The organism is Planomicrobium soli (assembly GCF_003014655.1).
GTDB lineage: Bacteria > Bacillota > Bacilli > Bacillales_A > Planococcaceae > Planococcus > Planococcus soli_B.
The window spans coordinates 1-57,671 of sequence record NZ_PYAT01000015.1 but is presented as its reverse complement, the minus strand read 5'-3'; the positions used below and the strand labels follow the sequence as shown (position 1 = coordinate 57,671).

General features: G+C 43.9%; 60 protein-coding genes (1 of these 60 running past the window's edge). 15 read left to right on the top strand and 45 right to left on the bottom strand.

Going from position 1 to position 57,671, the window contains the following annotated elements; genetic code table 11:
• From B0H99_RS15330 to acpS, 8 genes are all read right to left on the bottom strand, one after another.
• Positions 1 to 330, bottom strand: partial view of a PP2C family protein-serine/threonine phosphatase gene (locus B0H99_RS15330; RefSeq protein ID WP_106534567.1) — the 5' end (the start) only. It extends 672 nt beyond the left edge of the window; 330 of the gene's 1,002 nt are visible here — the first part of the coding sequence; it begins with the start codon at positions 328 to 330; its stop codon lies off the left edge, out of view.
• 12 nt (positions 331 to 342) lie between these two features.
• The gene (locus B0H99_RS15325) at positions 343 to 744 is read right to left on the bottom strand and encodes an anti-sigma regulatory factor (RefSeq protein ID WP_106534566.1); all 402 of its coding nucleotides are present in this window, start codon (positions 742 to 744) and stop codon (positions 343 to 345) included.
• A gap of 2 nt (positions 745 to 746) precedes the next feature.
• Entirely contained in the window at positions 747 to 1,109 is a 363-nt protein-coding gene (locus B0H99_RS15320) for an STAS domain-containing protein (RefSeq protein ID WP_106534565.1), read from the bottom strand.
• Positions 1,109 to 1,936: an RsbT co-antagonist protein RsbRA gene (locus tag B0H99_RS15315; protein ID WP_106534564.1), complete on the bottom strand. Its 828-nt coding sequence runs from the start codon at positions 1,934 to 1,936 to the stop codon at positions 1,109 to 1,111. The genes B0H99_RS15320 and B0H99_RS15315 overlap by 1 nt, the downstream gene beginning before the upstream one ends.
• A 183-nt stretch (positions 1,937 to 2,119) precedes the next feature.
• A complete protein-coding gene (locus tag B0H99_RS15310; protein WP_058381776.1) occupies positions 2,120 to 2,470 on the bottom strand; it encodes a type II toxin-antitoxin system PemK/MazF family toxin in 351 nt (116 codons plus the stop codon).
• A 4-nt stretch (positions 2,471 to 2,474) separates the two neighbouring features.
• Positions 2,475 to 2,759 (bottom strand): transcriptional regulator, encoded by a 285-nt coding sequence (locus tag B0H99_RS15305; protein ID WP_106534563.1) that lies wholly within the window; start codon positions 2,757 to 2,759, stop codon positions 2,475 to 2,477.
• A 97-nt stretch (positions 2,760 to 2,856) separates the two neighbouring features.
• Complete coding sequence (gene alr, locus B0H99_RS15300; RefSeq protein ID WP_106534562.1) at positions 2,857 to 3,960, bottom strand: alanine racemase; 1,104 nt, start codon at positions 3,958 to 3,960, stop codon at positions 2,857 to 2,859.
• 15 nt (positions 3,961 to 3,975) lie between these two features.
• Complete coding sequence (gene acpS, locus B0H99_RS15295) at positions 3,976 to 4,329, bottom strand: holo-ACP synthase (protein ID WP_106534561.1); 354 nt, start codon at positions 4,327 to 4,329, stop codon at positions 3,976 to 3,978.
• Positions 4,330 to 4,397: 68 nt separating this feature from the next.
• Here acpS and B0H99_RS15290 point away from each other — a divergent pair, with 68 nt between their 5' ends.
• Entirely contained in the window at positions 4,398 to 5,006 is a 609-nt protein-coding gene (locus tag B0H99_RS15290; RefSeq protein ID WP_106534560.1) for a rhomboid family intramembrane serine protease, read from the top strand.
• Positions 5,007 to 5,032: 26 nt separating this feature from the next.
• Here B0H99_RS15290 and B0H99_RS15285 read toward each other — a convergent pair whose 3' ends face one another.
• The 7 genes from B0H99_RS15285 to B0H99_RS15255 all read right to left on the bottom strand — a co-directional run bounded on the left by B0H99_RS15285 (position 5,033) and on the right by B0H99_RS15255 (position 13,237).
• The gene (locus B0H99_RS15285) at positions 5,033 to 6,550 is read right to left on the bottom strand and encodes a PH domain-containing protein (RefSeq protein ID WP_106534559.1); all 1,518 of its coding nucleotides are present in this window, start codon (positions 6,548 to 6,550) and stop codon (positions 5,033 to 5,035) included.
• Positions 6,543 to 7,022, bottom strand: a complete 480-nt coding sequence (locus B0H99_RS15280) for a PH domain-containing protein (RefSeq protein WP_106534558.1) — start codon at positions 7,020 to 7,022, stop codon at positions 6,543 to 6,545. Before B0H99_RS15280 ends, B0H99_RS15285 begins: the two co-directional genes overlap by 8 nt.
• A gap of 181 nt (positions 7,023 to 7,203) precedes the next feature.
• Positions 7,204 to 8,730 (bottom strand): degradosome RNA helicase CshA, encoded by a 1,527-nt coding sequence (cshA, locus tag B0H99_RS15275; RefSeq protein WP_106534557.1) that lies wholly within the window; start codon positions 8,728 to 8,730, stop codon positions 7,204 to 7,206.
• A gap of 335 nt (positions 8,731 to 9,065) precedes the next feature.
• Positions 9,066 to 9,764 carry an alpha/beta hydrolase gene (locus B0H99_RS15270; RefSeq protein WP_106534556.1) on the bottom strand — a complete coding sequence of 233 codons (699 nt, stop codon included), beginning with the start codon at positions 9,762 to 9,764 and terminating at the stop codon, positions 9,066 to 9,068.
• 15 nt (positions 9,765 to 9,779) lie between these two features.
• Positions 9,780 to 11,138 (bottom strand): UDP-N-acetylmuramoyl-tripeptide--D-alanyl-D-alanine ligase, encoded by a 1,359-nt coding sequence (locus tag B0H99_RS15265; RefSeq protein ID WP_106534555.1) that lies wholly within the window; start codon positions 11,136 to 11,138, stop codon positions 9,780 to 9,782.
• Between the two features lie 13 nt (positions 11,139 to 11,151).
• On the bottom strand, positions 11,152 to 12,222 hold the full coding sequence (locus B0H99_RS15260) for a D-alanine--D-alanine ligase (RefSeq protein ID WP_106534554.1): 1,071 nt from the start codon (positions 12,220 to 12,222) through the stop codon (positions 11,152 to 11,154).
• A gap of 244 nt (positions 12,223 to 12,466) precedes the next feature.
• Positions 12,467 to 13,237 carry a hypothetical protein gene (locus tag B0H99_RS15255; RefSeq protein WP_106534553.1) on the bottom strand — a complete coding sequence of 257 codons (771 nt, stop codon included), beginning with the start codon at positions 13,235 to 13,237 and terminating at the stop codon, positions 12,467 to 12,469.
• A gap of 158 nt (positions 13,238 to 13,395) precedes the next feature.
• On the opposite strand from B0H99_RS15255, the gene B0H99_RS15250 reads away from it, so the two are divergent.
• Positions 13,396 to 14,583 carry an FtsW/RodA/SpoVE family cell cycle protein gene (locus B0H99_RS15250; RefSeq protein ID WP_106534552.1) on the top strand — a complete coding sequence of 396 codons (1,188 nt, stop codon included), beginning with the start codon at positions 13,396 to 13,398 and terminating at the stop codon, positions 14,581 to 14,583.
• A 35-nt stretch (positions 14,584 to 14,618) separates the two neighbouring features.
• Here B0H99_RS15250 and B0H99_RS18170 read toward each other — a convergent pair whose 3' ends face one another.
• Positions 14,619 to 14,753, bottom strand: a complete 135-nt coding sequence (locus B0H99_RS18170) for an Lmo0850 family protein (protein ID WP_281258877.1) — start codon at positions 14,751 to 14,753, stop codon at positions 14,619 to 14,621.
• A gap of 719 nt (positions 14,754 to 15,472) precedes the next feature.
• On the opposite strand from B0H99_RS18170, the gene B0H99_RS15245 reads away from it, so the two are divergent.
• Positions 15,473 to 16,651, top strand: a complete 1,179-nt coding sequence (locus B0H99_RS15245) for an MFS transporter (protein ID WP_106534551.1) — start codon at positions 15,473 to 15,475, stop codon at positions 16,649 to 16,651.
• Between the two features lie 29 nt (positions 16,652 to 16,680).
• Here the strand turns inward: B0H99_RS15245 and B0H99_RS15240 are convergent, their stop codons facing one another.
• Positions 16,681 to 17,538: an SDR family oxidoreductase gene (locus tag B0H99_RS15240; protein WP_106534550.1), complete on the bottom strand. Its 858-nt coding sequence runs from the start codon at positions 17,536 to 17,538 to the stop codon at positions 16,681 to 16,683.
• Between the two features lie 125 nt (positions 17,539 to 17,663).
• Entirely contained in the window at positions 17,664 to 18,953 is a 1,290-nt protein-coding gene (locus B0H99_RS15235) for an MFS transporter (RefSeq protein WP_106534549.1), read from the bottom strand.
• A gap of 117 nt (positions 18,954 to 19,070) precedes the next feature.
• Here B0H99_RS15235 and B0H99_RS15230 point away from each other — a divergent pair, with 117 nt between their 5' ends.
• Positions 19,071 to 20,288: a helix-turn-helix domain-containing protein gene (locus tag B0H99_RS15230; RefSeq protein ID WP_106534548.1), complete on the top strand. Its 1,218-nt coding sequence runs from the start codon at positions 19,071 to 19,073 to the stop codon at positions 20,286 to 20,288.
• 23 nt (positions 20,289 to 20,311) lie between these two features.
• On the opposite strand, the gene B0H99_RS15225 is transcribed toward B0H99_RS15230, so the two are convergent.
• Together B0H99_RS15225 and B0H99_RS15220 are read right to left on the bottom strand one after the other, a co-directional pair.
• On the bottom strand, positions 20,312 to 21,847 hold the full coding sequence (locus B0H99_RS15225; RefSeq protein WP_106534547.1) for an aminotransferase class V-fold PLP-dependent enzyme: 1,536 nt from the start codon (positions 21,845 to 21,847) through the stop codon (positions 20,312 to 20,314).
• 13 nt (positions 21,848 to 21,860) lie between these two features.
• The gene (locus B0H99_RS15220; RefSeq protein WP_106534546.1) at positions 21,861 to 22,979 is read right to left on the bottom strand and encodes an NAD(P)/FAD-dependent oxidoreductase; all 1,119 of its coding nucleotides are present in this window, start codon (positions 22,977 to 22,979) and stop codon (positions 21,861 to 21,863) included.
• 228 nt (positions 22,980 to 23,207) lie between these two features.
• Here B0H99_RS15220 and B0H99_RS15215 point away from each other — a divergent pair, with 228 nt between their 5' ends.
• The 5 genes from B0H99_RS15215 (at position 23,208) to cls (ending at position 28,825) form a co-directional block, all read left to right on the top strand.
• Complete coding sequence (locus B0H99_RS15215; protein ID WP_106534545.1) at positions 23,208 to 24,056, top strand: MBL fold metallo-hydrolase; 849 nt, start codon at positions 23,208 to 23,210, stop codon at positions 24,054 to 24,056.
• A 187-nt stretch (positions 24,057 to 24,243) separates the two neighbouring features.
• Positions 24,244 to 25,509, top strand: coding sequence for a glycosyltransferase (locus B0H99_RS15210; protein ID WP_106534544.1), 1,266 nt, complete (start codon positions 24,244 to 24,246; stop codon positions 25,507 to 25,509).
• Entirely contained in the window at positions 25,451 to 26,176 is a 726-nt protein-coding gene (locus B0H99_RS15205; RefSeq protein ID WP_106534543.1) for an HAD-IIB family hydrolase, read from the top strand. Before B0H99_RS15210 ends, B0H99_RS15205 begins: the two co-directional genes overlap by 59 nt.
• A gap of 206 nt (positions 26,177 to 26,382) precedes the next feature.
• Complete coding sequence (locus B0H99_RS15200) at positions 26,383 to 27,216, top strand: squalene/phytoene synthase family protein (RefSeq protein WP_106534542.1); 834 nt, start codon at positions 26,383 to 26,385, stop codon at positions 27,214 to 27,216.
• A gap of 154 nt (positions 27,217 to 27,370) precedes the next feature.
• Positions 27,371 to 28,825 (top strand): cardiolipin synthase, encoded by a 1,455-nt coding sequence (cls, locus tag B0H99_RS15195; protein ID WP_106534541.1) that lies wholly within the window; start codon positions 27,371 to 27,373, stop codon positions 28,823 to 28,825.
• Positions 28,826 to 28,898: 73 nt separating this feature from the next.
• Here the strand turns inward: cls and B0H99_RS15190 are convergent, their stop codons facing one another.
• From B0H99_RS15190 to B0H99_RS15160, 7 genes are all read right to left on the bottom strand, one after another.
• Positions 28,899 to 29,846: a M15 family metallopeptidase gene (locus tag B0H99_RS15190; protein ID WP_106534540.1), complete on the bottom strand. Its 948-nt coding sequence runs from the start codon at positions 29,844 to 29,846 to the stop codon at positions 28,899 to 28,901.
• Between the two features lie 453 nt (positions 29,847 to 30,299).
• Entirely contained in the window at positions 30,300 to 30,545 is a 246-nt protein-coding gene (locus B0H99_RS15185; protein WP_106534539.1) for a hypothetical protein, read from the bottom strand.
• Positions 30,546 to 30,596: 51 nt separating this feature from the next.
• A complete protein-coding gene (yidC, locus tag B0H99_RS15180) occupies positions 30,597 to 31,379 on the bottom strand; it encodes a membrane protein insertase YidC (protein ID WP_106534538.1) in 783 nt (260 codons plus the stop codon).
• 170 nt (positions 31,380 to 31,549) lie between these two features.
• Entirely contained in the window at positions 31,550 to 32,335 is a 786-nt protein-coding gene (locus tag B0H99_RS15175; protein WP_106534537.1) for an AraC family transcriptional regulator, read from the bottom strand.
• Positions 32,336 to 32,627: 292 nt separating this feature from the next.
• Positions 32,628 to 33,527, bottom strand: coding sequence for a diacylglycerol/lipid kinase family protein (locus tag B0H99_RS15170; protein WP_106534536.1), 900 nt, complete (start codon positions 33,525 to 33,527; stop codon positions 32,628 to 32,630).
• 154 nt (positions 33,528 to 33,681) lie between these two features.
• Positions 33,682 to 33,975, bottom strand: a complete 294-nt coding sequence (locus B0H99_RS15165; protein ID WP_106534535.1) for a hypothetical protein — start codon at positions 33,973 to 33,975, stop codon at positions 33,682 to 33,684.
• 72 nt (positions 33,976 to 34,047) lie between these two features.
• Positions 34,048 to 34,506, bottom strand: a complete 459-nt coding sequence (locus B0H99_RS15160; RefSeq protein WP_106534534.1) for a GNAT family N-acetyltransferase — start codon at positions 34,504 to 34,506, stop codon at positions 34,048 to 34,050.
• Positions 34,507 to 34,602: 96 nt separating this feature from the next.
• Here B0H99_RS15160 and B0H99_RS15155 point away from each other — a divergent pair, with 96 nt between their 5' ends.
• Positions 34,603 to 35,091 carry a GNAT family N-acetyltransferase gene (locus B0H99_RS15155; protein ID WP_106534533.1) on the top strand — a complete coding sequence of 163 codons (489 nt, stop codon included), beginning with the start codon at positions 34,603 to 34,605 and terminating at the stop codon, positions 35,089 to 35,091.
• Between the two features lie 50 nt (positions 35,092 to 35,141).
• On the opposite strand, the gene B0H99_RS15150 is transcribed toward B0H99_RS15155, so the two are convergent.
• From B0H99_RS15150 to mntR, 6 genes are all read right to left on the bottom strand, one after another.
• Positions 35,142 to 35,714: a DUF4064 domain-containing protein gene (locus B0H99_RS15150; RefSeq protein ID WP_106534532.1), complete on the bottom strand. Its 573-nt coding sequence runs from the start codon at positions 35,712 to 35,714 to the stop codon at positions 35,142 to 35,144.
• A 337-nt stretch (positions 35,715 to 36,051) separates the two neighbouring features.
• Positions 36,052 to 36,339, bottom strand: a complete 288-nt coding sequence (locus B0H99_RS15145; RefSeq protein WP_106534531.1) for a GNAT family N-acetyltransferase — start codon at positions 36,337 to 36,339, stop codon at positions 36,052 to 36,054.
• Positions 36,340 to 36,357: 18 nt separating this feature from the next.
• Positions 36,358 to 37,326 (bottom strand): ring-cleaving dioxygenase, encoded by a 969-nt coding sequence (locus tag B0H99_RS15140; protein ID WP_106534530.1) that lies wholly within the window; start codon positions 37,324 to 37,326, stop codon positions 36,358 to 36,360.
• Positions 37,327 to 37,469: 143 nt separating this feature from the next.
• The gene (locus B0H99_RS15135; RefSeq protein ID WP_181313686.1) at positions 37,470 to 38,354 is read right to left on the bottom strand and encodes a DUF1002 domain-containing protein; all 885 of its coding nucleotides are present in this window, start codon (positions 38,352 to 38,354) and stop codon (positions 37,470 to 37,472) included.
• A gap of 53 nt (positions 38,355 to 38,407) precedes the next feature.
• Positions 38,408 to 39,268: a CvfB family protein gene (locus B0H99_RS15130; protein WP_106534528.1), complete on the bottom strand. Its 861-nt coding sequence runs from the start codon at positions 39,266 to 39,268 to the stop codon at positions 38,408 to 38,410.
• A gap of 18 nt (positions 39,269 to 39,286) precedes the next feature.
• Positions 39,287 to 39,709 carry a transcriptional regulator MntR gene (gene mntR, locus B0H99_RS15125; protein ID WP_106534527.1) on the bottom strand — a complete coding sequence of 141 codons (423 nt, stop codon included), beginning with the start codon at positions 39,707 to 39,709 and terminating at the stop codon, positions 39,287 to 39,289.
• Between the two features lie 165 nt (positions 39,710 to 39,874).
• Between mntR and B0H99_RS15120 the strand changes: the two genes are divergently transcribed.
• Positions 39,875 to 40,030 carry a lmo0937 family membrane protein gene (locus B0H99_RS15120; protein ID WP_106534526.1) on the top strand — a complete coding sequence of 52 codons (156 nt, stop codon included), beginning with the start codon at positions 39,875 to 39,877 and terminating at the stop codon, positions 40,028 to 40,030.
• A gap of 40 nt (positions 40,031 to 40,070) precedes the next feature.
• Here the strand turns inward: B0H99_RS15120 and B0H99_RS15115 are convergent, their stop codons facing one another.
• From B0H99_RS15115 to B0H99_RS15105, 3 genes are read right to left on the bottom strand one after another with little or no spacing between them, the layout of a single operon-like run.
• A complete protein-coding gene (locus B0H99_RS15115; protein WP_106534525.1) occupies positions 40,071 to 41,189 on the bottom strand; it encodes a GNAT family N-acetyltransferase in 1,119 nt (372 codons plus the stop codon).
• A gap of 22 nt (positions 41,190 to 41,211) precedes the next feature.
• Positions 41,212 to 43,281, bottom strand: a complete 2,070-nt coding sequence (locus B0H99_RS15110) for a heavy metal translocating P-type ATPase (RefSeq protein WP_106534524.1) — start codon at positions 43,279 to 43,281, stop codon at positions 41,212 to 41,214.
• Entirely contained in the window at positions 43,259 to 43,630 is a 372-nt protein-coding gene (locus B0H99_RS15105; protein WP_106534523.1) for an ArsR/SmtB family transcription factor, read from the bottom strand. The genes B0H99_RS15110 and B0H99_RS15105 overlap by 23 nt, the downstream gene beginning before the upstream one ends.
• A gap of 207 nt (positions 43,631 to 43,837) precedes the next feature.
• On the opposite strand from B0H99_RS15105, the gene B0H99_RS15100 reads away from it, so the two are divergent.
• Both B0H99_RS15100 and B0H99_RS15095 read left to right on the top strand, forming a co-directional pair.
• Entirely contained in the window at positions 43,838 to 45,310 is a 1,473-nt protein-coding gene (locus tag B0H99_RS15100) for a SulP family inorganic anion transporter (RefSeq protein WP_106534522.1), read from the top strand.
• A 12-nt stretch (positions 45,311 to 45,322) separates the two neighbouring features.
• Positions 45,323 to 45,742 (top strand): universal stress protein, encoded by a 420-nt coding sequence (locus tag B0H99_RS15095; RefSeq protein WP_106534521.1) that lies wholly within the window; start codon positions 45,323 to 45,325, stop codon positions 45,740 to 45,742.
• Between the two features lie 41 nt (positions 45,743 to 45,783).
• Here the strand turns inward: B0H99_RS15095 and B0H99_RS15090 are convergent, their stop codons facing one another.
• The 5 genes from B0H99_RS15090 to murB all read right to left on the bottom strand — a co-directional run bounded on the left by B0H99_RS15090 (position 45,784) and on the right by murB (position 51,456).
• Positions 45,784 to 46,113 carry a fluoride efflux transporter FluC gene (locus B0H99_RS15090; protein WP_106534520.1) on the bottom strand — a complete coding sequence of 110 codons (330 nt, stop codon included), beginning with the start codon at positions 46,111 to 46,113 and terminating at the stop codon, positions 45,784 to 45,786.
• Positions 46,110 to 46,463, bottom strand: coding sequence for a fluoride efflux transporter FluC (locus B0H99_RS15085; RefSeq protein WP_106534519.1), 354 nt, complete (start codon positions 46,461 to 46,463; stop codon positions 46,110 to 46,112). Before B0H99_RS15085 ends, B0H99_RS15090 begins: the two co-directional genes overlap by 4 nt.
• Before the next feature lie 34 nt (positions 46,464 to 46,497).
• A complete protein-coding gene (locus tag B0H99_RS15080; protein WP_106534518.1) occupies positions 46,498 to 48,864 on the bottom strand; it encodes a penicillin acylase family protein in 2,367 nt (788 codons plus the stop codon).
• 99 nt (positions 48,865 to 48,963) lie between these two features.
• Entirely contained in the window at positions 48,964 to 50,439 is a 1,476-nt protein-coding gene (locus B0H99_RS15075; RefSeq protein WP_106534517.1) for a potassium/proton antiporter, read from the bottom strand.
• Between the two features lie 99 nt (positions 50,440 to 50,538).
• Positions 50,539 to 51,456, bottom strand: coding sequence for a UDP-N-acetylmuramate dehydrogenase (gene murB, locus B0H99_RS15070; RefSeq protein ID WP_106534516.1), 918 nt, complete (start codon positions 51,454 to 51,456; stop codon positions 50,539 to 50,541).
• A gap of 204 nt (positions 51,457 to 51,660) precedes the next feature.
• On the opposite strand from murB, the gene B0H99_RS15065 reads away from it, so the two are divergent.
• The gene (locus B0H99_RS15065) at positions 51,661 to 52,182 is read left to right on the top strand and encodes a YceI family protein (RefSeq protein ID WP_106534515.1); all 522 of its coding nucleotides are present in this window, start codon (positions 51,661 to 51,663) and stop codon (positions 52,180 to 52,182) included.
• A gap of 211 nt (positions 52,183 to 52,393) precedes the next feature.
• Here the strand turns inward: B0H99_RS15065 and B0H99_RS15060 are convergent, their stop codons facing one another.
• From B0H99_RS15060 to B0H99_RS15045, 4 genes are all read right to left on the bottom strand, one after another.
• A complete protein-coding gene (locus tag B0H99_RS15060; protein WP_106534514.1) occupies positions 52,394 to 53,941 on the bottom strand; it encodes an FAD-dependent oxidoreductase in 1,548 nt (515 codons plus the stop codon).
• 111 nt (positions 53,942 to 54,052) lie between these two features.
• Entirely contained in the window at positions 54,053 to 54,682 is a 630-nt protein-coding gene (locus B0H99_RS15055) for an FMN-dependent NADH-azoreductase (protein ID WP_106534513.1), read from the bottom strand.
• Positions 54,683 to 54,782: 100 nt separating this feature from the next.
• Entirely contained in the window at positions 54,783 to 55,487 is a 705-nt protein-coding gene (locus B0H99_RS15050; protein WP_106534512.1) for a DsbA family oxidoreductase, read from the bottom strand.
• Between the two features lie 125 nt (positions 55,488 to 55,612).
• Positions 55,613 to 56,539 (bottom strand): manganese-dependent inorganic pyrophosphatase, encoded by a 927-nt coding sequence (locus B0H99_RS15045; protein WP_106534511.1) that lies wholly within the window; start codon positions 56,537 to 56,539, stop codon positions 55,613 to 55,615.
• Between the two features lie 216 nt (positions 56,540 to 56,755).
• On the opposite strand from B0H99_RS15045, the gene B0H99_RS15040 reads away from it, so the two are divergent.
• Positions 56,756 to 57,559, top strand: coding sequence for a GNAT family N-acetyltransferase (locus B0H99_RS15040; RefSeq protein ID WP_106534510.1), 804 nt, complete (start codon positions 56,756 to 56,758; stop codon positions 57,557 to 57,559).
• The last annotated feature ends 112 nt before the right edge of the window (positions 57,560 to 57,671 follow it).

The window sequence follows — 57,671 nt, the reverse complement described above, 5'->3', positions numbered from 1 at the left end:
CAGCAACGTTTCTTGAACGTGTGCCGCTAAATCCATTTCAACTTTCAATTCTTCCTGGCGCTTTAAAAGGCTTTGGCGTTCTTGAAGCGCCAGCCCGTAATTGATCATCATTTCAATCAAAAAATCAAAAGAATGCCAAACTTCTTCAGGCATGTCGCTATACAAATCCTGCATAGCTGCTTTATGCATTGAGATCACTTCTTCAGGAGAAGTGTTCTCAGAAATAAGTTGCCTGCTGAAGTTTTGGCCGACATACAAGTTCTGCTCAGATTGCCTTTGCATGTATTGGCTTAAAATTTCCTTATATTGGCTTTCAATTTTCTGAACCATTAAGCGCACCTCCTATCGGAGCCACTTTGTAGCTCTTATATCTGTTCCTTCGCCTAAGATGGTTTCGATTCTAAAATCATCCATTAAGCGTTTGACGCCGGGCAATCCAGCTCCCAGTCCACCCGAAGTCGAAAATCCGTCTTCCATGACTTTGCGAATGTCAGGAATTCCCGGTCCGTTATCGGCCGCAATGATTAAAATGCCTTTGACTCCGTTTTCCGTTAGTCGTTGAATTTCGATTCTTCCTTGGCCGGCATATAAATATATGTTGCGGGCAAGCTCACTGATGGCCGTCGTTATACGAGCCTGATCTACTGTGCCGAAGCCAAGCTCTTTAGCTACGTTGCGCCCGAGCTGTCTAGCAGCAACAATATCCCATTCCGTTAAAATTTCTACTGAGGATTGGTTGCTCATGTTTAAGCCTCCAATTCCAATTGAAGTTTATCCAAACCATTTTCTAAATCCAGTGCTGTCATAACATCTTCAAGTCGAATTCCTAACTCGATCAAAGTGATAGCTACTGCTGGTTGGATACCGGTGATAACCACTCGCGCTCCCATAAGGCTTGACATGCTAATAACGTCTCCCAAGACCTTGGCAATGAAAGAATCGATAAAATCAACAGAAGTCAAGTCGATCACTACACCACGCGCACTTGTTTCGTGCAATTTATTCAATAAATCTTCTTGAAACTGAATAGCCGTTTGATCGTCCAATTCCCATTGAATAGAAACAATCAATGTATCTCTTAATTTTAAAATCGGAATTCGAAAATTCATTAGTCTTCAACCTCCACAATTTCTCGATTTGTCCAAGCCAACGCTTGTTCCACACCTCGCTGCAAAGTGCTTGTTGTTGTAAATTCGTTCAGATTGATGCCAAGTGTGACGATCGTTTGGGCGATTTCCGGCCGAATTCCGACTAGCATGCATTTAGCACCGACAAGACGCACTGCATCTGCCGCTTGAATAATATGATGGGCAACCATTGTATCGACTACAGGTACTCCAGTTATATCTAATAACACTACCTCGGCACGGTGTTTTACAACACCTTCCAAGAGATTTTCCATAATCAACTTAGCGCGTTCTGTATCTATGGTGCCGACAAGCGGCATGACTGATATTTTATCAAAAACAGGAATAAGCGATGCGGAAAGTTCCTGCAAAGCAATTTTCTGCAGGCTTACTGTCCGCTCCCAAGTTTTCGAATATGTATCAATGGTACTGTCGCGTATCGGTGTCACCCAATTACTGAACTCTTCAACAAAAGCGCGGACGTTATCTTCATTAATAATCCCTTTATTTTCCATCCCGTGATAAACTACTTCTACATAATGTGTTATTGCTTTTGTAACAAAAGTGATCGACCAGCCAAGGCGGACGACTTTCTCCGCAAACTCAGTCAGCTGGTTCTCATAAGCCTCATGGTTTTCCAGCAAATTCGTCACCATTAGGTCAGAAAATTCCTTACTCGTTTGATTCATTAAATCATCGGGCATTACTTGAAAAGAACGTTCGCTTTCCTCGTTCTTCATGAGTTCCTGCCATTTCGAAATAATCTCAGTTGAATTGTCTTGGATGTAGCCGGCTATTTGCTTATTCATTTTTTCAAAAAAACCTCCCTGTAACACTATGTATAAAACACATGTTATATACGCTCTCTTCATTGTATCGGAAAACTGATTTTTTCACATCTATTTTATCAGTTGCCGCTTTTACTCTACCAAAGGAATAACAGAAAACACCCACAGAAACAAATCTTGGGTGTTTTTTAAGGAGTATGTATGCTAGAACTTTACGAGACCAACACTGATTTCCAGTGCTTCATCTACTTTTTCCATCAACGCATCGTCAAGCTGAGTAATTTTGTCAGTAAGCCGCGACTTGTCTATCGTCCGCAATTGTTCCAGTAAGATGACTGAGTCACGTTCAAACCCGTATTTCTTGGCGTTGATCTCCACGTGAGTCGGCAATTTCGCTTTCTGGATTTGCGCAGTAATGGCAGCGATGATTACTGTCGGACTAAACCGATTTCCTATATCGTTTTGAATCACCAATACTGGCCGGGTCCCACCTTGCTCAGACCCGACGACTGGTGATAATTCTGCAAAAAAAACGTCACCACGTTTTACAATCAAGTTGTCACCCTCCGCTTACGAGTCGCACAGTCGTGTGCTCCGCTTCGTACTCAGCGTGAGAACACTCACAAGCAATCGATAGGTTGATTTGCGACATTTCCACATAACCCTTGATCATTGCTTCTCGAATATGATAAGAATCGTACATGTTTTTCGTTACTCTGTGAGTGGAAACATAAATATAATCTCCACGCTCTTGCACTCGTTCATCTGAAAAAGTAGTCAGTTCTGTAATCATTTTTTTAGGCAATTTAACAACCACCTCTTTTGTCTTGATTCTCTCGTACACAGCCGACACCTCCGAAATACCGTTCGTCTATCTCTACTTTTCATTATACTAACATTGAATGCTTGCTATGAAAAGGCAAATCTAGAATTTCTAATATTCAGCAATAGGTTCTAGGCACTCTTTTTGTTAGATTTACCGGTATTTCATAAGCAATTGTCTCCAATTTTCCAGCCCATTCTTCTATGCGGATTTGGGCGCCGTCTTGCCGGCCAATCAGTTGAACTTTCTCGCCTTCCGGCATTTTTTCAGGCAAGCGGATCATGCATTGATCCATACAAATCCGGCCGACGATCGGCATCCTTCTGCCACGGACCAGAACTTCCTGCCCCTGCAAACCGCGGAGCAGGCCATCTGCATATCCGATCGGGAGCGTTGCAATCCATTCATCTTGTTCGCAGTGGTAAGTTGCTCCATAACTGATCGCTTCTCCCGCTTTCACGCATTTAACATGGACGATTTCCGTCTCTAATGCTAAGGCTGGCGCCAAGGTGAACGGCATGTTATTTTCTACATAGGAAGATGGGGCAATTCCGTATAGTGAGATGCCGATCCGAACAGCGTCAAACGCCAAATCCGGATGCATGATAGCAGCAGCGCTATTAGAAACATGAATCATCAGCGACGGATCGTTTATTTCCCGGACGACAGTTGCCATGGTTTTTACTTGTTGCTGAAACAGCTCGTTTCGGTCCTCGTCCGCTGTAGCAAAATGAGTAAAGAGTCCTTCAAAAGAAAAAAGCCTGCTTTTAATCAGCTGAAGCGCTTCGCTCACTTCTTCAGCCTGGACTCCGACACGGCGCATGCCTGTATCTACTTTCAAATGAACCTTTAGAGGAGGAAGATCTGAATCGGTCGCGCCTCCTGCTGCCAAGAGCCAATCAAGCGAGATGGCAGCAACGGAAATCCCATGGCGCTGAGCTACCGGTATAAATGCTGCGGGAGTGTGGCCCATCACCAGTATATTTGCTTCGATTTCATGCTCCACCAATAAAAGCGCTTCATCTGGCGTAGCAACTGCGAGCCAGTTAACACCATTTTCCAGCGCTTTTCGGGCCACTTCCATCATGCCGTGTCCATAAGCATCCGCTTTTACGACTGCAATAATTTCCGCCTTGCCGCTTCTTTCTTTAAACATTTGTAAGTTTTGTTGAATTGCGTTTAAATCGATGACTGCTTTTGTTGGCCGGTAAAATTGTGTCATATCATCCCTACTTACTTAAGTTGATTGCAAAAGCACTTGTGCCGCTGCATATTCTTTCGTATGAGTTATCGAAACCAACCCTGCCTCATTCTCCCGAAAGTAAATGCTGGGCTTGCCTTTGCCGTCTTTTCTAATTTCGATGTCCTGAAACGAACAGGCTTTTCCAATTCCTGTTCCATTGGCTTTTGCAAATGCTTCCTTTGCCGCAAAACGTCCAGCAAGAAATTCAGTTTTCCGGCTTTCCGAAAGCAATTCATATTCGGCTAGTTCCCGCTCTGTCAAAACACGCTCCCGGAACTTCGGCGATTTCTCATCCAATCTCCGAATTCGGGGCAAGTCGGCAATATCGAGGCCAATTCCGGTAATCATAATTGTTTCTCCTTTCAATCCTAAAGCGTAAAAAGGTATAATAATTTGTATGAAATAGAGGTGACAAGATGTTTTTACGTACAGAAAGCTTTTCTCAGTATATACGGTTGTATCCTGTCGTATCCACATTGATCGCAATCAATGTGCTGATACATATTTTATCATGGGTGCCTGGCATTGGGGACCAGCTGTTTTACTATGGAGTCGGCTATAACTATTTTATCGCCAATGGGGATTGGTGGCGGTTTCTCACACCTGTATTTTTGCACGGCGGTATGATGCATCTGCTTTTCAATATGTTTTCGTTATTCTTGTTCGGGCCTGAATTAGAGAGATTGACAGGCAAAGTCCGTTTTATCACAATTTACTTGTTATCAGGAATTTTCGGTTCAGCCGCTACATACTTCCTGCAACCGCTAGATTACTCTCATGTAGGCGCAAGTGGTGCAATCTTCGGTATTTTCGGAGCTTTTGGAGCACTATTGTATTACGGCGGCCGCGTCCTTCCTCAACTTAGACAAATTATACTTCCTATTATCGCGATTAGCATAGTGATGACATTTTTAACACCAAATGTTAATGCGACAGCGCATATCGCAGGCATGATTACCGGGTTCCTCATTGGACTCAGCTATTTCCACCCAAAACGAATTGTCAGCTGGAGAGCAAAAAAATAAGGTCAGCCGGTAAAGCCCGGCTGGCCTTATTTTTGTAGATCGGCTGTTTTGTTATCGGAAGGCTCATACCAAGCCAATACCTTGCTTGCGTCTTCCTTTTCCATATGTTCAATGCGAGCTGTTGCGCCAAGCATTCCTGACTTGATCGTTGCTTGAATAGAGGCCAGGTCCTTCCGCCGCTGAAAATAACTTTGCGTCACTTCAATAGCTTGAATTCTTTTTTTCATCATAAAGAACGCATGCTTGCTGACTGTGCGGAATTCCATTGTCAGCTGCCTGTCAGCCAGGGCATAGCCGACCGTTCGGTGCTGCCAGACCGCAAACAAGATAACGATTGGAAAGATAATCAAAGAAAACAATCCGTATGGATAAAAAAAGTAGCTAATTAATCCGGCAACCGGAAACATCCAAAAGAAGTCAAGCCGGTAAAAAAAGTGAAGGCTTCGTTTAGGCGCCCTTCTCATCACCGGCTCCCATTCCATGTCCGGAAACAATTCCTTAAGAATCGGAAGGATCGTTGTTTTTTTCGCTAATGGAAACAACCGGATTTTTTCGTCTTTATCTCCAAAGGTCCCTCCAGCGCTTTCGACTGTTACAGTCGCATAACCAAACCATTCACGAAGCGGATTTTGAGAAATTTGTATTCCTTGTATCCGCTTAAACGGTACAGAAACCTTCTTTTTCTCCAGTAGTCCGCGAGAAATAAAAATATGATCTTCATCTGTCGTAATAGTGAATTGATAGTTCGCGAAAATGGCCAATACTATCGAAATAATCCATGCCACTAATAGAATCAAAAAGATTAATAATGCGACAATCAGGTAACCAAACCGCAAAAACAGCACGACTTCCTGGTAAATCGCGTCATACGGGATCAAATCTGCAAACTGTGACAGGAATACCGCCACCGCTGAAATAACTACGCCGATTCCCCCGGAAGTTGTAGCGAGGATAATCAGCTCTTTTAAAGACATGCGGTAAACAGTCTTGACTGTTTTCGACGGGAGTCCCCTAACTTCTTCTTCGATCGCTTCTTCGGCTTCTAGCATCGGTTCCCGGCTATGGTGTTTTGCATGTTCCATCTTTTTTTCTATACGATCAGCATCTTCACGTGAAATAGCAGTCAATTCCACTTCCGCTTGTCCAATCTTCCCTGTTCCCGCTGTTTCTACCTTTACTTTCACCAAACCGAATGGCCGATGGAAAATTCCTTCTGTGTAATTCAAACTTTGAATCCGCTCGAATGGTATATATCTTTTTTTCTTTACAAACAAGCCGTATTCAATCCGCAATTCGTCTTCTTCAAACCAATAGACAAACCGACGCCATTTAATAAGACCGCTGACGAGCATAAAGACCAGCACAGCAGCGCCGATAAATACCGGAATCAGGTCTTGCACCCCGCGCTCCGCAACGGTTTCGCCTCCGCCCCTAAAAAGATTGACTCCAAAAATAATAATGAACGGAAAAATAAGCTCTTTTAATCCTTTGATGAAATTCAAGAAAGCGGAAATCGGATGCAGTTTATATCGAATCTCAGACATCGTCTTCCGCCACCCTTGCCAGCACAGAAATCCGGTTTCTCAGTTCATCCGCTTCGGCGGTAACCAAGGCTGGTATTGTATGAGTCGTAGCAGCTGTTGAGATTGAAATTTCCGCTAAATCGTATTTGCGCAAAATCGGCCCTTGTTCCGTGTCCACATGCTGAACACGCACCATTGGAACCAATGTACGTTTCACAATAAACAATCCGTGCTGCAATTCGATTTCCTGCTCTCTTACTTCATAGCGCCAGCGCTTCCAACGAATTTTCGGAAATAAATAAATGAGAAGATAAGCAAAGCCCAATGGAATTGCCGCATAAATAGCATAAAGCCACCAAGGTCCATCAAAAAAATAAGTTATGGCAGCTGCTCCCCCAGCTATCAACACAATAATTGCAGTTTCAATCATGCCGTATACTCTCCAAACCGTTAATCCCTTTTTCGAAATTTGGTTCTTCGGTTGTTGGTTCATGTCTCTCTCTCCATTCGCTAGCATGATTTTTATACGATTCAATCGGCAAAATGTTTCATCTAATTGTACCTTATTACAACCATACAAAAAAGGCGAACCCAAACAGTTGCCTGTTCGAGTTCGCCTTTTATTTTTAGCCTTAGCTTCCATACCTTAAGGTATCAAACTTCCGCTTTTCTTCTTATGATTCGTGGCGACGCGTGCGTCCTGGACGTCCGCCAGCAGCGCTTCCGCCTTCACGGCGACGTGTTGCGCCTGTGCTTGCTCCACGGCTTGATGATGATGGACGGCCAGCGTTTGCACCAGAACGGCTGCCTTTATAACCGCCGCCTCCGCTGCGAGAACCGCTTCCGCCGCTCTTGCCTTTGTATCCACCGCCTCCGCGAGAAGGTAAAGGACGTTCTTCCGAAATTGATACCGGAGTATCTTCCGGTTCTTTCGTCATTGTTTTAAGAGCAGCTGCAACCAAATCAACAGCATCGAACTTCTCAAGCATTTCTGCCGCAAACGTACGGTAGTCGCCCAAGTTGTTTTTCTCTGTCATTTCTTGCAATTGTTCCATTGCAACGCGTTTTTGGCCTAGTACGGCTTCATCGGCAGTCGGTGGAATTAATGCTTCCATTTTTTTCTTAGTTGTACGTTCAACGATAGTCAAGTAGCCCATTTCACGTGGTGTTACGAACGTGACAGCAACTCCTTTTTTACCAGCACGGCCAGTACGGCCGATACGGTGAACATAGCTTTCAGGATCTTGTGGAATATCAAAGTTGTAAACGTGAGATACGCCTGAGATATCAAGTCCGCGAGCTGCTACGTCAGTTGCAACCAAGATGTCAACTTTACCTGCTTTGAATTGCTTCAATACAGACATACGTTTTGCTTGGCTAAGATCACCGTGAATGCCCTCAGCTACATAGCCGCGGATATTCAAAGCGTGAGACAATTCATCAACACGGCGTTTTGTACGTCCGAAAACGATAGCAAGTTCCGGTTGTTGAACGTTGATAAGACGTGAAAGGATGTCGAATTTTTCGCGTTCAACCGATTTAACGAAGAACTGCTCGATGTTTTCAACAGTCATTTCTTTTGATTTGATTTTAACGATTTCTGGAGTCTTCATGAATTTCTCTGCAATGCGGCGGATGGCATCCGGCATAGTTGCTGAGAACAATAATGTTTGGCGTTCTTCAGGAACACTTGACATGATTGTTTGAATATCTTCGATGAAGCCCATGTTCAACATTTCGTCTGCTTCGTCCAGAATCAATGTGTTTACATTGTCCAATTTAAGCGTACGGCGGTTGATATGGTCCAAAAGACGTCCTGGTGTACCAACGATGATTTGTGGGCGGTTTTTAAGCGCACGGATTTGGCGGCCGATTTCTTGGCCTCCGTATACTGAAAGAATGCGCACGTTTTTATCTTGGCCCAGTCTGTACAATTCTTCTGAAACCTGAATTGCTAGTTCGCGAGTTGGCGCAATAATCAATCCTTGGACATTGCCATCTTTAGTGTCGATTTTTTCGATCATTGGAATACCGAATGCAGTTGTTTTACCAGTACCAGTTTGTGCTTGTCCGATAATGTCCTTGCCTTCCATACCTAGACGGATTGTGCCTTCTTGAATTGGTGTTGCTTCTTCAAACCCCATACGTTTTACGGACTTTAAAGTAGTTTCGCTAAGATTTAATTCTGAAAATTTTACCAAATTTTTTCAATCTCCTTTTGTCTTCATCTGATTTACAAATGGTGTACATTTTAGATGAAATCGTGACAAAGTCGAGCCTTTATGAGGAACTTTCACGTCGAAAATCATACTCTGTAGTTTTAAGTCAGAGGGGATGTGTGAACAGGAAAAGCTCGGGCGTTGCCGAGCGGTCTGATCGGCGGGTGTTTGATGCCCTATAAGTAGAACAAACCGTTTATGCTCAAAAAAATACTCTTCACAGGGAAGAGTGTTTCAAAAATGTATCCATTGCTTTCATTAGAATAGCACGATGTTGAGACAGATGCAATCAATATGCAAAGGTTCCAATAATCAGTTTACTCTTCCAGTTTTTTCATAAACTCCAACACTTGGATAAACCAGTCGTCACAGTCATCGCTATAGCAAATCAAATGCTGGCCTGTTTCCGAATGGATCAGCTGCTTTTCCTCAGAACCGATATGGTCATAAATGAGTTCAGCAGCCGAAACCGGAACAATGCCGTCCAGCTTTCCCTGCACAATGCAGACCGGAATGCGGATTTGGCTGTAATAAGGTTTGACCATTTCCACTACACGCAAGAATTGTAGGGTTGCACGTATCGGTGTATGGGTCCATTTATATTTATACATATGGAAAAACCGGTTTTCCGATAGCTTGCCTGTTAATGCAGCTGTAACAGCTCTTTTTGTTTCTTTCAGGAATTGCATAGGGCTGAAGTATTTGGCTGCTGCACTCAATAAAACAAGCCGGTCAATCTTATAGCGGTTCGCCAAATACATGGCAATAAGTCCGCCCATTGAAAACCCGACAACGATGATGCGGCTCGCTACTTTTTTTAATTCCCGAAGTGCGACTTCCGCTTCCATCATCCACTGCTCAGCAGTCTTGTTTTTTAAAGACAAGGTTTCACCATGCCCGGGAAGTGTCGGGATTTTCACTATCCAATCCGTATGCGCTTCAATATATTCGGCAAACGGCTGGACTTCAAACGGTCCACCCGTAAAGCCGTGAATACATAAAACTCCTGTCTTCAAACGGCTCTCCTCTTTTCACTGTTTTGTAAAAGGTTCGATAACATGCTCGAGCGCCGTGCCGCGCGACCCTTTTACGAGAATAATAGAATCTGCCGTAATGTTATCCTGAAGCAGAGAAATGATCGGATTATAATCCGACTCGCTCCATAACAATTTTCCGTTATAGGAAGAAACCAGTTTATCGTGAAGCCACTTCATCCGAGGGCCGTAAAGGCAGACGCCAGCCAAATCAGGGGTAATGGATTTTTCCAGCGCTTCATGGTATTCCTGCTCCTTGTCGCCAAGCTCTAACATGTCGCCAAGAATGACCCATTTCTCTTCTTTCATCGTCGTCTCGCGGATAAAGTTCAATGCCGCTTTCATCGAAGAAGGTGCTGCATTATAGGCGTCGTTTATAAACGTCGCTCCGTTCGCAGCCGGAATGATCTGCATGCGCATGTCCGTCAGCGCCGCAGCTTTTAATGATTTTCTGATATCTTCTTCTGAGAGCCCGGCTTCCAATGCGATCAGAATTGCCGCCAGTGTGTTTTTCACTTGGTGCTCACCCAAAACCGGAATGCTAAAAGCCGCATCAATGATGCCGCTGACCATAAAACTGCTGCCGTTCTCGGTCGCTTTGATATCTGTCACCGTCAATTCGTTCTCTTCGCCAAAGCCGAAGGATACTGCCTGCAAAAAGTTTTCCACATGAGGCCGAAGCAGCGGTTCATCTCCATCGTAAAAAAGTTTTCCATGGGTTTCGAGTCCTGCCGTTATTTCGAATTTCGCTCGGGCAATGCCTTCGCGGGATCCAAGATCTTGCATATGGGCTTCGCCGATATTGGTGATGATGGCGTAATCCGGTCTTGCCAATTCCGATAGAAATTGAATTTGCCCAAAACCGCTCATGCCCATTTCCAATACCGCAAATTTCGTGTCTTCATCCAACGATAGAATAGTTAAAGGAAGGCCAAGTTCATTATTGAAATTGCCTTGCGTCTTCTGCACCTTAAAATAAGGCTTTAAAACACTTGCTACCAAATCCTTGGTTGATGTTTTGCCATTTGAGCCTGTAATGCCAATGATGGTCGTAGACAATTCATCCCGATACGCCCGCGCCATCTCCTGCAGAGCGGTCTGGCAATCTTCTACAAACAGCAACGGCAAATCTTCCGGTGGATTCGGCTCATCACGTTGCCATAAAGAAGCGGCCGCTCCTGCTTCGATGGCTTGCCTGACATACTTATGCCCATTGACTTTTTCTCCCCGAAAAGGAATAAACAGATCTCCCGGTTGGAGAGTACGTGTATTGATCGACACTCCCGTAATGTCGATTCCTTTTAAGTTTGTCTTGATACCAAGCCATTTGGCTACTTGCTCAATCTTTTTTTTCATTTGATTTCTCCACTCAATCTATTTTTACTTGCAGCTGTTGCTTTTCTTCAAATCGTTCAATGGCCAAATCAATCAATCGTTTGATCAGATCCGGATAAGCTAATCCTGTATTTTCCCATAGGAGCGGAAACATGCTAAAAGGCGTAAAGCCTGGCAGTGTATTAACTTCATTGATCAGAATTTCATTTGTCGCTGTAACGAAGAAATCCGCACGCACAAGCCCTGAGCAATCCAGGATTTTAAACGCTTTTTTAGCAGACTCGACGAGTTCTGCATAAACGTCTTCATCCAATTCCGCAGGTATGATCATAGCCGTGTTGCCATCTTTGTATTTCGCTTGGTAATCATAAAACGCTTTTAACGGTTTGATCTCCCCTGCAACTGAACATTCCGGAATGTCGTTTCCAAGAACGCCAATTTCAATTTCTCTTGCTACTACGCCTTGTTCAATGACAATTTTGCGGTCAAACTTCAACGCCTCTTCGACTGCCACAATCAATTCTTCTTTATTGTCCGCTTTGCTGATGCCGACGCTTGATCCCAGATTCGCAGGCTTAACAAAGACTGGCCAGCTCAACTCCGCATCCACTTTTTCAACCCAGTGGTCTTGGTTGGTTTTCCATTCATTTCTTATGAAATACACGTAAGGAGTTTGTTTCAAACCTGCCTGCTCAAATAATTGCTTCATGATCACTTTGTCCATGCCTGCAGCTGACGCCAGAACGCCATTGCCGACATACGGCAAATTCAGTACTTCAAGCAATCCTTGCACGGTTCCGTCTTCTCCGTTTGGTCCGTGGAGAAGTGGGATGATGACATCCAGCCCTTTTTCCCGCTCTGCCGGCAGAAAACCTGAGATGCTGTTCGGATTGGAGCTGCTATCGACCAGTTGAAGCTGTTCAACCGATTTTGCCGGCCCATCAAGCAATCCGCCTTTGATCCATTCGCCTTCTTGCGTTATGTAAATAGGATATACTTCGTATTCATCAAAATTTAACGCTTGAGTCATAGCATGGGCAGTTGATAGTGATACTTCGTGTTCTGCCGACTTTCCTCCATATAATAAACCAATTTGTTTTTTCATTAGGTAAACCCTCCGCTTTTCGAGTTACTGAACGCTGCTGTGCTTTCACTTTTAGATTTCGCCGCACATACTGCCTAGTTTATCATGAACGGGGAGCGACGAAAATTTTTTTATGTCAATCACTCCAATTATTTGAATCTGCATTCTCTATAAATAAAGATGCTGAATTGGACCTGATAGCCGCTACATGAGAATTGGCCATGCTTTTTCTTTTTCTCAAAAAAAATAATACTCTAAGCGAGTATTATTTCCATTGTTTCGATTTGCGGTCGAAAACGATTTTACGGCTGATGTCCTGTTTCGTATAATCTTGAATATTCGACCAGAACTCGTCCAAAAACGAAATTTCTTCTACTGACCGTACATGAAGCTCGATCGTGTTTTTCGTCTTTTCCGGATCCGCCAACGAAATCAGGATTCCCTCTCGGTACCCTTGCTTTAAAGAGTTTAGAACTTCAATCGGCAGTTCCGGTATTAAGTCTTTCGCTCTGCGGCGCCAAAAGTTTTGCCCGTTTTCTTCTCGTCTAATCAATTGCGTAAAATAATTGCCGACAAGTTCGTTCAAACGGTTCAAATGGCGGAAATAGATTTTTGTCGTCTGCTCTTCTTCGCTCGACAAATAAACAAATTCGTTTTGCAAAGTAGAATAAAACGGTGGACGCACCGTTTCTTTTTTATGGCCAATATACAACAGTTCAGCTTGTTCTTGCGGAGTTAAAGAATTAAGTTGCTTCTCGCTCTTAAAATCAATCCAGCAAAATTCACTTTTTTTATATGCCCGCGCTTTTCGCAGCTGAGCAAACTCTTCCTGTGATACAAATTCCATGTACGTATGCATATTGAAAGATGCATCCTCATACGGATGTTTAAGCAGCAAAAGATTTTTTGGCATTTTCATAGCATCCAAAAAATGGGCGAAGGTAAGTCCGCTGAAAAGGGCAAACTGATCAGCTTCATTCAAGTATACATATAAATGCTGTATATAATAATCCGCGCCTAACGGTTTCTTCACCATAATATTCACTCCAGTCTTACTCATTATACGGGTAATTCGTTAAAATATGAAACATCAAAGCACTTCTGAACGTCATTACTTTTGGAGCAGGCATATTTTAGGACAATACGTTATAATATATACCGAATCTCAATAATAAAAAGTATAGGTGAACGCAAATGCAAACAAACAAAAGCTTCGCTGACCGCATTGATTGGTCGCTCGCTTTTATATTATTTTTATTTTTCGTTGTCAGTTTAATCGCAATCTCTTCTGCACAGACGGCTGGCCAATACGGAGCAAATTTTGTGCCGAAGCAAGCTGTTTTCTATATTGTTTCCATTGCTATGATCGGCGTTTTAATGTATTTCGATCCGGATCAATATAAAAAAACCGCTTATTATTTATATGGTTTCGGCATACTTATGCTGATCCTCCTGATGATCGCGCCTGCAGGGCAAGGCCAGATCGGTCAGCCTATCAACGGCGCTAAAGCCTGGTTCCATTTGCCATTTTTCAATCTTCAGCCTGCAGAATTCATGAAGACCTTTTATATCCTGGCTCTCGCAAAAATGGCCGCTGCCCACCATGAGAAAAATTTGGTGAAAACGTTGAAGACCGATGGGTATCTATTGGGCAAAATTGGGGTGCTATTGCTTATCCCGCTCGCATTTATCATGCAGCAGCCCGATCTTGGAACAGCTCTGGTATTTATCGCGATTACGCTTGCATTGATTGTCGTGTCCGGGATTTCTTGGAAAATCATTGTGCCGAGTTTTGGCGGTGTCGCGGCACTCGGTGTGCTCCTGCTTTGGATGACCCTTAATATGCAAGAATTTTTAACCAGTAAACTAGGGCTTCAACCTTATGCATTTGCCCGTATCTACACTTGGCTTGACCCGTACTCTTATGCCGACAATGAAGCTTATAATTTAATCGCTGCTATGAATGCGATCGGGTCAGGAGAGGTTTTCGGAAAAGGCTATCAAGGCCGCCAAGTTTACGTACCGGAAAACCATACGGATTTTATCTTCACTGTCATTTCAGAGGATTTCGGCTTTATTGGATCCAGTACCGTCATCATTCTCTTTTTCATGCTTATCTATCATTTGACCAAAATCACACTGCAATTAAAAGATACGTTCAGCACATATGTATGCGCCGGCATTATTGCCATGATTACATTCCACGTATTTCAGAACATCGGCATGACTATTCAACTTCTACCGATTACCGGGATTCCGCTTCCACTTATCAGTTATGGAGGAAGTTCATTGATTGGAAATATGCTTGCTCTCGGCATTGTGTTCAGCATGAAGTTCCATCATAAAAATTACATGTTCGGCAACCATAAAGAAGATGAATAAAAAACTCCGACGCTTGGCGTCGGAGTTTTTTCTGCTTATGACTGCGTTTGTGGAGATTGCGGCAAAGCAAGCGCTCTTAAAAGTTCAACGCGTGATTTTGTGATTTTTGCTTGGATTCCCAGTTTCGATAAATTTGAAACGATTTTGCGAACTTCTACGTCTTTCGCCATCCAGATCACCTCTTTATATTTTTCCATGCTTTTATAACGAATCAAAACCTTATCGGTTTCATATGAAAGAGGAAAACATTTGACTTTTCTGTGTCTATGATTATAATACCATGTTTTTTACCTTTTAAACTTTTCAATTTGATGACAATGTAAATTTTTTCGAAGAATTTTCTTATCTTTTTACAGGCAATAGCTCTAGTTTAGAGAATTTTTATTTATAGGAGGATTCTTTAGCACCCTTTACAACTCGAAGCTACTTTGGGCGAAGTGATTCAGACCGCAGATAAAATTTAGAATTGATGAACACGATGGATAAAACTAACTGGGCCGGCCACTTCGCTTTCCGTGGGCTTGGCTTCAGCCTCCTCGCCACTGCCGTGTCTGCGGGGTCTTCCGCTCAAGCTGGTCCCACAGGAGTCTCCGTGTCCGGCCCGGTTGGGCTTCTTGTAAAACTGGGATGACATTTTTTAGCCAAATGCCCTGATTTAGCAAAAGCAGGCGCAAGACGCCTGGTCGTGCCTTCTTGCTTCAAGGACCGGAGAGCAAATTGGGCGAAGGGAGTTCGACCAATTTGTTTGCGACGAAGCAGCGCAGCGATGCAACGCTGCTTCGTCGCAGATGCCTTCCCCCAAAGTTCCTTTGGGATAAGTGATTGTTGTTATCTTTAAACAAAGGTAGAATGGGATTTGAGTCTTTTTTAGAAAGCAGGAATTTCGGCTATGAAGAAAACCATTTTACTGTTGATGTCAGTCCAGTTTTTCGTTTACTTGGGTTTTGGCATTATTATACCGGTGTTGCCGGAAGTTATTGTTCAGCAAGGGTACGCGGATATCCATGTTGGCGGCTTGATCACGATTTATGCACTTGCTTCTTTTTTTACCGCCCCGTTGTGGGGAATGTTGTCTGATCGGACGGGCCGCAAAAAACTGATTTTAATCGGGTTAGCTGGATTTAGCTTGAGCTTTTTTCTTTCTTCTTTTTTTCTCGATCAATTGTATATGCTTTATGCGGCAAGAATTGTCGGCGGCTTCTTTTCAGGCGCTCTTTATACAGCAGTCACCGGTTTTGTAGCAGATATCACGACTGATGAAGAACGGAACAAATATATGGGGCTCCTTGGCATGTCAATCGGCCTCGGATTTATCTTCGGGCCGGCAATCGGAGGGTTGCTTAGCAGCATAACGCTGTCGCTGCCTTTCACTGCATCCGCCGTTCTGGTCCTGCTGTTATTGGTCTATGCCGCCATCTTCCTTAAAGAACCGGCACGGCGCGGATCTGCCCACAAACGGAAGATCGTCCCACAGGGCGGACTCACGCTTTGGCAATACCGCATCCGCTATTTATTTGTGTTTTCATTTATGGTGACGTTTTTGCTGGCCGGTTTAGAATCGACATTCCAACTGTTCCAAATCGACCAGATTGAAATTACGCCGCTGCAGCTCGGCTATCTCTTTATCGCCAGCGGCTTGGTCGATGCCGCCATTCAAGGCGGTGTAGTTCGCCGAATAAAAGACGGCCAGGAAACAAAATGGATAATCGGTGCTCAGATTGTTGCAGCGGCAGGTTTATTTCTCCTGCCATTTACCATGAATCTTTTTTTTGCCGGCGTTGCCTTAAGCATCTTTACTGCCGGCAATGCACTCGCCCGGACGGCTTTAGTGTCGTTGACCTCCAAGGAATCCGGCGGTAAATACGGGACAGCCGCTGGGATGACTTATTCCATGGACAATATGGGCCGCATCATCGGGCCGCTGTTTTTCACTTGGCTTCTTACAATGCAGTCCGGTTCAATTTATTTTTTGTCCGGCGCACTAGCCCTTATTGCCACCGGATTGATCCTGCTTTATGAGAACTCCACAAAAACATTGCGCAACAGCGAAAAAGCAAGTGCCCTATAATGGGCACTTGCTTTTTTTTACACATATTATTATATCGGTGTTCCGCCATTGATATGAAGGATCTGTCCAGTTACATAAGAAGAATCATCGGATGCCAGATAGACGTATCCAGGCGCCAATTCATCCGGCTGCCCAACGCGGCCGAGCGGTGTTTCAGAACCAAAGTCCTCTACACCTTCTGCTTCAAATGTGGCAGGGATGAGCGGTGTCCAGATTGGGCCAGGAGCAACTGCATTTACCCGAATGCCTTCTTTTGCAAGAGATCCCGAAAGCGCACGCGTAAACGCAACGATCGCTCCTTTTGTTGACGAATAATCAATAAGTGTCGGCATTCCTTGGAATGCCGTAATAGAAGTCGAATTGACGATTGAAGCGCCCGGTTTCAAATGGTCAAGCGCCGCTTTTGTTAAGTGGAACATGCTGAAAATATTTGTACGGAACGTCCGCTCCAGCTGATCGGCCGAAATGTCTTTTAATGAGTTTTGAGGATGCTGTTCGGCAGCGTTATTCACTAGAATATCAAGTTTGCCGAATTCATCAATCACTTTTTGGACCACTTCCTGGCAGAAGGCTTCATCGCCAATGTCTCCTGCAATCAGCAAGCAACGGCGCCCTTCTTGCTCGACAAACTTCTTTGTTTCTTCCGCATCTACGTGTTCATTCAAATAGGAAATTGCAACATCTGCCCCTTCTTTCGCAAATGCCACTGCAACTGCACGGCCAATACCGCTGTCGCCACCTGTTATCAATGCGGTTTTTCCGGGCAAACGCTGTGCTTGGCCTGCAAGGTTTTTGGTAAAGTCAGGCCGCGGCGTCATTTCCGTTTCGTGCCCTGGCTGGCTTTCTTGTTCTTGAGCAGGAATGTGTTCCGGTTTGTCTTTCTCCATCCTTATCACCCTTTCCAAATTTGCGTTATCTCTGTCGCTTTTCCCGTTATTTCCCAACATAAACCTGTAGCTTAACACAATAACCCCTTGCCTTCTTTGTATAGAGGCAAGGGGTTAAGTGGAGTTTATTGAAATTTCGGCTGGCTCGGAACCGATTTGTCCAGTTCCGGATAGGCTTCTTTTATCACCGATGGCCGCATCATATAAAGGGTCATCACTATTAGGCACAAGCTGCTGCCTACCACTATAAATTGTGCCGGAACCATATCATATAACAAACCAAATAATAAGTATCCGACTGGCATCATCGCCATGCACAAAGAATCGAGAATACCGAACACACGTCCTCGGTATTTTTCATCAACATCTTTTTGCATCATAACACCAATTGGTGTGTTTACACAGACATTGGAAGCGCCGAAAACGAACATTAAGGCAATCAAATACCCAACATTCAATACATACGAAAAGTTCAGGACAAGCGGCAATGCAATGGCGCTTAAAAGAAACGACATTACAAGAATCGCTCTTTTCGAAAACAACAACGGGAACTCCACTTCTTTGCGCATTGCAAAATAAATGGAGGCAATCAGCATACCGGCTGCTATCGTCCCTTCAATAATTCCAAAATGCACCGATTCTATCTCCAATTGCTGAACCGCAATGAACGGCAGACCAATCATCAATGCCGAAAAAAAGAAATTGAGCCCGACGGCCGTTGTCACAATAACCATTATGACACGGTTGGTTTTCAAATACGCCGCGCCTTCTTTCATACTGCTGATCATGGACTGCTTTTCGCTCTCATCTTTCAGTTCGGCGTTTGTAAACAACTTAAAATTCATCGTTGATTCCAATAAGACCGCTACGGCATAAGCAGCTATTTGAATAGCCAAGAAGACGTTCATGGAAACAAATCCAAAAAGCATGCCGCCAATGACCGGCCCTCCGATTGTAGCAATCGACATAGCCGATTGATTAAAGCCCATTGCTTTCTGGATTCGATCCGGATCGATCAGATTGGCAATGGAAGAAGTGAACGTCACACCGGTAAACATGGAACTGGCTGAGACAAGCGCTGTGGTGATATAGATGGCAACTAGTGACAGCCCGAATGCCAAACTGTAAGTTAATAACCCGGCGACCGCCAGTACGCTAGCCACCTGAGATAAGATCACCAGTTTTTTCTTTGAGTAGCTGTCTGCGGCATATCCGGCAAATGGCGCAATCAAACTTCTTGGCAAGATGCTGCAAATCAAATTGATGGCAAAACTTGCGGCAGATCCGGTAAGCGATAACACATACAAACTGATGCCAAACGTATAGACGCTGCTGCCAAATGTGGAAATGAGTTTGCTAATGGTGAATGTGTACAGATGGAAAGTCGCTTGTCGTATTTTTGCAGCTTGGTTCACTTCTTCCACCCCTTCGCTAAAAGTTTAATTTAATTAAACAAAATATAACATATGGTTACTAGATTTGCAACCGAAAGTTTAATATAATTAAACTATATTAGAAAAGCAGGTGAGGAAATGGCAACTTTAGGTGAACGCATCAAGAAACTCCGCAAAGAAAAAGGCCTGACATTGCAGGCGCTTGCTGGTGAGAGCTTAACGAAAGGCATGCTTAGTTTGATAGAAAACAATAAAGCAAATCCTTCCATGGAGAGTTTGTCATATATAGCGTCTCAACTTGGAATCGAACAAAATGAACTACTGGCAGAAATACCGACCGTCGAGCTTCGTGAGTTGTTAGTAGAAGTTGAAAAGCTTTACCGAAGAGAACTGAATGATTTAAGTAATGGATTTAAATTGATTATCGAAAAAGTAGAGCCTTACCTCAAAAACCTTCCTTACCGGTACGAATCGGCCCGGCTACTAGAAATATTCAGTCGTTGCGCCTACTACGAAAAACAAGAAGGTTGGCAAGCTAAATTAGCTCAAGCTGAAGAAATGTACGAAGGGCTTCACCTTATAAATAATAGTGCGGATATCCATATGTTTCGTGCCATGCTGAAATTCAACAAGCATCAATATGCGGAAGCGCTTGCAATGCTTCAGAATTCCCGAAAATCTTTTGAGAAACGAGACGCAGTATTGGATGCTTTAAAAAAATTAGATTTTGATTATCTAGAGGCGGTTCTATACTTTGCAATCGGAAACAATCGTGACGCGACTACAATTGTTAACGAAGCCGTCGAATACTCAAAAGAAAATCAGATTTTCTATAGGGTAAACGATTTCTACAGGGTCATGAGTTTTCATTCAATTTTAATCGGAGACAAGGATAGCAGAAAATATTACGTAAATAAATTGCGTTTATTTGCCGAGTTTTCAGAAGATGGAAAGATAGATTTAATGCTCGATTTGCTGGAATCCCATTACTTGAACTCTTTCACCCATGATTACGAAAAAGCCCTTAATATTGTAGAAAGGAATTTGGAGAAATATAAAGAAGATGAAATATCTCAATTTTATATAGAAAAGGGAAAAGCACTCTATGGTTTGGGCGAACTGGACGAAGCACTTCATTGGTTGGAGCGCCATAGAATTTGGGAATACATCCATCATCCTTACGACTTATCTATGAACTACGAAAAGGACGCATACATGGCGTTGATCTATGAAAAACAAGGGCATCATGAGCTCGCTATAAAGCATGCTCAGATTGCAAAAAACAATATCGAGCCCATGCCAGATTTGCCGTACAAAAAATTCATTATGGACGTCTATAAACAAATTGTGCATTAAAAAACCGCCGATCGGCGGTTTTTTTACGTAGCAATATAGGTTTCATAAGTTTTGTGGAATTTCATTAACAGCTCCAAGTCATTTTCAAACTGAGGCTGGATACAGGAAATTTGAAACAACTCGTGCTCTCTTAAATAACCGCTTTTCGCATGCAGTTCAAAACCCGATAATTGTGCAGCCTGCAGGAAGCCGCTGAATCTTTTGTCGGACTGGAACGTCATGACGGTCGGAAAATCGCCAGCGATAACCGGCCAGTCTTTGGTTTTCCGCTTCAGCAAATTCAATCTCTCTTGCAGCAATAGATAACGTTCCGGGTATGCCCGCAGAGCTTGATCGAAGCTCTTAAGCAATCCATAAGACAAGGTGAACGGGATTTCATCTGCATAGAGGCCCAAATCCAAATAAGCAGGAAGGAACTCACCTGGTTTTATTTCGTGGTGAGAAAAGACGATGGCCACTCCGCTCATCGTGCCAACGGCTTTCCCGCTGACTGCCGTAGCCAACCAGACGTTTTGGAGCGAAAACGGGACGGCTCCGAAACTGCTGACGCAGTCCAAACAGAGTTTCGCTTTTTGTTTTTGGCACAACTCCGCAACCGCTTCAAAATTATTCAATATTCCGGTCGAGGTTTCCCCGTGCGCCATCAAAACCCAATCAGTGCTGTTCTGCAGCATCGCTTGTTCAATCTTTCCTAAGGAAAAAGATTCGCCCCAAGGTTCTTCTAATATATCAAAATCAAGCTGCCACCTTTTTGCTTGCTCTTTCAGCCGTCTGCCAAATTCTCCGTTTACTAAAACTAGCCCTCTTGTTTTCAATTGCGCCAATTGAGCCATCATCGCTTCATTTGCCAATGTTCCACTTCCAAATAAAAAATGCGGCTTGGCTGATGCCAGTTTTTGCAATTGCTCTTTTGCTTCATCAAAAACTGCTTGAAAAGCTGCCGAACGATGGGACACAACTTCTTCGCCAAAAGGGTTGGCCAGTTCCTTGTTCAACTGAACCGGTCCTGGAAAAAAGGTTTTCTTTCTTGTTTGAAGGCGCGCTGCCACCGACTGCCCATATTGTTTACGGGTGGTCACCATTGGAACAAAGAGTGCATCGCCTTTTCCTACTGGTTCCGCAAACTGGCGAAACCCTAGTTGGCCATACAACTTCAATTCCCGGGTCGTTCCTGAAATCACCGCAGAATCGTACCCTTCCTCACAGCAAAAGTCCGACAATGCACGAGCCAACAGAAAAAAGACACGGCCATTCCGGTGAGCTTTTTGAACCGCAAGCAACCGAATCTCACATACCTTTCCAATATCGGGAAGGTGATCCTCCACTTTTCCAATTTTTAGATCCAGTGAAAAAGGACGCTCTGAACGCAGCGCTATCATGCCTACGATTTCTGCCTCTGCCAGGACGATAAGATAGGTGTTCTGTTCATGGAATGAATCTACCCGCCTGCCGGCCGCATTTTTTTCATGCTGAGGTATTTCTTCTACAAAGGTTTCATAATTCAATCTAGCTATCGCTTTGAATTCAGCTTCTGTCCCGGCGATTTTGCACCAATACAAGACAAGCCCCCCTCTACCTCTTTTGAAAAACTTCTTCTATATCGTATAGACTCAAATCGATATCCAGAGGTTCCCCGAGAGCCAGCTTTGCCAATTGACCACCAAGATATGGGCCGGCCGTCAGCCCTGAAGATCCCAAACCATTTGCGGCATAGACGTTCGGATATTCCGGAACTTGGCCGATAAATGGCAATGCGCTTGGAGTTGAAGGGCGGAACCCTGTTCCCGCTCCGGCCATTTCCGCCGAAGCCAATCCCGGTACGCCCTCCAACGTTCTGTTGAGAATGTGAAAAACGCCACCTGCCGTCAGCTTAGTATCAAATCCGGCATCGTTTTCATGGGTTGCGCCAGCAACAACGCGCCCGTCTGCAAACGGAACCACGTACAGGCCATTCGGTACCATCGCGACCGGCCAATCGCCCGTCTGCTGACCTTCAACCCGCAAATGAAGAATTTGCGCTTTTTGAGGAACAATAGCCAGTTTCAACCCCAGTGTTTCGAATAAATCGCTTGCCCATGCTCCGCCCGTTGATACGATGCTGTCAGCAAAAAACTCTTGATCCTCAGTCTTTACTCCGATTACCTTAGAGCCGTCCATCAGAAACTGCGCACTTCCTTTCACTTGTTTTGCTCCTAGTTTGACCGCTGCCCGGATCAAGGCATTGCGCATTTCGAGTCCATCTACACGCGCCGCACCGCTTACATAAAGAGAGCCGTACTCATCAGAAGCATACGGAAACAATCGCTTTGTTTCTTCGGAAGATAGCCTGCGGATTTCGCCCATTTCCGGTGCACCTTCCCGACGTTCGAACGCTTTTTGTTCCATTTTATCGAGTTTGCTCGCTTCGTGAATGCTGACAATGCCGACTTGTTTATAACCTGTTTCTTTTTCACCTTGCGCTTCAAGTTGATCGATAAGCTTCGGATAATATGCCGCGCCGCTTTTCGCGAGACCATACCAAGCCATATTTCTGCGCTGCGAAATCCATGGACATACAATCCCTGCTGCTGCCCCTGTCGCTTGGCCCTCATCCTCTCGATCGACCAATGTCACGTCAGCTCCGGCTTTGGCCGCATGAAAAGCTGCAGAAGCTCCCAGAATTCCCGCTCCGATGATAATGATTGATTTCATGTAATTCACACCTATTTCCCAAAGTTTTATCCGTTTATCTTACCGCTAATGGGACCGAGACTCAAACCTTGCAAAAGCTGCAGTGCGGAAAAACACATGTTGTTTTTGCAAGCGGCCGGTTTAAAGAAACTTACTGAGTAAAGTTTCTCTTTTTTGAATTGATTTGAAATTAGTATTTGGGGTAAAGCAGTATTAGAAAGAATCGAGGAAACTAGAGGAGGATTCAGTATGAAAAAAAGTCCATCAACAGATAGAGTGTTGCCCGTCACTTCAGTAAAAGACGGTTCCGGCCGAGAAGTGATGCGTGATGTTCATTGCTTCACTACGCAAATCGTCAACGTTTATTTTATTGGAAACCCTGCTTTCAGCAACGAGTGGGTATTGGTCGATGCGGGTATGCCCGAGTCAGGCAGCAGAATATTGAAAGAAGCTGCAGACCGGTTTGGTCCGGACCATAAATTAAAAGCGATCGTTTTAACGCATGGCCACTTTGACCATGTCGGCGGCCTTGTGCATATCCTTGAGAAGTTCCCGGTACCGGTTTATGCCCATCCGCTTGAATTTCCATATTTGCAAGGAAAGCAAGATTATCCGGAACCTGATTCTACAGTACAAGGCGGCCTTATTGCTAAAATGTCGGCAGCATATCCAAAACAAGCGATTGATATTTCCGAACATCTTAAAGAGCTTCCTAAAAGCGGAGACATACCAGAATTGCCGGGCTGGAAATGGTTCTACACACCGGGCCATTCTCCAGGGCATATTTCTCTTTTCCGTTTTGAAGGCCGGATCGTCATTGCTGGTGATGCTTTTGTAACAGTTAAGCAAGATTCATTTTATAAAGTGCTTGTGCAGAAAAAAGAAGTATGTGGCCCGCCTGTCTATCTAACAACTGACTGGCAGATTGCATGGGAATCCGTTATAAAAATTGCCAACTTGCGCCCTCACATTGCGGCGACTGGCCATGGCAAACCGATGAGAGGCCCGAAAATGGCGGCGCAGCTCGTAAAACTGGTGAATCATTTTCCTTATGTCGCAATGCCTGATTACGGCAAATACGTTAATAACTCTAACTGATAGTTTTAGCCATCAACCCTTGGAACCAATTTCCAAGGGTTTTTTTGGTGGCTTCTCCACTAATGAAAGCGCTTTAATAGAAAATTCGGTCAATTTAACGTTTAAACAAAAGAAAAGCGGGGTATTTTAATACCTCAGTCTCGGACTTTTTTAGATACTGATGCAATTAGAATGGAGATGAACTGAAATGAGAAAAAAAGTACTTTTTGTTTCGGATCATGGAGATCCTCTAGCGAAGCTTGGCGGCAAACAAGCAGGCGGACAAAACAACTACGTGAAACAATTGGCGTTGGCTTTAGAAAAAAGAGGATGGCAAGTTGATGTAGCAACGCATTGGTGTGACGAGACCGCTCCACGAATTGAAACATTCGGCAAATCTTGCCGGGTTTATCGTATCAAGGCTGGCTTTAAAGGCTTTGTATCGAAAAACGAAATGTATTCCATGCTTCCAGCTTTCTACAAAGAAATGAAACAGACATTACCGTTGGATTCTTATGATCTGGTTCATACCCACTATTGGCTCTCAGGACTAATCGGGAAAAAACTAAAAGAAGAATTTGGTCTACCCTTTATCTATACATCGCATTCACTTGGATGGGCAAAAGAAAAAGCGACAGGCATTCGTGACGAACGCCGCATGGCAGCTGAAGCGACCATTCTCCAATCTGCGGATCAAATTTTAGCGACGACAAAAAGCGAGAAACAGCTTATTCAGCAAAATGTCGCTACTCCTTCTCCCATCACAGTAATCCCCATAGGGGTTGACCAAGCATTCAAGGTGCGCGGAAACCGTAAACACTTAAGAAGAAAATTAGGCTATGAAAGCCCATTGTTCGTCTTCGCCGGTCGTTTGGAAGAAACAAAAGGCATTTACACATTATTGAAGGCATTTCAGCTGTTGGTGGCTAAAGGAGACACTGCCTATACTCCCCGCCTTTTGATTGCGGGCGGCGATGAAGAAGCCATTGATCCGACTACGCGTCTGCCTCTTGATAAAAGTTTGTGCTATGCTTTAGAAGGAATCGAAGATAAAGTGGAATTTCTTGGACCAAAGTCGCAAGATGAATTGGCAACGTTGTTCAACGCAGCAACTGCTACTGTTGTGCCGAGTTTCTACGAATCATTTGGTATGGTCGCGGCGGAAGCACAGGCGTGCGGCAGCCCGGTAATCGCCTCTGACGTTGGCGGTTTAAAAAATGTAGTACGTGACGGCATAACAGGATTACTTGTTGAAACAAAAAACGAAATGGATTTAGCAATCGCGATGGAAGTCCTCGCTGTCAACACATTGCTTGCAGAGCGCCTAAGCCGACAAGCTATCGATGTGGCAAACCAAGAATTCCAGTGGACATCTATTTCCAAAAAAATTGACGCTATGTATGGGGTGATCATTGATGAACGGAGTAACACATTTATTAGCAACCGACCTGGACAAAACCTTCGTCGGGGATAGGGAGGCTTTAAAGGAACTATTAACGTTCTTTGAAGAACAGCCTTATCATGTAAACTTGGTATACAATACCGGCCGCCATTTCGGGTCACTGCAGAAGTTAAGAGAAGCGGAAAACCTGCCGGCTCCTGACATTGCCATCACAGATGTAGGCACCGAAATCCGCATCGGGAATGGCGAAAACTATGAGGTGGACGAAGAATGGGATGCCCGCATGACCGAGAACTGGCGACCTGAAGAAATCGAGGAAATCGCTTCCCGCTTTCCAGGATTGTCGAAACAGCCGGTTACCGGAAAAAACCGATCGTCTTATTACGTGACCGATGATGAAACAGCAGCCGAATTCGGCAAACAAATCAGCGAAGCTGGCATTCCGCATAAATACATCTACAGCGGCAGCAAATACGTGGATATTTTGCCTGTGCACGGTGGCAAAGGAGAAGCGCTTCGGTATATCGTGGAGAAATATCAGCTGCATGATGCCAAGTTGCTCGTATCCGGAGATTCTGGAAATGATACAGATATGTTAACGCGCGGCTACCCTTCTGTCATTGTCGGGAATGCCCATCCGGAATTATTGGCAGTGCCTGAAGATCCATCTATTTACCGGGCATCTCGCGGGTTTGCTGGAGGCATTTTGGAAGCGTGGAAGTATTTTCATTCTAAATAATTACGAAATCCTGAAGACTATTCGCTAGAAGGCGTTTAGGCCTTAGGATTTTTTTCTGTCTTGAAGCTTCAATTAAGGTAATCATTTGTTTTTTTATGTATTTCGTTTATATTTAAAAGACAAGCACTTTCAGGAGTTGAGGTTCCGCTCCACTTCACTCTATACATATGAGTTGCTATTTTGTCTACGAACAGGAGGAAATTGAGATGAGTAAAGTCTCGAATTTGCACAAAGAGTCCATGATCATGCTAAAAGAAACGAGCCGGACTTTTTTCATCCCAATCAGTTTTTTAGAACCAACATTAAAAAAAACTGTTGCATCCGCCTATCTTTGTATGCGGGCAATCGATGAAATTGAGGACCATCCAGAACTGGACGACAAAGCAAAACAACACTTGCTGCTGACAATCAGTAAAATGCTTAAAACTACGTTTGATCCAAACGAATATAAAACTTTGCTTGAGCCCTATGAACATTTGTTGCCTCCGGTTAGCCTTCGCCTAGATGACTGGATCAGCTTATGCCCTACGGAAATTGTCGATAAAGTAAAAGCCTCTACAGCAGAGATGGCAGATGGAATGGCAAAATGGGTGGAAAAAGGCTGGAATATTCAATCCCGGGAAGAACTGGATGATTATACGTACTATGTAGCAGGGCTTGTCGGCACAATGCTTTCTGATTTATGGAAATGGCATGATAACACAGAAACCGACCCCGAACTTGCCATCTCTTTTGGACGCGGCCTCCAAGCCGTCAATATGCTTCGGAATTACGATGAAGATTTGGAACGCGGTGTCAGCTTTGTGCCAAAAGGTTGGAACCGTGAAGATATGTATAATTACGCAAATGAAAACCTTGCACAAGCGCAGCTCTATGTGAAATCCATTAAAAACAAACGGATTCTTATGTTCTGCAAAGTACCGCTTGCTCTAGCGCACAGTACATTGAAAGCTCTAAAATCCGGAAAAGAAAAAATGAGTCGCCAAGAAGTGGAAGGCATCGTGGAGCAGCTGAAGCAAGAAGAGAATATTAACGAATAATTCAAGCGCACTCCCTTAGGCGAGTGCGCCTTTCTTTTTTTTGCACATCTTAAAATAGGCTAAGTTACTTATTTTAATGACAATATTCTTCTTCCATGCCTGCAATTAGTCTATAATCAAACTAGAGTTAAACTTAAGGATAAGGAGAGTACATATGACTATATCCATCATCGGCATACTCACGGCAGTAATTTTTGTCTTGAATATTTTCCTTGCCGCAGCACTCGTCTTTTTAGAACGCCGTGATGCCTCTTCAACATGGGCATGGATAATGGTCTTGTTTTTCATTCCGATTTTCGGATTCTTCTTTTATCTATTACTTGGAAGGCGCCTAAGAAGAAAAACCCTTTTCAAATGGGAAGGCCGCAAAAAAGTGGGAATCGAAAATCTAATCGCCCATCAAATGAACTCGTTACATGACAACGAGTTTCAATTTCGCGATGAAAACGCACGATCTTACAAAGACTTGGTTTACTTGCTTTTGCGGAACAATGGAGCTGTCTTAACCCAGGATAATTCGGTACAAGTATTCAATGATGGGCGCGAGAAATTCGATGCGCTAATTGAAGATATCCAAAACGCAAAGCACCATATACATGTCCAATATTATATCTTCCGTTTAGACCAGCTCGGCAATCGGATTGTTGATGCTTTGATTGCTAAAGCAAAGCAAGGCGTCAAAGTCCGGTTGCTATACGATGACATGGGCTCGCGCCGCCTCAGCAAGCGGAAGTTCAAAGAATTCATCGAAGCCGGCGGAGAGGTGGAGGCATTCTTCCCAGCTATCTGGCCGTTGATCAATCCACGGTTGAACTACCGGAACCACCGTAAAATCGTTGTCATCGACGGGCGGGTCGGTTATATCGGCGGCTTTAACGTCGGAGAAGAGTATATAGGGCTTAGCCGGAAATTCGGCTATTGGCGGGATACCCATTTGCGTATTCAGGGAAGTGCTTTGCATCCGTTGCAGACCCGCTTTATCCTCGACTGGAACCAGGCTTCTTCGAGAAACGACATTGAATACGATGAAGTCTATTTTCCAGCGATTCCGGAAAAGGGAGATACAACGGTTCAAATTGTCTCAAGCGGCCCTGATGAAGAGTGGGAACAAATCAAGGATGGCTACTTGAAACTGATCAATCTAGCCGAAAAGTCCATCTATATTCAGACGCCTTATTTCATTCCGGACGCCAGTTTTTACGATGCCATCCGGATTGCGGCTTTGTCTGGCATCGATGTACGCATTATGATTCCGAACAAACCTGACCACCCATTCGTTTATTGGGCGACGTATTCATATGCTGGGCAGATGTTGCGGGCAGGTGCGCGGGTATTCATCTACAACAATGGCTTTTTACATACAAAAATGATTGTCATTGACGGCAAAGCCTCTACGGTTGGCACAGCCAATATCGACGTACGGAGTTTCAAACTGAATTTCGAAGTAAATGCATTCATCTATGACGAAAAAGTCTCCACAGAGTTGGCAGAATTGTTTTATCAAGATATGGAACTGTCAAGTGAACTAACGCTTGAAAAATATTACAGCCGGACCCGTATGATCAAGACAAAAGAGTCAATCGCCCGGTTGCTGTCCCCAATTTTATAAATGAAAAAAGAGTCCCGGAATTTCTCATTCCAGGACTCTTTTTATTGGAGTAAATAGAAAATAGTTTACGAAATTAAACGCCTAAATATTGTTCCAATGTGACGCCTTTGTTGTAAATCTCAGTTGCGGCTTTTTGTCCAACATAGCGGAAGTGCCAAGATTCATGCATATAACCGGTTATACTCTCACTTCCAGTTGGATAGCGCAAGATGAAGCCATAGTTATGGGCGTTTTTTGCCAACCATTTTCCGCCTTTGGTATCACCAAATGACGCTGAAGCCCAATGTTGTTCCTGCCCTGCTTCACCGATATCAAAAGCGAGGCCGGTTTGGTGTTCCGAGTAACCCGGTCGAGCACTATAGCGGTCAGCGGCTTTTTGTCCATCTTTTGCTACATAACCATTATATAATTCTTTTTGGCGTGCAAACTCACGGTAAGTGCTGAACGCAACCAGGTCAATGCCATCATCCAGCGCTTTTTCCCTCATTTTCTCAAAGGCCGCACGCGCTTCTTTCCCCTCGCCCGGTGCGTATGTTTCTGGCAATGGATGCTGCTTATTCACAAGTAAAATGCCGTTAATTACTGTTGGGGTTTTCGGAAGTTTCGTCGTGTCTGAATAACCAGCAGCATTTTTAGTGGTTTCTTGCTTTTTCGGTTCTGAAGCTGCCTCTTCTTTTGGTTGGGCTTCTTTCGGCTCTTCTTTTTTAGGTTCTTCTTTTTTAACTTCTTCTTTTGTTTCCTCAGGCTGTTTCACGGTTTCAGGTTCTTTCACCGAATCAGTTTCTTTTGGTTCTTCAACTTTATCTTCTTCAGCCTTCTCTTCTTTCGGCTGCTCTTCTATTGGCTTCTGGGACGTCTGCACTTCATTTTGAGCAGCATCATTTATATTGGCCGGACTATTCGTAGGCTGTAGAAAAAACCACAAGGCTGCTGCACTAATTGCTACGATCGATACAATAAGTAAAGACCATTTTATAAAGGAGTTCTTTTTATTCCCCTTCGGCGTATAACTAGATGGCATAATTTTCCTTCTTTCTGTTTTCTTCCTTACTATTCTACCATATGAATGTCTTAACGCTCTTTTTAAAGCCGACAATCATTTGTTCTATTCCCAAAAATGCATTCGAATAAAACGGCGGTTAACCGAAAAATTCCGCTTCCCCTTCTGGCATTATACAGAGCCTTTCTTCTATAAGCTATTCTTTTTTATCAACTCTATCTCTAATCCAGAAGAATAAGAAAAACGATATTTCCAATTTATAATTAAATAAATGCCAGAGGACCCCCATTATTTCATTATTTAGCACGAATAAATGATTAGAAACGTTACAAGGAGCTGGGCACAATGAAACAGATATCCCCCAAAGATATTAAGAGCCTTATAGGGCGCTTGGACAACTTATTAGAACAACGGCAGAAAGACAAATATGAATACAAAAAAACGGTGCAGGCCCAATAAGGCTGCACCGTTTTTTTATATTATGATTGTACCAAGAACCACCAGGAACAAGATTGCGAAGATGACAGCCATACCGGACATCCATTTAGCTTCTCGTTCCATTCCCTGTTTCTTCATTTGCCGGGCTCGGAAACTGTTTGTAATAACAAACAACACTGTCATCACTAATACCGCTATATCCATATTTCCTCGGATCAAAAAAATTAGAGAAGCAATGCTTAAGGTAGCTACACTTATCCCAAGCAATAGTTTTTGATTCATTTTTTCAACTCCCAAAAAAGAAAGCCGGCAAACTTTGCCGGCTTTTTTATGTTATTTCTTGTCTTCTACCGATTCTAACGCTTTTTCTGGATGTTCAGAATAAAATTTCCGGCCAATATATGTTTGAAGGATCAACAGGATCCCACCCACTGCCCAATAAACCGGCAATGCAGCCATCGATGAAAATGAAACGAACATAATCATGATTGGAGAGATATAAATGAACAGCTTCATTTGTTTTTGCTGTTGTTCCGGCATTGTCCATAAAGAGACTTTAGCTTGATAGAAATAGACAGCTCCGGCAATCAACGTCATCAAAATATCTGGAGAGCCAAGAGTAAACCACAGGAACTCATGCGATTTAATTTCTTCTGGTGCATACAAGATGGCAAAGTAAAGTCCCATGATGATCGGCATTTGAACAATGACAGGCAAACATCCCATATTAAGCGGGTTTACATCATGTTTTTTGTAGAGCCCCATCATCTCTTGCTGAATTTTCATTTGCTCTTCTTTGTCTTTTGTTTCTTTCAACCGTTTTTGGATATCTTCCATTTCTGGACGCATTCTATCCATCTTAACTTTCATGCCTTGCTGGCGCTTGTAGGTATTCAACATGAAAGGCATCAAAATCAAACGGATAATTATCGTAATGGCAACGATAGCCATACCATAGCTGCCATTAAACAAATTCCCTAAATAATCTAGAGAGAAAACAAACGGTTTAACAAACAGGGTGTAGAAAAATCCTTCCTGGTTTTCCACTGCGGAACATCCACTTAATAAAACCACTGAAACTGCCAGCATGAGCAGCATTGTTATTTTCTTTTTCACTTTAGTCACCTTCACCTTTTTCAACTATTAAGAAGTATACCCATAAGCACAATAAAATTCAATCAATGGATATTCCCTAGCCGGTTTTTCGGCAGATTGTGGCAAAATTACGACTGCCCCATAAGCCCATCGAGTTTTATAGAAAAGAAAAAAAGGAGAATTTCTTCTCCTTATTTTGCATTGGGCAATGTATAGCGGAAATACGGAATGTGCTGGCTGTCCCGGAATTGCTTAGGAGTAACCGATGTGTATTTCTTGAAAATCCGTGTGAAGTAGCTTTGGTTGCAGAAATGGAATTGCTTTGAGATATCCGAGATCACTTTGTCCGAATGACGCAAATAATATTGCGACTCTTCGACCCGCCGCACATTTAAATACTCAACAAGCGTAATTCCTGCATGTTCTCTAAAGATGCGGGACAAGTGGCTTGTGGAAATATGGAAATGTTTTGCGATATCTTCCACAGATAAATCACGCTCGACTTCATCATTAATAAACATTACTACTTTATTGACCGTCTGATGGCCAAAAGAAGGTTGTTTCCGCTCAGAGATAATCGAAACAAAAAACTCGATCAACTCGTCCGCTACATACAAAAATTCCGAATCATTCATTCGATTATCCACTAATTCAATACAAGCGGAATTGAACGCGAATGCTTTTTTTGGCGGAACGCGCATTTCGTACAGTTTACGCGCCATAAGCGAAGATAACACTATATAGTAATTTCGCACTGCACGGATTGTGTCTTTTCCGGCGCGTACCGCAATCAGATCGATCAATTCACGCAATGTTTGTTTTGCCCGGTCTTTTTCGAGATGGTGGATTTCGTAAACTAACTGGGTTTCGATTTCAAAAAAGTTTTCCAATCCTTCATATTGATTTAAATTTTCATTCTCTGCCATGAAAATCTTGGAAATGGTTTCTTGAATGGATGGTGCAGCAATAATATTCATCTTTTCCCCGTCTTTCTTTATACAATATTTGCAAGCGCTCCCTCAACTATATACTGAAACGGCTAATAAGAACATAGCCTTTCTCCTAACTTTTTAAATTTTTTTATGTAATTTGATTTAGGCGCTATTTTACTAGTTACTGATTAAAAGGAAATATATTCCCAAAAATTATACTATATATAACGAAATACTCTTAAAATGGTTTCATTTTTGACTATTTAACTCCCAAAATTTTTCAAAAATTAAAAAGCAACCATTTTACTTAAATGGCTGCTTTTTTCCTATTGTACTTTTACTTTACTTCAATCTCGGGCGGTACAAGTGCACGGATATGGCGAGGTATTACTTCAATTTTAAAAGGCGTTGCACACCCTTCATCCCCATCGATATTGCATGATAGCGGATTGCTTGTATTGATCGAAACTTTTGTAGTGTGAACTACTTCAACTGCCGGATCTTTTTCCAGTTTCCCTATTAATAACGCTCCGGCAATCCGTATAAATGCAGGCAGAGCCGCATTTTTCACAATATAGAGATGCAGCAGTCCGTCATCGGTCAACGCTTCAGGCGCTAATTTTTCAAAACCGCCTACCGAGTTCGTCAACGCTACCAATACAAGCTTCGCATCCCCTTTCCATTCTCCATGGTCATGTTCAATTTCAAAATACGTTTCAGCGTCTTCGGTAATCGCTTTAAGCCCTTCAATAAAATAAGCGAACGCCCCGAGTTTTGTTTTTTGTTCTGGGGTAACTTCATAAGTCGACTCGGCAATTTGTCCAATTGCTAAGATGTTCATAAAATATTGATTTCCTACCTTTGCAATATCTACCCATTTTTCTGAACCCGTCTTTAAAGCTTCGATTGCCTCTGCCGGGTCCAAAGAGATTCCCAGAGCCCGGGCAAAGTCATTGACTGTTCCAAGGGGGATCAGTGAAAACAAAGGTTGATGTTCTTGTTCAGCGAGACCCGATACGGCTTCGTTTATCGTACCGTCCCCTCCCATAGCCACTACAAAATCATACTTTTGCTCACAAGCTTCTTTCGCAAAGTGTGTAGCGTCCCCTTTTTTCTCAGTTTCTCTTGTATCTACCGTGTAACCCATCTGCTCTAATGTAAATTGGACATCCAGCCGGTGATCAGCCGCCTTCTCCTTACCGGCAGACGGATTTAATATGAACATCGCTTTTTTCATTTATTTACCTCCGGGATATAATGACTTCTTCCCTTTCTTTACCCAGACTATAGGCTTCGCTAATCCATAATGGAAATATAATATGGAGGCACGCAAAAAAGGATGGGAATTTCCCATCCTTTTTTGCGTGTGCAACATCAATTCAATGAGGCCATTAACTTGGGTTAACGGGATCTATTTCCTCTTTTTCCTTATCTTCATTGACGTATTGAACGCTTGTCGACGTTCCATCACTTTTAGGTTTCGCAGTTGAAGATGCTTCATCAGATGAACCGGCCGTTCCTGATCCTTCAAAGCCTTCCAAGTTCTGAGATTCCATAAAAGCATTAACCTTCAATTTCGTGTTGTTGAAAGCGATGGTGGCTTTTCTCCGGTTCTCAGGGTTCTTAAAATACGCATATGCACCGGCAGCTAATCCCGCGATCACTAAACCTCTTCGTTTTGCCATCTATACCACTCCCATCAGATTTATCTTCTATTTACCCTTAACTTTTAAGACTTAACCTAAATTAGTAAGGATTCAAATGCGATTTTGCTTTGACGTATATTTCATGTCAACGTGAGGAATGCCGTCTTCATCGTATGCTTCTGATATCGGTTGAAAACCGACGCTTTCGTAAAACTCCTGCAAGTAAACCTGGCCCTGCAACTGAATTTCTTCGGATTGCCATTCCGAAAGAATATATTCCATGCACTGATTCATCAACTGTCTGGCAAGGCCACGTCCTCTGGCTTCAGGATGAACAATTACTCTGCCAATCGATGGAACCTCATATTTTACTCCTGCAGGAACAATACGGGCATAAGCAAGAGTCTTGCCATCTTCTGTATATTCAATATGCACTGATTCTTGGTCCAGGCCATCAAGCTCCGGATATGGACATTCTTGTTCCACTACAAAAACATCGACACGCAGTTTTAAAATTTCATATAATTTTCCAACTGATAAATCGTTAAAATGATAAGTTTTCCAATTCAAAAAATACCGCCTCCTTTTTCCTACTATTATTCCACATCAGTGGCTATTCAGGGTATTTTTTGATATGATGGCAAAAAGAATTTTAGAGGTGATCGCATGATTCGCACAGGCACGACAGAAGACATTTCTTCTGTACAGGAAATTGCCTATACTAGTTGGAGTGATACGTATGATGGAATCATTCCCTCCCCAGTCCAAAAAAGTTTCTTAGATAAATCCTATTCATTTCCGATGATGGAAATGCGTTTAAAAAAGACAATCATGCTATTAGCTGAACATGAAGGCCGGCCCGTCGGTTTTGCCAATTTCACTAAAGTTGATGAAGATGGCGATGCTGAGTTGATTGCCATCTATTTAAAGCCTGAATACCAACGCAACGGTTACGGCAAAAAGTTGTTGACTAGCGGGTTATCCCTCTTGAATGGCTCTCAGTTATTTGTTTATGTAGAAAGCGCAAACATGAAAGGCCGCTATTTTTACGAAGCCAACGGTTTTAAATTTGTCGAAGAGTTTGAAGAATTGTTCGAAGGCTACCCATTGCAGACAGCTAAATATGTATACGATTTAAAAGCACCTGCTTTATAAGCAGGTGCTTTTTTAGCTCTATGGGCCAAAGATGTTAGTGCGCCGGAATTTTATAACGGTCGATACGGCGTATCTTCTTTTTTATGAAGAGCTTCATCAGTACGGCTTTCCGCATCATGTGTCCGGCGGGAGTAGTCATCCGTACGGCCGCCTCTGTCATCGTCGCGGTAACGCAAATCATCATTGTGTGTACGTTTTGGTCTGCGAACAAAACACATGATAGCAGCAATATAGAAAAGAATAGATGTCAGGGATAAAATTCCGGCAAATAAACCGGCAATGATAAAGAATGCTCCAGCCAATTTTGCGTTCTTGTCTTTACGCAGATTAAGCACGGCCAGTATTGCAAAAAGCGTGCTGATTGCTAGTAAAGCAACAAGCGTCCAACCGACCGCCCCAAAACTAGCCGCAAAAGCATCAACTGCCGCTTGGGCATCCTGAGGATTTGCAAAAGATGGATTATTTCTGATTTCTTCTTCAATCTGCTGAAATTGCGGAGAGCTCTGAAAGCTGTCTGAATTGCTGATTAAGAAAATGGTAGAACCGATTACAATAAGATTAAAGATGATGCCGATAATGCCAAGTGCCTTTTCAGCACCCCTGCTAACTCTGCCTTCGTTCATGCCAATCACCTCTTCTGAAATTTTAATTTCTTTTTGACTAATACTGAATTTTCGTTTCTTGCTATTCCTTTCCCCTAAAAAATTGAATAAAACCTGTTTAAGCTCTTGTATGTCGGGTATTTTATTGTTAACAAAGATTTGAGAGGGGTTATAAAAATGGAAAAAAAACTAATATTCAATCAAGCAGATTTTATGTATGGAATAGGTGGAGCTTCCATTCTAACAGCTATCGTTTTCTTTATGACGGCCCTATAAGATGGAGGAACGCATGAAAAACTACATATCAGAACCATAAAAAAAGCAATCCACTAGTCAAAACAGCGGATTGCTTTTATCTTTATGCTTTTACTTTTACATCTTCATAATCACTGTAGCGCTCAAATGCAACAGCTGCATATGTGCAGACTGGCTCCATTTTGTAATTCTTTTGGCGCGCATAATTTGCGGCTTCATCCAACAACTTTTTCGCGATGCCTTGGTTGCGCAATGATTGGTCGACATACGTATGCTCGATAACCATAACATTAGCCATCTGTGTCCATGTGATTTCTGCTTTCAAATCACCTTCTTCTTTCCAGATAAAAGCAAATTCGTCATGGCCAAGTTCCGTAAATTCAAAGTTCATTTTTCATCCTCCTCTTACTTAGTCGTTAAGCGTCAAGGGACGTAAGGAAGCTTCGATTTGGGCACGATTCGGCTCTAGGAATGGCGGCAAAGCCAATTTTTCACCTAGCTCTTCCATCGGTTCATCGGTCGCAAATCCCGGTTCATCTGTTGACAACTCAAACAAGATGCCGTTCGGCTCACGGAAATAGATTGCCTTGAAGTAATAGCGATCCACTTCGCCTGAAGTGACAAAACCGTTCGAACGCAAATACTCATTCCACTTACTATATTCCTCAAACGTCTTAACACGAAACGCAACGTGATGAACACTGCCTCTGCCTGGACGTTCAGGCGGCAAATCTGTGCGCTCTTCTAAGTGTACTTCGCCGGCAGGGCCGCCTTTTCCTGTTGAAAACACTAAAATATCGGACATGCCCTCAATAGTGGATGGATAAGAGCCGATTTGTTCGAAACTAAGGATTTCAGTCAATGTAGCGGCCGTCTTACCCGCTTTACGGACAGTTAATTGGACAGGTCCCAAGCCAACAATTGCAAATTCTTCCGGAACTCCGCTTTTCGACCACGGGATACCATACTCAATTCCAGTTCCATCATCAACAACAAGCATTAACCGTGATCCTTCAAAATCTTGAAAAGACAGCGTGGATCGATTAAAACGCTGTTCGATTTCTCCGTGCGGCACGCCATATCCTTCGAAGCGGCTGATCCAGTAATCTAAAGCAGCTTCGCTCTTCACCCGGAATCCAGTACTGCTGATGCTGGATACGCCAGGATAGGTTCGTCCTGCCATCGGAATATCAAAATATGTCATATCTGTACCTGGCGTACCGACTGCATCTGCATAGAACAAATGGTAAGAAGATGTATTGTCTTGATTGACGCTTTTCTTAACCAAACGCATGCCTAAAATGCCCGTGAAAAATGCATGGTTTTTATCCGCATTGGCTGTGATTGCTGATACGTGATGAATGCCTTCTAATTTCATTTGAACTTCCTCCTCTAATTATCTTGAATTCGAGATATTAAATTCATCTTATCATCTGCCCGCCGGTAGCGCAACAAAGGAAACTTTTTAATGTAAAATAAAAGAGGTGGATCAGTATATATCTGATCCACCTCTTTGCTTTATTAACTTAACAATGAACGAATCCCGTCGATCAGTTTGTTAAAGAAATTTTTAACACTTTGCCAGAAGCCATCATCGTTTACAACTGTACCGATTTTGCCTTCAATTGTCTTGCTTAAATCATTGAGTTCATTAGACCATTTAGAAAAATCAATGTTCAAACTGCGGATGCGGTCCATCAAATCAACCAGCAATTTGCGGTCTTCCGGACTCAGCTCGATCTGCAGCCTGATAATTTGCTCTTCTACAATCTTTTCTACTTCTTCCCGCGATTGCGGTTTTTGTTCAGCGATATCCTTCTTAATTTCCGTCAGCAATTCGCTGACTTTCGCTTCATCTACACCACTATCTGCGATTTCAGTCGCTACACCCAGTTCATCATTAGCAACATCTGTGCGTTCAGGATCCAACTCTTCCCCGCTATTTACTTCGTAGGCTTTATAAATACCGACAAGCGCTGAATGTCCTGTTACTGGTTTCGGTGCCGCCACTTCTACTGTTGCATCTTTGATGCCCGCCGTTAACATCGCGTTAGCGTACATTTCAGCCGTTACTTGCGTAATATTATCCGGCGTGACAATCTGGACTACCATGCCCTTGCCTTCATCCTGACGCGTAATTTTAGCGGATGAATACATGCGTGCGCGTGAATCACCGTCTTTGATGTATTTTACAAGGTCCTGCCCTGTCACTTCGATTTCTTCTACTTCACCCGTCACTTCTAAACTTTTTGCGACGTTTTCTTTTTCTGCAGCTGATAGGTTGCCTCCATATACCGCAATTGGCAAGCCGAATTTTTCATTAATGCCGACATTTGCCAAACTCATTGCCGGTGATAAAACGGATACTGCAAAAACCATCGCAATGGCCGAAATTGTTTTTTTCATCATTTATAGCCCCTTTCTCCAAATTAGTACGTATTTTATGAGAAAAGGTTGCATTACTTCGTTAATTTTGTCCATCCTTCTTCTTGGATAATTTTGCGGGCTTTGTACAAAGTTCCGATCGCTCGTTTAAACGCGGCCTTGCTCATGCCAAACATTTCCTGGATTTCATCCGGCGAAGATTTGTCGGTAAACGGCATTTGCCCGCCCGACTCTTCCAAATAAGCCATAATTTTTTCCGCGTCGCCTGATAGACGGTCTTGTTTGCGCGGCAGCAATGATCCATTCAATGTCCGGTCATCTTTTACTTCAATAACACGGACTGTCTTCTCTTCACCGAGGCGCGGCTCTTGTTCCCGTTCGCTTTCGTGGACGAAAATACGGTACATTTCTGGATCGGAAAGCATAAACGTCCCAACCGGAAGCAACCGGTAAGCCCGTGCTTTCAAGTCTTTGTTGAATGCTTCTTCCGGTGCCGGAACAGATAGTTCGCTGACTGTTTCTTCAGTGGCGAGACGGCCATACAGATCTCCGTAACGGTCTGTGCGCAATGTCATGAAAATATGGTCGCCTGGTTCTGGCCATAATTCTTCGAGTTGCGGAAGATCGGCAGGAAGCACATATACTTCGCGGGTAGTGCCAATATCGACTACCAACCCTTCGCGCCTTGATACTTTCAATACTTTCGCCCAGCCATATTGGCTTGGCAGAATATGCGGAATCATCGGTGTAGCTGAAATGCCGCCTTGGCGATTGCGGTACATGAAAACTTCAATTTCTCCGCCAATCTCCTGGCCTTCTTCAAGTTCTGATGCGTTCATAAGAACTTCATCCCCTGAACTGTTCGTTAAGATCCATTGTGAACCTGAACGATCTTTTATGTGCAGTGTTGCTTTTAATCCTGGATGCAATGCCATTTATATATCCTCCTAGTGTTATTTTTCGTTTTGTTCGTTTTTCAACTTTTCAAGCTCTTGCCGGAATACTGGATTTTCTTCCAGTACTTGAACCAAATCAGCAATCCGGTTGATTGAATTCCAGCTTAGATGGTGTTCAATTCCCTCTACATCTCCGTAAATGCGTTCTTCATCAACCCCGATCAACCGCAGGAACTGTTCAAGCAAATCATGGCGCTTTACAAGCCGCTTTCCCAGTTTCTGTCCTTGAGGAGTCAGCACAAGGCCGCGGTATCGCTCATATATCAAGTACCCATCTTTATCAAGTTTTTGGACCATCTTCGTTACGGAAGACGGCAGAACCGATAAAGCTTCTGCAATATCCGATACACGCGCATATCCTTTTTGTTCAATAAGTGAATAGATTATCTCAATATGATCTTCCATACTTGGAGTAGGCAAAATTGGTTCCTCCCTAACATAGCTCTATTCAGTTTACTATACCCCAACTTATCCAACAACCGGTGCTCTCTCGGTAGAGAATAGATTCGTTTTTCCGCCGATGTTTAAACCGTGCATTTTCAGGGCATATACTACTATGAGTAAATGAAGGGTAGGTGAAGGAGTATGGGACGCATTCTTTGGATTATATTGGTAATCGTCATTGCTTTTTGGTTAATCGGATTCTTAATGGACGTTGCAGGCGGATTGATTCACATTCTTTTGGTCATCGCAGCTATTATTTTGATTATCAATTTAGTAACAGGTAGACGGGGCGTTTAGCTCAAAGAGGCGGCAAGGGAAATTCCCTTGCCGCCTCTTTTTATTCTCTCACTTTTGCATAAACACACGTATCACGCAGTTTGTTGCCAATTTTGGATATGGAATCTTTGCGAAGTATTCCTTCGAGTTTAAATTGCAGCCGCTCAGCCACTGCACGGCTCCGGACATTTTCCGGATCGCAGCGAATTTCGACCCGATTGGCTTCAAGCTCTTCGAAAGCGAATCTCGTAATGCGATCAACCGCTTCCGTTACATAGCCTTTTCCTTCAAACCGATTATCCACCCAATAGCCGATTTCAAACTTCCGCACTTCCCAGTCAATCCGGTGAAGACCGGATGAACCGATAAACTCACCTGTTTCTTTCGAGAAAAAATGCAAACGCAAATCTTTGCGCAGCTGGAAATCTGCAATAGCTTCCACTAAATTTGCTTCCATTTGCGCCAAGTCCGGTTTTTTCTGAGCAAAAGGCATCCATGGGCGCAGGGCATCCATGGAATGGAGCACAGCTTCATAGCTGAGTTTAGCATCTTCCCGCTTCGGAGCCCGTATCACCAACCGCTCCGATTCGAATTCTTCCGGAAAATCAAGCAAAAGCGGATTGAAAGTAGGTTCTTTAATAATCTCCATTTCGTCATTCCAATGCACTGGCGTAGTAATGCCAGCCTGCCAGTCTTCGCGGGTCATGCCGTAAGTCACCGCGTCATAATAACGGTTCTCTTTCGGCGAAAACCAAGCTTGGCGCAAATGTGCTTCTTTGACAAAACCGGTCCGCTCAAAGGCTTTACGCATCGCAAAATTATCGTGGCGCGTATTTCCTTCCAGCCGAATTTTCTTTTCCGGCAAAGAAAAAACATAATCCGCAATCATTTTCAACGCTTTCGGCCCGTAGCCTTTGCCTCGGTAAGGATCCGCAATCCGCAGATCAAAAAGCGGAATGTCGTCTCGCAAATCGAAAATTTTCACTAGTCCAACTTGCATGCCTTCATCATTTTCAATCCAAAACGTTGTGACTTGGTCGGATTGGTATCCGCCTTCCTCAATTGTTTTTTGGATCAAACCTCTTACCGGATGTTCAATTCCGTGAAACGGCCATGAATTTGTTGTCATAAAATTAATAAGCTGTTCTTGCTCTTCCATAGTCCATTCAGTTAATTTCAAACCAAAATCCTCCAAGTACTTCTTACTTCTGAACTTTCACCAACCGCAGCGCATTCAAAATAACGAGCAGTGTAGCGCCCATATCCGCAAAAATTGCGATCCATAACGTCAGCCACCCTGGAATAATCAGAAGCAAAGCAATTATTTTCAATCCTAAAGCAAAAATGATATTTTCCTTTATTATACGCAAAGTTTTTCGGCTGAGTCTAATTGTATACGGAAGTTTTTCCAAATCGTCCGCCATTAAAGCAATATCTGCAGTTTCAAGTGCAGCATCTGTTCCCGCTCCACCCATTGCAATGCCGATTGTGGACGCTGCGAGGGCAGGCGCATCGTTGACACCGTCACCAATCATAGCAACACGTCCATACGTTTGTTGAAGCTCTTTAATCGCTGATAATTTATCTTCCGGCATCAATCCGGCACGGACATCAGTCATCCCAATGCTTGCTGCGATGGCGTTTGCAGTAGCCGGGTGGTCACCTGTCAACATAATGGTTCGTTGAATGCCCATATCTTTCAAGGTGCGAACGATTTGCGGACTTTCTTTTCTGATTGCATCAGCCACTGCAATGGCACCGATCAATTCCATTGCTGAGAATACAGCCATGACAGATTTCCCGCTTTCCTGCAGTTTCCAGTAATGGGACGGAATTTGGAACCCTTCTTCTTCCGCCCAAACCAAACTGCCTACTGAAACCCGGATGCTATTCACAATGGCACTTGCCCCTTTTCCAGTGAGGGATTGGAAATCCTCGTATTCGTAGGCTCCGTCCGCTTGGACAGTAATGGCTCGAGCCAGCGGATGCTGGGACATGGTTTCTACAGAAGCTGCAATCTTCACCACTTCGTCTCTTGTATAACCAGATTCTGCAATGACATCTGTCATTTCCGGATAGCCTTTAGTCAACGTTCCGGTCTTATCGAAAGCGATAGCTTGAATTCGCCCGGTTTCTTCTAGATGGATGCCGCCTTTGATCAATACACCTTGGCGAGCAGCATTGCCGATGGCTGTGACGATGGCGACCGGCGTCGAAACGACGAGCGCACACGGACATCCGACGACCAATACGGCTAGTCCCTGGTAAACCCACAAGTCCCAGTTCCCGGTTATAAATCCCGGTACAATGGCCACCAAGAAGGCGATAACAATAATAGCCGGTGTATAGTATTTGGCAAAACGGTCAACGAATTGCTGGGAAGGCGCTTTTTCAGCTTGTGCTTCTTCTACTAAATGAATGATTTTGGCAATAGTCGTGTCTTCTACCCGCTTTGTAACGTGAACTTCAAGAGCACCTTCTTCATTAAAAGTACCTGCAAACACTTCATCACCTTGCTGCTTTAAAGCCGGAATCGATTCGCCGGTAATCGCTGCTTGGTTGACGGAAGAAGACCCCCGCAGTACCGTTCCATCCATGGCTATTTTTTGGCCTGGCTTGACGATCAGCATATCCCCCACTTGAATGTCTTCTGTATCCAACTCCAAAAGTTCTCCATTGCGCTGAATCAAGGCACGGGCAGGAGCCAAATCCATCAATCCGCGAATCGACTGCCGTGCTTTGTTCATTGAAAAAGACTCCAACGCTTCGCTTACCGCAAACAAGAAGACGACTACCGCACCTTCACGCCATTCTCCAATGATTACGGCACCGATAATCGCGATGGTCATCAATGTCTTCATATCAAATTGTAACTTCATTAAATTTTTAAATCCGGTCCAGAACATCCCATAGCCGCCGATGGCAATTGCCGCACCAAACAACCCAATGGCACGCGGGTCGGTTTCACTCGTTTGGAATGAAACAATAACTCCGATGAGCATCAAGACAAATGACAGCGCCGCTTCAATTGTTTGGCGCCGTTTGTAGAACGGTACATACTCCACCTTCGCCTTCTCCGGATAAACGCGGATATGGTCAAACGCTCCTGCTTTCTCCAAATCTGCAATCGATACGTTACCGTCTACAGTCAGCTTTGAAGCACCGAAATTTAAGTTGACTGTGTTGATTTGGGGCAACGCCCGGATGTTCTTTTCGAATTTTGCGGCGCAGCTTGTGCAGGATAAATTTTCAAGACGATATGTTTTTTGCATCCTCGGCACCCTCTTTCGCATGCTCATGGGCAATCTTCACCAGCTGATGGACGTGGTCATCGGATAACGAATAATAAACTTGTTTTCCTTTGCGCGCAGACTTGGCTAATCCGCGGTCTCGAAGATAACGCAAATGATGCGAAGCTGTAGCTGTCGACGAACCAATCACTGCTGCAATATCACAAACGCACATTTCTTCTTCTATTGTTAGGGCATACGCAATAGTTAATCTTGTTTCATCGGCCAACGCTTTAAATAAATTGGCCACTTGAGACATATCGGCCATGCGCGGCTGCACTTTTTCTACTACTTCCGGGTGGACTGTCGTGATTTCGCAAATTTCTCTCATATCGGAGACCCTCTTTCATTCAAATGTTCATTTGACTGTTTTCTCTAGTATAAATCTTTCGAAAACTTTAGTCAAACGCCGATTTGAATGAAGAACGTTTACACTTTGCAGAAAAAATGATAAAGTTTTTACTATTGCAAAGCCCCGGGACTTCTTTGAGAGTGAGGAGTCAAAAAGAAAAACAGATTAAAAGGAAGTGGAATTTTTTTGAACACACCAATCTATAAAGAGCAATGGTTTGGCAATATCCGAGCGGATATTCTTGCCGGCATCGTTGTTGCTTTGGCTCTTATTCCAGAGGCAATCGCTTTCTCTATCATTGCTGGAGTGGACCCGATGGTCGGGCTATATGCTTCGTTCTCCATTGCGGTCATCATCTCATTTGTCGGCGGAAGGCCCGCCATGATTTCAGCCGCCACTGGCGCCATGGCGCTTGCGATGGTCACTTTAGTCCGTGATCATGGTTTGGATTATCTATTGGCCGCGACGATTTTAACTGGAATTATTCAAGTGATTTTCGGTTATTTGAAAATCGCGCGCTTTATGAAGTTTATTCCACGTGCCGTTATGATTGGCTTTGTCAACTCACTCGCCATTTTGATTTTTCTGGCGCAAGTGCCGTTTATTTTCGGAATTAATTTAATTACGTATGTTTTTGTGGCTGTTACCTTGGCCATCGTCTATATCCTGCCGCGTTTCTTCACGGCAATTCCAGCACCGCTTATCGCGATTTTAGTGTTGTCCGGACTTGTTATGTATACAGGCATCGACATTCAGAATGTCGGCAGTCTCGGCACTATTTCCCAAACACTGCCGACGTTTTTCCTTCCGAATGTGCCGTTTACTTTCGAAACGTTGCAGATTATTTTTCCAACAGCATTGGCGCTTTCAATCATTGGATTGTTGGAATCATTATTGACGGCATCCATTTTGGACGATGCGACGGAAACGGATTCGGATAAAAACCAGGAAGCACGCGGCCAAGGAATCGCTAATTTTGTTACCGGCTTTTTCGGCGGCATGGCTGGGTGCGCGATGATCGGCCAATCTGGCATCAATGTCCAATCCGGCGGACGCGGGCGCTTGTCTACATTTACTGCCGGAGCCGTATTAATGTTTTTGATCATTGTTCTTGGAAATTGGGTTGTGCAAATTCCGATGCCCGTTCTTGCCGGCATTATGGTCATGGTGTGCATCGGCACATTTGACTGGGGGTCATTCAAGTATATGGCGACTGCCCCAAAAGCAGACGCGATTGTCATGCTGGTAACTGTAGTGGTAGTCGTTTACACACACGATTTATCAAAAGGCGTATTTGCAGGAGTCATCTTGAGTGCGGTTTTGTTTGCAGCTAAAATTTCCAAAGTAGAAATCCGAAAAAAGGAATTTGAAAAAGATGCGTCGAATGTTTATACAGTACACGGACAATTATTCTTTGCTTCAACTCAGGATTTTGTAGCGTATTTCGATACTGCACATGCAGTCGATCACATTATATTGGATTTTTCAGATGCAACTGTCTGGGATGATTCTGGAGTTGGAGCCATCGACCGTGTAATGAACAAATTACAAGCAAAAGCGCAAAAAGTGGAAATCGTAGGGTTAAATGCATCGAGCCAAAAACTCGTGAACAAATTAGCGACTTATGGCAAAGAAGGCAGCAGTCCAAGCCAACATTAAGGAGGGGTTTGCATGTATCAAAAAATTCTTGTTGCAGCAGATGGCTCCGAGCATTCCATCAGAGCCGCCCGAGAAGCGGTGAGAATGGCAAAAACGAATCCTGATGCTGTCATTACCCTTCTTTATGTCATCGATTATGAAAAAGCGCGCAGCGAAATTCTTCATGGCCAGAGCAATGACGAAGTCCATTTTGAAAGACGCAAGCATTTATTGCCGTTAGAAGAGATCTTCCGCTCGGAAGGCGTGGCGTTTGAAACAAAAACGCTGCATGGTACACCGGGTCCGACAATCGTTCAGCACGCCAATGAAAACGGCTATGACGTGGTTTTCATTGGCAGCCGCGGGCTGAACTCCTTTCAGGAAATGGTGCTGGGCAGCGTCAGCCATAAAGTGGCGAAACGGGTTCACGCGCCTGTCATTATTGTCAAATGAACAAAAAGAGGCATCCGGTAAATTACCGGATGCCTCTTTTGTTACATTATTGCATAGGCTAAACTGAACATCGCGATGCCGCTGGACAAAGCAGCTGCAGCGTATACCAATCCGTTCTGCCACTTGCCGTCTTCAATGTCTTTGACTATGTCGAGGGCCATTGTAGAAAATGTCGTGAAAGCGCCCAAAAAACCTGTTATCCAAAATGCTGATACCTCTCCACTTCCCAAAAGCGCGCCAAGCGCAAATGAACCTAAGCTATTTATAAGCCAAGTGGCCGCTTTCGGCTGCAACACTTTGCTTTCGGCGAAAAGATAAAACAGGTAGCGAGCAATAGCACCAAAAAAACCACCAATTGCAACGCTGATCATTGAGAACCTTCCTTTCTGCCGATCCACAAACCAAAAGCGGCAGCCACGATCGAGCCAGTAGTCATACCTAAAGCAAATACCATTCCCTGCACGAAAGATTGATCCAGATAATGGAACCAATCGCCGGAGAAGGCAGAGAAAGTTGTAAACGAACCGAGCAGCCCTGTCGAGATGAATAACCGCAGTTCCGCAGATTTTCCTGCTAGCCGTGCAGCCGCTATGCCGATCAAAAAGCTTCCTGCCAGATTGACCGTCCATATTCCAAACCCACTGGGAACCGCTGTATAAATCCACATCCGCAGTACCGTTCCCGCCATTCCGCCGAAACCGACCGCCAACAACCGTTTCACACTATCGCCTCTAATCGTTTTCTCTTATTATAGCCTACTCTGGAGACAAGATTAATGTCGATCCTTTCACCTCTCCACCCAGTATGGTTTCATGGTATCTTCCTTCGGCCCAGTCATCTACTTGGTTATGGAAATAAGCCGACTTCATATGGCCGCTCTGGCCTGGTCCGACTATGTGATAGGCCCTGGACAAATCGCTCAAGTCAGCGACAAATCGCCAGGAAGCGCCATGGTTGACTTCGCCCTCCTTATTGGAAGCAGCCGCTTGAACCGTAATATTCGAGCCGCCGATCGGCACCGAATCCGGATTTAAAAATTGGGCAATAATTGGTGACGCTGCGGCTAAAGGATGCGGGAAGGTTAACTGGTGATCATCTCCCCACTTCCAGTCTTCATAGTCGCTGCCGAACTTTTTCTCTGTTTGCGCAATACTTTCAGCAAGCGCGTCTGTAAGCCATTTTCCAACTCCCCCATATTCCGAAACCCAAACTCCTCCCCTGCCGACGAACGCATCTCGCATCATCTGGTCCGTAATATGATTTTTGCCAGGGAGCATTTCAAAAACATCTTCTGGAAATTCATCTGCAAGCAAGGTAACTGGCAACTGCTTGATCCAATTGTGGAAAATGAGCGGCGCCGCTTGCTCTTGGCTGTCAACTCCATCCCAGTGTTCCAAAATATTAAGCAGCTCATCATACTCCTTAGTTTCACCACGTACAGCCGCCATCATACTCCCCAAAAATTCAGCTGCATACAAATTTTTCTGATCCATCTGCAGCGCCATCATATCTTCTTTCGTCAAATCGTCCGATACTTCAAGCACTTCTGCTATTCGCTCATATCGGTAAGGCTGTGCCCAAAAATCGGTGATGTGATACTGGTACGATTCATCCACCACTTCGTTATTCGCCGTGGCGATAAATCCACTAGCCGGATTGACTGCACGCGGCAGTTTATCAAACGGCACATAACCTATCCAGCCATATTCATCAGAACTCCCAGGAACAGGCAATTGTCCGTCTCCTGATTTCCGTATTGGAATCCGGCCATTCGCTTTATAGGCGATGGTGCCGTCGGTTGATGCAAACACAAAGTTTTGCGCCGGAGTTTGGAAATCTTCCAGCGCGGTTTCAAACTCTTCCCAATTTGCCGCTTTGTTGAAGCCTAATACAGCCTGCAGCTCCAGAGTAGGCTCAAGTGCTGTCCATTGCATCGAGAACAAAGCTTCCGGATCTTCCTCTTTGTATAGAACATTGGAAATGATCGGCCCATGGCGTGTCACGACCACTTCAAATTCTTCCGTCTTACCGTCTTTCACTTTGATCGGTTCCTCGCGCACTTCCGCTTGCTCCCACTTGCCTTCGTATAAAAATTGGTGAGCATCTTTGGGATTCGGCGTTTCAATGTACAAATCCTGGACATCCGGGCCAACATTCGTTACGCCCCAAGCTATTTCTTCATTATGGCCCAAGATAATGCCCGGAATACCGGCAAATATTACACCGCTGACATTTTGTTCTGGCGATTCCAAATGCATTTGATACCAAATTGATGGCGTGCTGAGGCCAAGATGCGGATCGTCCGCCAGAAGCGGCTTGCCGCTTTCAGTTTTATCTCCAGATACAACCCAATTGTTACTGCCATTGAATTCCGGAGGGATGGGGGAACTATTGAAGTCCCCTGCCACTTTCACCTTGTGCTTTAAATTGGCTCTAATGATTGATGGCGCATTTTCCGGATACTCGATGAACAACTCCCTTGCCTTATTCTCAGAGAACTCGTTCAATGCCCAGTGGCGTATAGCAAGTGTCGACCAATTTCCCCCAAGGTCATACGCCATGTACTTGCCGATGGTCAAAGAATCGATCGGCGACCATTCCTCCGGTTCATAACCAAGCAGTGAAAACTCGAAGCTCAACTTATTCTCCGACTTCGCTTCTTTTATGTATGCATTAACGCCTTCCGAATACCACTGAAGCACTTGTTTAGCTTCTTTGTCGTATCCGTCCCACGATTTTTCGGCTGCATTTTTCAAACTGAACGTCCGGAAAAACTTATCGGTATCGACCGCTGCTTCCCCAACTACTTCTGCTAAACGCCCACTTGCCTGCCTGCGCGATAAATCCATTTGAAACATGCGATCCTGAGCTTGCACATAACCTTGCGCGCGGTACAAATCCGCATCTGTTTCAGCTTTAATATGCGGTACGCCGATCTCATCTCTAATGACGCTCACTCTATTTTCCAATACGCTCACCGTTGTTTCACCTTCAATTTCCGGTTTGGATTTATTTATGAAAACGTTTACAAAAATAAGTGCAGCAACAGCAATACCCAATAACCCCCCTGCTAGCCCGAAAATCCATTTCAACTTCGATCCTTTTTCCCTCTTTTTCGGCACAAAGTCAACTCCTTTTCTTTTTTCATTGTATGCTGTTTCATTCGACTGCCATCATAGAAAATCCTTTTCAGGAAAAAATAAAAACCCGCTATGGGCGGGCTAATGGGCGATATCTTCTTCTCCAAGCACCATCTTCACTTTGGCCACTTGTTTTTTTTCTGCCAGAACGTATAGTACGTCCCCGACTTTCAACTTTGTTTTCCCGGTCGGCATAACGAGCTTACCGGAACGGATAATAGCGCTAATAACAGTTTGTTTCGGCAACCCAATCGTCTGAACAAGCTGACCGGCAAACGGGGATTTTGCTGTCAGTTCGATTTCCAGCATCTCGGCATTGGCCCTGTCCATCGATACCAGCTCTAGAGAATGAATACGCTTTGGTTGCGGGCGGCCATTCAGCGATAGTTTTTTTGCCATAAAAGGAATGGTCGAGCCTTGAAGCAAGGCGGAGGTGATGACAATAAAGAAGACGATATTAAAGAACAAAAAGCTGTTTTCCACGCCTGCCAATAATGGAAAAGTGGCAAGGACGATCGGAACGGCTCCCCTGAGCCCCGCCCAAGAAAGGAATATTTTTTCTTTTATGGAGTAATCGAAGAAAATGGTTGAGACAAAAACCGCAATCGGCCGTGCTACCAGCAGCAATACAAGCGATAGGACAAGCCCTCTCCAGATTAAATCCCAATCGGCCAACTGGCTTGGAAAAACAAGCAACCCGAGCATGACGAACATGAGAATCTGCATGAGCCATGCGACCCCTTCATGGAAACTGACAATAGAGTAGCTTTGAGTCAATTCCCGTGTCCCCATTACAAGCGCTGCCAGATAAACAGCCAGCAATCCGCTGCCATGGAGCATTGCCGCAAAGCTGTAAATAAAAATGGCGAAACCTGCAGATAATACCGCATACAGGCCTGCTGCATCTAGACTGCTGTGGTTGATTGCCCATACTGCCACAAATCCCATTCCTATACCAATCACTGCACCAATTCCCATTTCCAGCACAAAATCCCCAACCATTTGGCCAACTGACGAATCCGGCACTTCAATCAAATGAATAAAAGCGATGGTTAAAAACATGGCCATTGGATCATTGGTTCCGGATTCCGCTTCTAACGTAGAAGAGATTTTGGATTTGATATTCTGGCCGGCCAGCACGGAAAACACTGCTGCAGCATCAGTGGAGCCGACAATAGAGCCTAACAAAAAAGCTTCAATCCAGTTAATATCCAGAATGTAATGGGCTGTTACGGCGACAATTGATGTTGTAATGAGCACTCCAATCGTCGCTAAGACCAGCGAACCGCCAAGCACTGGGCGTATGTGTTTCCAGCTTGCCTGCAATCCGCCTTCGAATAAAATGAAGATCAACGCGACAATGCCGACCAATTGAGCAATTTCCGCATTAGAGAAATAAATCAATCCAGAAACATCGCTTCCTAAGGACATACCGATAATCATGAAGAGAACGAGGGATGGAACACCGGCACGGGCGGAAACTTTGGTCATCAATACGCCAGCTAGAAGGAAAATGCCTCCAATCAAAATGATGCCGTTCGTTGAAAAATCTATCATCCCTTCGCCCCGCCCTCTGCCTTTTTGAATAGTTAAATTATAGCATAGACTTTTTTAAAAAATAAAAGCGATGCCTCCATTACGGGCATCGCTTCTCTATTAAGCCAAGTCTTCTCCAACAATTTTTACTTCCAATTCAAGGTCGATTCCAAATTTCTCACGTACCGCTGATTTAACCATTTCAATCGTTTGAATATAGTCGTTTGCTGTAGCGTTATTTTTATTGACGATGAATCCGGCGTGTTTAGTAGAAACTTCCGCTCCACCGAATCCTTTGCCTTGCAGACCGCTTTCTTGAATCAGCTTGCCGGCAAAATTACCTGGCGGACGCTTGAAAACACTGCCTGCAGAAGGAAATTCCAAAGGCTGCTTGGATTCTCTTTGGTAAGTAAGTTCACTCATTTTCGCATCAATTATGCTCTGCTTTCCAAATTCCAATTCAAATTCTGCAGACAAGACGTAATAGCCTTTTTTCGTTATGATGCTTTTCCGGTAGCTTAAAGCCAATTCTTCTTTAGACAATACAAGCTTTTCACCTGTATGGGTCAAGACAGTCGCTTGCCGGATAACATCTTTGATCTCGCCGCCGTAAGCACCTGCATTCATTGCCAATGCGCCACCGATTGAACCTGGAATGCCGCAGGCAAATTCCATGCCCGTAAGCCTCCGGCTAGCAGCCACTTTTGATACTTCTTTTATGTGGGCTCCGCCTTGGGCATAGACATTTACACCGTCAATGCGGATAGCTTGAAGGCTCTTCAAGTTTAGGACAATTCCTCTGACCCCTCCATCACGGACGACCATATTTGATCCATTGCCAAGAAGCAAAAGTGGAATGTTGTTTTCATAAGCATATTTAACTGTCTCAGCAGTTTCATCTTCAGTTATTGGAGTTACAAAAATATCGGCTGGCCCACCCATTCGCGTTAATGTATGTAGGTGTAGCGGCTCATCGATTTTCACCTGTTGTTCAGGCAAAAAGCGGCATAAATCTTCTAGCCATCTTTCTTTCGTCATCTAGAGCAAATCCCTTCTAATTCTTTTCACTTCTATTAGTATCCGATGTTCCGGACTATTTGACAAGCCATATCCCAATGTTCCGTTCTAAAGTCATATAAAAAATTATCTCGAATTCGAGAATTTTAAATTAAAAAGGATTGACACTAAGATAATTGCTCGCTATAGTTATATCAGAACATTAAATCTTAGGAGGCACTACACATGAAAAAATGGACAGTAGACGCAGCACATTCTGAAGTTGGCTTCTCAGTAAAACACATGATGATTTCTAAAGTAAAAGGTTCTTTCGGCGCTTACGAAGCACAAGTGGAAGCAAATGAAGAGAATCTTCAGGGCGCTTTGATCGATTTCAAAATTGACGTGGCAAGCATTAACACAAACAATGCGGACCGCGATGGCCACTTGCGCAGCGCTGACTTTTTTGACGCTGAACAATACCCGTACATCACATTCAAAGCAAATGACATCGTAAGAAAAGGCGACGAGTATGAATTGACTGGCGACCTTACTATCAAAGACATTACTCGCCCTGCAACTTTCGAAGTAGAATATGGCGGCAAAGGCACTAACCCTTGGGGCGTAGAAGTTGTTGCGTTCAACGCTGAAGGAAAAGTGAATCGCAAAGACTTTGGTCTTACGTGGAACCAAGCTTTGGAAACAGGCGGCGTATTGGTTGGCGAAGACATCAAGATTTCTCTTGATCTACAAGCAAATCCGGCTTAATAGAAAAGCGGAAACGGCCGTTACGGTTCGACAAGCATAAGACGCACAGCTAGAATGGCTTATGACCCTTCGATTATGGATGACTGGATCTGCAGAGCTATCATTCTTTTCTGCTGGCGTCCCAAAGCATGGGTCATCTATTTAGAAAACCGGCCATAACAATAGAACGCTAAAAGGCAGCTAATCATTTCTGATTAGCTGCCTTTTCTTATCAGTCCCCAAGTTTTTTCAGTGGTTTTACAGCAGGTCCTTCCATAACTTCTCCTGTGTAGGAGAACCGGGAACCGTGGCATGGGCAATCCCATGAACGTTCAGCGTCATTCCAGGCACAATCACAGCCCATATGGGTGCAAGTGGTATCGACCAAATGGACCTGGCCGTACTTGTCCCGATAACCTCCTGCTTTTTTGTTGCCTACGCTGACTAAGCCACCTTCGTCGTTGCTTAAACTATCAACTGTTTTATACGGTCTTTTCAACTTGCCTTTAATCAGTTCTTTCGCTACACCGCCATTGTCTTTCAGGAAGCTTGCGATGTCGACCGCCTTCAATTTCGGCCGGGTCGGATCGTATAAAGAAGCATAGCGGTTGTCGTTCCCAAGAATTTGATCCGCCAGCAACAAACCTGAAACTGCACCGTGGGCCATTCCCCACTTATGGAAGCCTGTCGCCACCAGAATATTATCGTATCCGGCCGTAACGGTTCCAATATAAGGTACTTTATCAAGCGTCGTTAAATCCTGTGCTGACCAGCGGTAAGGAATGTCTTCAATACCAAAGTATTCCTCTCCATATTGCTCAAGGTTTCGGTAATGCTGCATCATTTCCGTTTTGCTTTTTCCTGTCGGATGTCCGTCCCCTCCAATCAGGAGCAGCTTTTCGCCATCATCTGTAGTCGCATAGCGCAAGGAGCGCGAAGGCGTATCTGCGCTGACGTACATATCTTTCGGAATAGGACCAGTTGTCCGGACACCGATAACATAGGAGCGCGTAACATTCAATCGGGAGAAATACAGGCCATCCGAATCGTTGAACGGATAATGGGTCGCAACAATCACTTTATTGCAAGAAAGGTGCGACATGTTTTCTGTTTGAATGACAGGATCGTTTTTCTTCAGGATTTTCACTGCCCGGGTCTTTTCGTAAATTTTTCCGCCAAGCCTCTCAATCTCGCGCACCAACCCTGTCAAAAATTTTACTGGATGGAACTGAGCTTGATTGCGCATAATGATCGCCTGCTCAATTTCATAAGGAAGCTCAACTTCGTCTTTTGCTAATCCGCCATCGATCCCTAGCTGCTGATAAGCCTCCGCTTCTTTTTCAATAAGTTTAGCCCCGATTTTTGATTGTGAGTAGACGAACGCATTCTGATGCGCAAAGTCACAATCGATATTCAATTCAGCTGCAGTTTGCTTGATCCAGTCCAAGCCTTCAAGATTTGCCTCATAATACAAGCGTGCTTTTTCTTCGCCCATGATTTTGATCAGCGGATAGTAGAACAGTCCATGCTGTGCTGTGATTTTGGCAGTCGTGTTGCCTGTAACCCCATCCATCAACTTCCCTGCATCAATCAACGTCACTTTTCTTCCCGCTTTCGCTAATAGATAAGCGCTGATGATTCCAGCAATCCCCCCACCTACTACAGCAATATCGGTCGATTCGTTTTCCCGCAGCGCCGGAAAGCTTGGAAGATCTTGAACATCGCGCCAGTAAGACTTTGGAAACTCCGGGACGCGGCTAGTGTTTTCCTCTTTTAACATACTCTGCCTCCTCATAACCGTTTTATAAGATAACTACCCTCTCGCACTGATTTTAATCAATAGAAAAAGCCCAAAAGCGAAGATACGCTTTTGGGCTTAGTTAATTATATATTATGCTTTTATGCCTTGAAGTTGGCGAGCCGCTTCTTTTACGCGCTCCATGCCTTCTTCAATGATAGCTGGTGCAGCATTCGGATCAAGCGCATGGCCTTCAATGATGATTTCGTTAATGTCTTGAATACCAAAGAAGTTCATGATGTTGCGGATATAAGTAACGCTCATTTCAGCCGGTGCCATCTCAGGAGTGGAATAAACACCGCCGCGCGCGTTCAAGATAACAACTTTCTTGTCTGGCACAAGACCGACTGGACCATTCTCTGTGTACTTGAATGTTACGCCTGCACGATAAATATAATCGATGAATGTTTGAAGAGCCGCAGGAATTGTCATGTTCCACAGCGGGAAAGCAAATACTACAACATCCGCTTCCATAAATGCGTCCATCGCTTTAGCAGAAGCTGTAAGAATACGTTGTTCCACTTCATTCATCGCTTCAGCTTGAGCTGATTTTTGCATCGCATCAAAAAAGTCTTGGCCAAAATACGGCATATCTTCTTTAAAGACATCAAATGTAGTTACATTTGCGTCTGATCCCATTTCATTCATGAATACCTCATACATTTTACTAGAGACGCCTTCAGTTGCTGGACGGTTGTTTGCTTTTACTACTAATACGTTCATTTAATTAAAAACTCCTTTTATTCTACAATTATTTATCTTTAATTCGAGACAACTCAATCATAACCGAAGAAAGAAGAAAAGTCCATTGCTCTGCTCACGCTCATACTTCGCAGGAATCACCGGTGCAATAAGTTGTTTTACGGCTCTGTGGCTTTGCCGCCGGACGAATGCCTTCTTCTTCCGCGATTTCGATAATTGCTTCAACAAATGTCTCAAGAGGCTGGGCTCCAGACAATGCGTATTTGCGGTTGACCACAAAAAACGGTACGCCTTGGATGCCGATTTGGCGTGCTTCTTCTATGTCGTTCAACACTTCTTCCGTAAACCGCTCAGAGGCTATAACTGCTTGCGCTTCCTCGCGCGGCAATCCTGCTTTTTCAGCAATATCAGCTAAAACATTCTTGTCGCCGACATTTTTCGATTCAATGAAATAGCCGCGAAGCAAGTTTTCCGTGACTTCTGCGTCTTTCCCTAAACTTTCTGCCCACTTTGCCAACCGGTGAGCTGTAAATGTATTGGTATGAACCATATCTTCAAAATTGAATTGGAGTCCGACCGACTGGGCATGTTCGGCAACGCCTTGTGTCATCGCTTTTGCCTGCTCCACCGTCTGGTCCATTTTTTTTGCCAGGTAATCATAGACCGAAATGGCCGAATCGTTCGGTGCAGCCGGATCTAGCTGGAAGGCTTTAAATGAAATTTCCGCCTTGCTCTCAAATCCGGATTTCTTTAATGCTTGTTCGAATGTCCGCTTGCCTATGTAACAAAATGGGCACGCATAATCTGACCAGATTTCAATTTTCATTTTATCCACCTCTTGCAATTACTATAACAACTGAACAAAGCCGCCTCAAATTTTTTGCTTATAAGAAAAGCGGAAAAGGCCGTTTAGATTCGCACCACAAAAAAACTGATTCCCACAAAAGGGAATCAGCTAAGCGCTTCGGTAATAACTGGTACGATTTGTTTTTTACGTGATACAACGCCTGGAAGAAGGACACGGTTATCAACAACACTGGATTTAAATGCAGATTCGACGATGCCGGCTTGCTCTCCAAGAACAATTCCGACTGAGTCGTTGTTTAGAATGTCTGTCACAACAAAAAGGAATAACGATAAACCTTTTTTAGTGATAACTTGCTCCATTAAAACTTCCAGTTCTTTTTGGCGGCTTATAACATCGTCCACGCCAATTGCATTAACTTGAGCCACTTCAAAGTGGTGAGCACCCGCTTCAAATTCTTTTGAGTCTAAAGACATTAAGTCTTCTAACGTTTTATTGCTCAAGTCGGCTCCTGCTTTCAGCATAGCCAGACCGTATTCCGCCGCATCAACACCTGCAAGTTCAGCAAGTTCACGGGCAGCATGAATGTCCTGCTGTGTGCAAGTTGGAGACTTGAACAACAGAGAATCTGAAATGATGGCAGATAACATTAGTCCCGCAATATTAGCAGGAACCGCTACACCGTTCTCCTTGAATAATTTCAATAAGATCGTTGCTGTACAGCCAACCGGTTCCGCACGGAAATAAAGCGGATCGACGGTTTCAAAATTCGCGATGCGGTGATGATCAATCACTTCAATCACCTGTACCTCGTTAATATCTTCGGCGCTTTGCTGGCGTTCATTGTGGTCAACTAAAATCACTTGGGATGCTTCAGCCGAAACACGAGTAACAAGGCGCGGGTGTTCAAAATTAAACTGTTCAAGTGCATAAAGCGTTTCGTTGTTCAATTCGCCCAGCCGGATCGGTTCAACATCCATACCAATCTCATTTTTCAAGTATGCATATGAAATAGCTGAACAAATCGAATCGGTATCTGGATTTTTATGGCCTAATACAAAAATTTTTGACATGCTTTTGCCTCCTGGTTTTGTGGTTTTCCGTGATTATTCTACCATAAGTCAGCCTTATGGAAATACCGGTAAGGAAGTTATCGGGAAGAAAAAGAACTTTCTTATGAAATAAATAGAATTTTTAAATATTAAGGGAAAAATTGTGTACTTATCAATAGGACTAATGGTATAATCATTGGTAATTATAAACGAATTAGGCGAAAAGGGGAGAAAATATTGACTATTTTATTGGAAAAAAAATACATTCCATTGGCAAATTATTTTTCGTCTGCTACAAATCCATCAATTAGGCTAAGTTTTAATGAAATTGAGAAAATTATGGGCCAGCAATTGCCTAATGCGGCTTACTTGAATAAGAGTTGGTGGAAGAAAACAAAAGCTCCCGCCAAACATTTTCATGCTTGGATTGATGCAGGGTATCTTGTTAAAGATGTTGAACCGAATCGCTATGTGGTTTTCGAGCGGATTGACCTTTCCGAGGGCGGCGCAAACGCAGGGGCGGATATCAATGAGGATATCCTTTTGATCCGGACTGCCGAACATGGTGATGCCAGTTCACTCGTGACGCTGCAAAAAACTGTCGAAGCAGAATCAGACTTTATGCTATACGGCAAAGATGAACGCGTGCAGTCAACGCAAAAGGTCCGGAAGCAAATTATTGAGTGGAAGAAAAATGGCCATTCTACTATCTTTATCGCCATTTTGAACGGTGAACATGTTGGTTATTTAATGGTCATTGGAAATGCCGCCAAACGCGCTGCCCATCGAGCCGCTATTGTGCTTGGGATACAAGAAAACGCTAGAGGAAAAGGAATTGCTTCTTCACTCCTCCAAAGAGCCGAAGAATGGGCGCTTGCCAAAGGAGTCACGCGCTTAGAATTGACAGTGGTCACCGAAAATACCCCAGCCATCAACCTGTATGAAAAAGCCGGTTACGAAAGAGAAGGCGTACGAAAAAAATCACTCATTATTGCCGATCAACCACACGATGAATTTTACATGGCGAAATTTCTCGAATAGAAAAGAGGCTTGCAGCTGGTGCTGCACCCCAAAAGTTAGAGTTGAAAATCTAACTTTTGGGGTGTTTTTTTATGGTGAAGTATAGTGAAGAATTCAAACTGAAGCTGGTCAA

Coding starts and splice junctions, on each gene's coding strand:
- B0H99_RS15145 (WP_106534531.1), bottom strand. CDS start 36,339: ATGAACTTTGAATTTACGGAACTTGGCCATGACGAATTTGCTTTTATC.
- B0H99_RS15075 (WP_106534517.1), bottom strand. CDS start 50,439: ATGATAGATTTTTCAACGAACGGCATCATTTTGATTGGAGGCATTTTC.
- B0H99_RS15250 (WP_106534552.1), top strand. CDS start 13,396: ATGCAAACAAACAAAAGCTTCGCTGACCGCATTGATTGGTCGCTCGCT.
- alr (WP_106534562.1), bottom strand. CDS start 3,960: ATGACACAATTTTACCGGCCAACAAAAGCAGTCATCGATTTAAACGCA.
- B0H99_RS15205 (WP_106534543.1), top strand. CDS start 25,451: ATGAACGGAGTAACACATTTATTAGCAACCGACCTGGACAAAACCTTC.
- B0H99_RS15105 (WP_106534523.1), bottom strand. CDS start 43,630: ATGAGAGAAATTTGCGAAATCACGACAGTCCACCCGGAAGTAGTAGAA.
- B0H99_RS15050 (WP_106534512.1), bottom strand. CDS start 55,487: ATGAAAATTGAAATCTGGTCAGATTATGCGTGCCCATTTTGTTACATA.
- B0H99_RS15220 (WP_106534546.1), bottom strand. CDS start 22,979: ATGAAATCAATCATTATCATCGGAGCGGGAATTCTGGGAGCTTCTGCA.
- B0H99_RS15215 (WP_106534545.1), top strand. CDS start 23,208: ATGAAAAAAAGTCCATCAACAGATAGAGTGTTGCCCGTCACTTCAGTA.
- B0H99_RS15190 (WP_106534540.1), bottom strand. CDS start 29,846: ATGCCATCTAGTTATACGCCGAAGGGGAATAAAAAGAACTCCTTTATA.
- B0H99_RS15265 (WP_106534555.1), bottom strand. CDS start 11,138: ATGAAAAAAAAGATTGAGCAAGTAGCCAAATGGCTTGGTATCAAGACA.
- B0H99_RS15230 (WP_106534548.1), top strand. CDS start 19,071: ATGGCAACTTTAGGTGAACGCATCAAGAAACTCCGCAAAGAAAAAGGC.
- B0H99_RS15200 (WP_106534542.1), top strand. CDS start 26,383: ATGAGTAAAGTCTCGAATTTGCACAAAGAGTCCATGATCATGCTAAAA.
- B0H99_RS15140 (WP_106534530.1), bottom strand. CDS start 37,326: ATGAAATTAGAAGGCATTCATCACGTATCAGCAATCACAGCCAATGCG.
- B0H99_RS15320 (WP_106534565.1), bottom strand. CDS start 1,109: ATGAATTTTCGAATTCCGATTTTAAAATTAAGAGATACATTGATTGTT.
- B0H99_RS15090 (WP_106534520.1), bottom strand. CDS start 46,113: ATGATCAGCGTTGCAATTGGTGGTTTTTTTGGTGCTATTGCTCGCTAC.
- B0H99_RS15110 (WP_106534524.1), bottom strand. CDS start 43,281: ATGCAAAAAACATATCGTCTTGAAAATTTATCCTGCACAAGCTGCGCC.
- B0H99_RS15150 (WP_106534532.1), bottom strand. CDS start 35,714: ATGAACGAAGGCAGAGTTAGCAGGGGTGCTGAAAAGGCACTTGGCATT.
- B0H99_RS15065 (WP_106534515.1), top strand. CDS start 51,661: ATGAAAAAATGGACAGTAGACGCAGCACATTCTGAAGTTGGCTTCTCA.
- B0H99_RS15060 (WP_106534514.1), bottom strand. CDS start 53,941: ATGTTAAAAGAGGAAAACACTAGCCGCGTCCCGGAGTTTCCAAAGTCT.
- B0H99_RS15325 (WP_106534566.1), bottom strand. CDS start 744: ATGAGCAACCAATCCTCAGTAGAAATTTTAACGGAATGGGATATTGTT.
- B0H99_RS15260 (WP_106534554.1), bottom strand. CDS start 12,222: ATGAAAAAACAAATTGGTTTATTATATGGAGGAAAGTCGGCAGAACAC.
- cls (WP_106534541.1), top strand. CDS start 27,371: ATGACTATATCCATCATCGGCATACTCACGGCAGTAATTTTTGTCTTG.
- acpS (WP_106534561.1), bottom strand. CDS start 4,329: ATGATTACCGGAATTGGCCTCGATATTGCCGACTTGCCCCGAATTCGG.
- B0H99_RS15170 (WP_106534536.1), bottom strand. CDS start 33,527: ATGAAAAAAGCGATGTTCATATTAAATCCGTCTGCCGGTAAGGAGAAG.
- B0H99_RS15280 (WP_106534558.1), bottom strand. CDS start 7,022: ATGAACCAACAACCGAAGAACCAAATTTCGAAAAAGGGATTAACGGTT.
- murB (WP_106534516.1), bottom strand. CDS start 51,456: ATGACGAAAGAAAGATGGCTAGAAGATTTATGCCGCTTTTTGCCTGAA.
- B0H99_RS15130 (WP_106534528.1), bottom strand. CDS start 39,268: ATGGCATTGCATCCAGGATTAAAAGCAACACTGCACATAAAAGATCGT.
- B0H99_RS15155 (WP_106534533.1), top strand. CDS start 34,603: ATGATTCGCACAGGCACGACAGAAGACATTTCTTCTGTACAGGAAATT.
- B0H99_RS15120 (WP_106534526.1), top strand. CDS start 39,875: ATGGGACGCATTCTTTGGATTATATTGGTAATCGTCATTGCTTTTTGG.
- B0H99_RS15095 (WP_106534521.1), top strand. CDS start 45,323: ATGTATCAAAAAATTCTTGTTGCAGCAGATGGCTCCGAGCATTCCATC.
- B0H99_RS15210 (WP_106534544.1), top strand. CDS start 24,244: ATGAGAAAAAAAGTACTTTTTGTTTCGGATCATGGAGATCCTCTAGCG.
- B0H99_RS18170 (WP_281258877.1), bottom strand. CDS start 14,753: ATGGCGAAAGACGTAGAAGTTCGCAAAATCGTTTCAAATTTATCGAAA.
- B0H99_RS15175 (WP_106534537.1), bottom strand. CDS start 32,335: ATGAATATTATTGCTGCACCATCCATTCAAGAAACCATTTCCAAGATT.
- B0H99_RS15045 (WP_106534511.1), bottom strand. CDS start 56,539: ATGTCAAAAATTTTTGTATTAGGCCATAAAAATCCAGATACCGATTCG.
- B0H99_RS15285 (WP_106534559.1), bottom strand. CDS start 6,550: ATGTCTGAGATTCGATATAAACTGCATCCGATTTCCGCTTTCTTGAAT.
- B0H99_RS15290 (WP_106534560.1), top strand. CDS start 4,398: ATGTTTTTACGTACAGAAAGCTTTTCTCAGTATATACGGTTGTATCCT.
- B0H99_RS15245 (WP_106534551.1), top strand. CDS start 15,473: ATGAAGAAAACCATTTTACTGTTGATGTCAGTCCAGTTTTTCGTTTAC.
- B0H99_RS15185 (WP_106534539.1), bottom strand. CDS start 30,545: ATGAATCAAAAACTATTGCTTGGGATAAGTGTAGCTACCTTAAGCATT.
- B0H99_RS15135 (WP_181313686.1), bottom strand. CDS start 38,354: ATGAAAAAAACAATTTCGGCCATTGCGATGGTTTTTGCAGTATCCGTT.
- B0H99_RS15165 (WP_106534535.1), bottom strand. CDS start 33,975: ATGGCAAAACGAAGAGGTTTAGTGATCGCGGGATTAGCTGCCGGTGCA.
- B0H99_RS15055 (WP_106534513.1), bottom strand. CDS start 54,682: ATGAACGTATTAGTAGTAAAAGCAAACAACCGTCCAGCAACTGAAGGC.
- B0H99_RS15315 (WP_106534564.1), bottom strand. CDS start 1,936: ATGAATAAGCAAATAGCCGGCTACATCCAAGACAATTCAACTGAGATT.
- B0H99_RS15255 (WP_106534553.1), bottom strand. CDS start 13,237: ATGGTGAAGAAACCGTTAGGCGCGGATTATTATATACAGCATTTATAT.
- B0H99_RS15240 (WP_106534550.1), bottom strand. CDS start 17,538: ATGGAGAAAGACAAACCGGAACACATTCCTGCTCAAGAACAAGAAAGC.